Genomic DNA, 57,671 nt, shown 5'->3' on the forward strand with positions numbered 1-57,671 from the left:
GAAATCAGCGTCCAGTATTCATCGTTTATCTCATCGTCCCAATCAAATACGGAGAAAGACATTTGATCGTCCAGATGCAGGTCTTTTTCCATACGTTTTAAGTACAGCCCACAGGTGGAATTTATGGCATAGGTAATGGCATAATCTTCCAAGTTACTGTGTATGGCGATAAGAGAAAAACCATCATCGTAGAGGTCTGCCGATATCTTATGCGTTGTTAACATGCCCATAACACGAACGGTAAATATAGGCTTAATCCAATTGAATGCCTAGTTTATACAAAACAATACACTTCTAAAACAAGCGAAAACGTTTGAGTTTACCATTATTTAAAGTTACTTGTTTTCAATCTTGTTCTGCAATGCAAAATAGGCTCGTTTGGATGCCTTTTCCTCTGCTTTTTTCTTTGATGTTGCTCTTGCCTTGGCGAGCATTCTGTCCCCAATGGTAAGTTTTACAGCAAAATGTTTCAGCTCATCATTGCCGGTGTCCTCATACACATTGAAATTGAAAGGTTTTTTCTCTTTCTGGCACCATTCGATCACCAAACTCTTATAGCTGATGACCTTGCCCTCGAGCTGCTCAATGTCCACATACGGTTCTATTACCCGATCATCTATAAACTTTTCGCAGTAGGCATAGCCCCTATCCAGATAGATCGCTCCCACTAGGGCTTCAAATACATTCCCGTGAATATTTTCCCCGAAATGTTCTTTGGGAATCCTACTTTCCACATACTTCAACAGTCCCAAATCCTTACCCAGTTCGTTCAAGTGCTTTCTACTGACCACCTTGGAACGCATTTTTGTAAGATAGCCCTCATCTCCTTCAGGAACTTCGTTGTACAGATATTTTGAAATGATGGTCCCCAACATAGAGTCGCCCAAAAATTCCAAACGCTCGTAGTTGACCGGATTGCCTTCTGCATCCTTTTTATTCATGGACCTGTGCAGGAATGCTGTTTTGTAGATTTCCAGATTCTTGGGTTTAAATCCGAGAATTCTTTTCATACCCAAAAAAAAATCCCCATCCGTGCTCGGATGGGAATTGAATATTTTGGAGGTAAGTTTCATGTTACAAAACTATCCTATTTTTTTGAAAACCAAACATGCATTGTGCCCTCCAAAGCCAAATGTATTGCTCATGGCCACTTTTACCTCACGTTCTTGTGCCTTGTTCAAGGTCAAATTCAACGAAGGATCTATTTGCTCATCAACCGTACTATGGTTGATGGTTGGAGGCACCAAATTATGTTCCATGGCCAAAATGGAAGCAATGGCTTCAATGGCTCCAGCTGCACCCAATAAGTGCCCTGTCATGGATTTGGTGGAATTGATGTTGATTTCCTTTGCATGGTCTCCGAACACTTTGGAAATGGCCTTGAGCTCAGCTACGTCTCCTAGTGGCGTGGAAGTTCCATGTGTATTGATAGCATCAACGTCTTCAGGTTTAAGTCCTGCATTGTCCAAACAATTTTTCATTACTTGAACCACTCCGATACCTTCTGGATGGGGTGCTGTCATGTGATAGGCATCACTGGACAATCCTCCACCCAAGACCTCGGCATATATTTTTGCGCCACGGGCTTTGGCATGTTCGTATTCCTCAAGAATCAAAGCTCCACCGCCTTCTCCCAATACAAATCCATCACGTGTGGCGTCGAAAGGTCTGGATGCGGTTTCAGGGCTTTCATTTCTGGTGGATAGTGCATGCATGGCATTGAATCCACCCATACCGGCGATGGTCACTGCAGCTTCACTACCTCCCGTTACGATAACGTCGCAATGGCCCAAACGAATATAGTTGAGCGCATCGATCATAGCATTGGCCGAAGAGGCGCATGCAGAAACCGTAGTGTAGTTAGGTCCCATAAATCCATGTTTTATGGATATGTTTCCTGGTGCTATATCGGCAATCATTTTAGGAATAAAGAAAGGATTGAAACGAGGGGTGCCATCACCTTCGGCATACCCTATCACTTCATTCTGGAAAGTTTCCAATCCGCCTATTCCTGCTCCCCATACAACACCTACCCTAAACTTGTCCACTACGTTCAAGTCTATTCCAGAGTCCGCTATGGCTTCGTCGGAAGATACCAAGGCATATTGGGCAAATCTGTCCAATTTCCTGGCTTCCTTACGATCGAAAAAATCGGAAGGATCGTACCCTTTAAGCTCGCAAGCAAACTTTGTCTTAAATTTCTCGGTGTCGAAATAAGTAATGGGGGCAGAACCGCTCTTACCGGTCCGTAGTCCTTCCCAATAAGCTTCCAAATTGTTACCGATGGGCGTTAACGCTCCCATTCCAGTAACTACAACTCGCTTTAACTGCATTGAACTATTTTTTTACCCTTTAGACGTAAATTATAAAAAAAATTATCCATGTGATAATAACCACATGGATAATTTATAATCTTTAGCGATATATCATATAATTACTTAGCTTCTTCGATGTAGCTAATGGCCTGACCAACAGTGGCAATGTTCTCTGCTTGGTCATCTGGTATCTGAATATCAAATTCTTTCTCAAACTCCATGATAAGTTCAACAGTGTCCAAGGAATCCGCTCCTAAGTCGTTGGTAAAGCTAGCTTCTGCAACTACTTCATTTTCATCTACACCTAGTTTATCAACGATGATAGCCTTTACTCTTGATGCAATGTCTGACATAATTATTGTGGTTTTAAAAATTTAAATCGTTGGCAAAAATATAAAACTTTGGATTAAATACACCATTTGTCGATAAAATGTGCTTCAAATTAAACATCTTAAAATACTGTGCCTTACTTTAGCCGACGTAATTTAGTCCAAAATCACATGAATTCCTAACGAATGAAACGAATTGTAATCTTCGCATCGGGCAGCGGTTCAAATGCAGAAAATATTATTTCCTTTTTTCGTGAAAAACCGCAAGCGGAAGTCGTTGCCGTGCTTACCAATAAAAACTCGGCCAAGGTACTCGAACGCTGTGACCGACTTGACATTCCTGCATTTTATTTCAACAAGCCCGCTTTTAAAGATTCCAATGCTGTTGTACAGATGCTACAGGGATTACAGACCGATTTAATTGTACTCGCGGGTTTTCTTTGGAAGATTCCATCCAACCTTATCGAGGCATTTCCAGATAAAATCATCAACATCCACCCTGCCTTGCTGCCCAAATACGGAGGAAAAGGCATGTACGGGGACAGGGTGCATCAAGCCGTAAAGGAAAACAATGAAACCGAAACGGGCATTACCATACATTATGTAAACGAAAATTATGATGAGGGCGCCATCATTTTCCAAGCTAAAACCAGTGTGGTCCCTTCTGATGAAGCAACTTCCATTGCCGAGAAAGTGCACCAACTGGAATATGAACACTTTCCAAAGGTGATAGAAAAACTACTGTCCTAATGGCCAAGAAAAAGAAGTTTTATGTGGTTTGGAAAGGAAAGCATCCGGGGATTTTCGAGTCTTGGGCAGATTGCAAGGCACAAATCGATGGGGTAAAAGGAGCACAATACAAGTCCTTCGCCACCTTCGAAGAAGCAAAGAAAGCCTTCAACAGCAACTATTTGGAATATAAAGGTAAATCCAAGGGCAAAAAAGAACTGACTCCGGAAGAGCTTCTCAAAATCGGCGATCCCAATTACAATTCCATTGCAGTGGACGCAGCATCCAGCGGTAACCCAGGAAAAATGGAATATCGGGGAGTAGATACCAAAAGTAAACGGGTGCTTTTTCACCAAGGGCCATTTGAACAAGGCACGAGCAATGTTGGAGAGTTTTTGGCACTTGTACACGGTCTTGCCTTTTTAAAACAGCAGAAGAGTGACCGCATCCTCTATTCCGATTCGAGAATCGCCATTGGATGGGTGCGAAAGAAGAAATGCGGCACAAAATTGACCAAAACAGCCAAAAATGCCCAGCTTTTCGAGCTCATTGAACGGGCTGAAGAGTGGCTTAAAAAAAACCGGTTCAACACTCCGATTGTAAAGTGGGAGACCAAAGCATGGGGCGAAATTCCTGCCGATTTCGGGAGAAAATAATCCGTTTCACGAACAAAGCATCCATTTTTTGATAATTGGAACATCCATGCCGTATATTTGCAGCAAAATTTAGGGAATGGGCAAATTACTGATCGTGGGAACCATGGCTTTCGATGCCATTGAAACACCGTTCGGGAAAACTGGAAGAATATTAGGGGGTGCTGGCACCTTTATTGGTTTGGCAGCTTCACAATTTAAAATAGACTCCGCGATTGTATCCGTAGTGGGAGATGATTTTCCACAATCTTACATGGATATTTTAAAAAACAAGGACATAGACCTTTCTGGGGTTGAAGTAGTGAAAGGTGGAAAAACCTTCTTTTGGGAGGGAAAGTACCACAACGATTTGAATTCCAGAGACACTTTGGCCACCGAATTGAATACTTTGGCCGATTTCAATCCCGTTGTACCCAACGATTATGCCGATGCAGATATCGTAATGCTAGGCAATCTTCATCCCAACATTCAACTGAGTGTAATTAATCAGATGGAAAAGCGACCAAAACTTATAGTTTTGGATACCATGAATTTTTGGATGGACAATACATGGGATGAATTGATGACGGTAATCTCCAAAATCGATGTCATTACCATTAACGATGAAGAGGCGCGACAGATGACCAACGAATACTCTTTGGTAAAAGCTGCCGCCAAGATTCAGGAGATGGGCCCAAAATATGTGGTTATCAAAAAAGGGGAGCACGGAGCTCTCTTGTTCCACGATGATAATATTTTCTTTGCCCCCGCTCTTCCTTTGGAAGAGATTTTTGACCCGACCGGAGCAGGAGACACCTTTGCGGGAGGCTTTGCAGGATATTTGACCGAGGCCGGAAACATTTCCTTTGAAAGCATGAAAAATGCCATTATCCATGGCTCCAATTTAGCATCGTTCTGTGTGGAACGTTTCGGAACCGAACGGATGGTGGATTTAAAAAAGAGCGAGGTCGAAGCCCGCTTGACCCAGTTTAAAGAATTGACGCAGTTCAATATTGAATTAACATAAATGTTTGCCCTGAGAATTTCGGGGCTTTTTTATTTGGTTTGTTATGAGTGATCCCATTAAGCACGAATGCGGAATATCGTTGATCCGTTTGCTTAAACCCCTGGAATACTACAAGGAAAAGTACGGTACGGCTTTTTACGGCGTAAACAAGATGTACCTAATGATGGAGAAACAGCATAACCGTGGACAGGATGGTGCCGGTTTTGCAAGCATAAAAATGGACATGGCCCCTGGGGAAAGGTACATGAGTCGAGTAAGATCGGCACAGCAGCAGCCTATTCAGGATATTTTTGCCCAGATCAACAACCGTATCAACACAGCTTTGACCGAACATCCCGAGCGCGAAAACGATGTGGCCTGGCAAAAAAAGAACATTCCCTACATCGGGGAACTTTTAATGGGACATGTTCGCTACGGCACCTTTGGAAAAAACAGTATCGAGAGCGTTCACCCTTTTTTAAGGCAGAACAACTGGATGCACCGTAACCTAATCGTTGCCGGTAACTTTAACATGACCAATGTTGATGAGCTTTTCAGCAATCTGGTTGAGCTGGGACAGCATCCCAAGGAAAAAGCGGATACGGTAACCGTAATGGAAAAAATCGGTCACTTTTTGGATGATGCAGTGGCCAAACTCTACAAACAGATCAAAAAAGAAGGGTATACCAAAAGAGAAGCTTCCGCATTGATCGCCGAACGTTTGAACGTGGCCAAGATTTTGAGGAAAGCCTCAAAAAACTGGGATGGTGGCTATGCCATGAGTGGACTTATCGGACATGGGGATGCCTTTGTAATGCGTGACCCCGCAGGTATCAGACCCGCATATTATTATCAGGATGATGAAGTGGTGGTCGTAGCATCGGAACGCCCTGTGATACAAACGGTCTTCAACGTCAATTTTGAAGATGTGCATGAACTGGACCCTGGACATGCCGTAATCGTAAAGAAAAGTGGTTCCATGGACCTGAAAAAGATATTGGAACCTACGGAACGTAAGGCTTGTTCTTTTGAACGCATCTATTTTTCCCGTGGCAGTGACAAGGAAATCTACCAGGAAAGAAAAAAATTGGGGAAACTCGTATTTCCCGAGATTTTGAAGTCCATCAACAATGATTTGGAAAACACGGTTTTCTCCTACATTCCGAATACAGCGGAAACATCATTCTTCGGGATGGTAAAAGAAGCCCAGAATTACCTCAACAAGAAAAAAGAGGAACAGATTTTGGCCCTTGGCCCTAATATGAAGGCGGAAGAGCTTCATAAAATATTGAATATTCGACCACGGATTGAAAAGGTGGCCATCAAAGATGCGAAGCTGAGAACCTTTATCACGCAAGATAGCAGTCGTGATGATCTGGTAACCCACGTTTACGACATTTCCTATGGTTCGGTAAAACCCACGGATAACTTGGTTATTATCGACGATAGTATTGTTCGCGGAACTACATTGAAACGAAGTATCCTTAAAATATTGGACAGACTGTCCCCGAAGAAAATAGTAGTGGTTTCCTCCGCTCCACAGATTCGTTACCCTGATTGTTATGGTATCGATATGGCGAGACTTGAAGACTTTGTGGCCTTTAAGGCCTCATTGGCCCTTCATGAAGACCACGGAACCACCCATTTGGTCAAAGAAATTTATGAGAAGTGCCTCACTCAAGTGGATGCGTCCAATAAGGAAGCAGTGAACTACGTAAAAGAGTTTTATGCACCGTTCTCCGCCAAGCAGATTTCCAAAAAGATTGGAGAAATATTGAGCCCCGAAGGCATCAATGCAGAAGTGGAGATCATTTATCAGACCATCGAGGGGCTTCACAGTGCCTGCCCTAAAAATTTGGGCGACTGGTATTTCACCGGAAACTATCCAACACCGGGTGGCAACAGGGTAGTCAACAAGGCTTTTATCAACTTTTTTGAAGGCAAGAACGAAAGAGCTTATTAATCAACAACATAGGAAAAGAGCACAATCTGTGCACTTTATCGATGAAACTAGCAGAACAGCGGGTTTTTATACAACCAGCAACCCGCAATCCTACTTTAGTACTTGCCATAGCATAAGTAGGTTAAGTTCATGGTAAGATTTGGGGCAAAAAAGGTGGAAGCTATTCCACCTTTTTTATTTTCTGCACTTTCCTAAACCATCAAAAAAGCACAACTTTCTTGACATTTATCAATTCCAGTACCCTTTTGAACACTTTAACCCATTTAAGGGAGTTTCGTCTAAAAGCTTAGGTGTGCAAACCATGCTTGGCTTACATTTGGAGAACCATAGCATAAGTAGGTTAAGTTCATGGTAAGATTTGGGGAAAGAAGCCGGAGCGTGCTCCGGCTTCTTTATGTTTGACTACCAAGGATTTATCCATTTTATCGATGAACTGCACGTTTTCTTTTTCTTCAAAAACATAAAATATTTTTTAAAACCCTTTGTTATTTTACACAATACCAGTATTTTAGTCGCGCCATAGCATAAGTAGGTTAAGTTTATGGTAAGATTTGGGACGAAAAGGGTGAGGGCTTCCTCGCCCTTTTCTATTTTAAAATATTGAGCACAAAAAAAGCCGTGCATTAAATGCACGGCTTTTTTAATTATTACTAAACTAGTTGTTATTTGCTAGCTGCATAGTTTTCTGAAACTTTATCCCAATTGATCACATTAAAAAAGGCTGCAATGTAATCTGGTCTCAAGTTTTGATAATGTAAATAGTAAGCATGCTCCCATACGTCCAATCCTAAAATTGGGTAACCACCACAACCTACACCCGGCATAATGGGGTTGTCTTGGTTTGGAGTGGAGCAGATTTCCAATTTTCCTCCTTTATGCACACACAACCAAGCCCAACCTGATCCAAACTGGGTAGCTGCTGCAGAAGAAAATTTCTCCTTGAACGCATCAAAAGAACCAAAAGCCTCATCGATAGCGGAAGCCAGTTCGCCAGATGGGGTTCCTCCTCCATTTGGAGACATTACTTCCCAAAAAAGGCTATGGTTAAAAAATCCGCCTCCGTTGTTTCTAACGGCACTGTTGGACATATCCAATCCCGTAAGGATATCTTCGATTCCTTTTCCTGCCAAATCGGTTCCTTCAATGGCATTGTTCAATTTTGTGGTGTAGCCATTGTGGTGCTTGGTATGGTGGATTTCCATGGTCCTAGCATCTATATGAGGTTCCAATGCATCGTATGCATATGGTAATTTAGGTAATTCAAAAGCCATAATATTCTGTTTTTTTAGGTTATTAATCAATTTACGTAAAAATACGAGTTTTAACATTTATATTCCGCTAAAACCATGTTAACATCAGGTAAGGAATCCTTATTTTGCAGGAAAAAGCTTTTTGGAAGGCTCAAATTTTAAAATATACAGTGCATCTGCAGGTTCGGGAAAGACTTATGCCCTTGCCAAAACCTACCTTTCCTTATTGCTTTCCAACGATTCCCCGATAAAATTCCGTCAGATTTTGGCCATTACGTTCACCAATAAGGCCGTGGACGAAATGAAGACCCGGATATTGGACAACCTCTTCGCTTTTGGTCAGGATCAGGCTCCCGAAAAGCAGAAAAGCCTGTTCGAATCACTTTGTGTTGAACTTTCCCTGACCGAGGGGCAATTGCGGGAACGATCCCAACTCATTTTAAGGCGGATACTCCACAACTATTCCTTTTTTGAGATTTCGACCATTGATAAGTTCAACCATAAAATCATTAAAACTTTTGCTCGCGACCTCCATCTTTCCCAAAATTTTGAGGTGGAACTCAACCTTGATCTATTGCTGGAAGAAGCCGTGGGTAGATTATTGGAGCGAGCCGGCAATGACGAAAAGCTCACTGAGGTCCTAATTGCCTTTTCACTCGAAAAAATTGATGATGACAAGAGTTGGAACATCACTTATGATCTTATCGAAATCGGAAAACTTTTATTTCAAGAGAATCATTCCGAACATTTAGCTCCGTTGCGTGAAAAATCCATCCGGGATTTTCAGGACATCCAAAAACGGATAGCAATAGAAAGCAAGGCTATTGAGGAAAAAGTGGTGCAAATAGCTCAACATGTGCTTCAAGAAATAGAAAGTCAAGGATTTGAGTTTACCGATTTTCCCAGAAAAACCTTGCCCAATCATTTTCAAAAAATGGTTGAGGGGGAATTCAATCCCAAAAACCTATACACCAGCAAGACCTTGGAACCAAATTTGGTCGAAGGAAAATTGCTCAAAGCAAGCGACAAAAGGGATGTTACCCAATTGGCGTCTACTATTTTGGAAGACTATCTGTCCATAAAACGACTGGTTTACAGGCACAGTTATCTCCAAAACATATATGGTAACATCGCACCAATGACGGTCTTGAACGAAATCGCCAAGGAAATCAAGAATATTGAGTTGGACAGGGACATCATTCCCATATCCTCCCTGAACGCGATTCTGTCCAAGGAAATCAAGAACCAACCCGTACCGTTCATTTATGAACGGATGGGCGAAAAATACCGTCATTATTTTATTGATGAGTTCCAGGACACCTCCAAAATGCAATGGGAAAACTTGGTGCCGCTTATTGGCAATGCCTTGGAAAGCGAGGACGAAAAGCACGAACGCGGGTCCCTCTTTTTGGTGGGCGATGTAAAACAGGCCATCTATCGCTGGCGTGGAGGACGTGCAGAGCAGTTCCTGAATTTGATCAATGCAAAATCGCACCCTTTTGTGGTGCAACCCATTATTCACTCATTGGACACCAACTGGAGAAGCTATGATGAAATCGTGAACTTCAACAACAGCTTTTTTACGGAAATGGCCCCAGTGCTGGGCAATGCCGATTATCGTACCCTGTTTTTGAACGACTCCCATCAAAAAACAAACAACAAGCCTGGAGGCTATATTCAAATGTCGTTTTTGGATGCGGATGTGGAAAACAAGGATGATGTCTATTGCGAAGAAACCTTAAAGTCAATTCAACATATTGTTTCCGAAAATCACGCTTATTCAGATATCTGCGTATTGGTGCGGGACAATAAAAAAGGAATGCTGTTGGCGGACTTTTTGGCGCAGCAGAACATTCCCATTATTTCTTCGGATGCGCTCTTGTTGGCAAAGAATGAGAAAGTCATCTTTTTGGTATCCATCCTCCGAATTTTTGAGAATGCAAAAGACCGCGAAGCGGCATACCATATATTGATGTATCTGTCCCCTGATGAAAACGGCAAGCACAACTTCATCAGTAAAAACCTAGAGCAAATTGATTCGTTCTTGGCCTCCGAATACAACTTCAACATGAATGACTTGAAAGGAGAGCCTGTCTTGACCATTTTGGAGACTGCCATTGTACAGTTTGAACTGTATCAAGGTTCCGTGGCGCATCTCTCATTTTTGATGGACGAAGTACTTGATCTGGAAAAAAGGGAAGGGCCCAGTGTGTATGCCTTTTTGAATTATTGGGATGTGAAAAAGGAATCCCTGTCGATTGCCGCACCCGATGGCGTGGATGCCGTGAAAATCATGACCATTCACAAAGCCAAAGGGCTGGAGTTCCCTTTTGTGATTTTCCCTTTTGCCAATGCTATTTTGGATGACAAGCGGAAGAAAAAGAAAACATGGGTACCCGCCACTACCAATGACACAACCTTGGGACTGGATGAGTTCTTGATCAACAACAATAAGGATATGTTGGAATACAACGAGGTGGCTCATCAAAAATATGTAGCAGAAGAACAGAAAACCTTGTTGGATTCCATGAACGTACTTTATGTGGCCCTTACCCGTCCCGTAAAAGGTCTCTTCGTCATTACCGAAACTCACAAGAGAGATATAGCTTCAATTGAAGATGCTAACTCCTACTCGGATCTTTTTCAATGGTATGTGCAGCAAAAAAATATTCCTGAAAATGAAGATGGTTTTTACACTATGGGAACCTTTACATCAAAAGAAGTGATGGTCTCTTCTGTGGAATCGACCGAGAACCACATTCGTTACGTTACCCGACCTAAAGATGATGCCGGGTTTACCATTTCCACCAAATCGGGTCGCTTGTGGGACGATGAACGCATGGAAGCCATCGAAATGGGAAATGTGATCCACTTTGCATTAAGCCAGATTGAAACCATGAACGACGTTGATACCGTTTTGGAACGATTGGAAATCGAAGGACATTTTCCAAAGGAAGCAGGAAGCGACATCAAACAAAAAATAATGGCCGTGGTCAACCATCCTAAATTGAAGGGTTTATTCGCGGACAACCTTCACATATTGAACGAAAGGGAGATTTTGACAACCGATGGTCGTTCCCTCCGTCCCGATAGAATCGTCATTTCCGGAAATGATGCAACCATCATTGACTACAAAACAGGAAAACCATCACCCAAGCACAAAGAGCAAATTGCCAATTATGCGGATATTTTAAGAGAAATGGATTTTAAAATCAAACAATCGGTCATTGTTTATATTGACCAAGAAATAGACCCTATTTTTGTATAAAGCTAATTAAAGATATGTACGGTAAAATAAAAGAACATTTGGCCAAAGAACTGGAATCAATTGAAGAAGCTGGCCTATTCAAAAAAGAACGGATCATCACCTCTCCACAAGGGGCGGTCATAAAAATCTCCACGGGCGAGGAAGTCATCAATTTTTGTGCGAACAACTATTTGGGCCTCTCTTCCCACCCAGATGTTATCCAAGCTGCCAAAGATGTAATGGACACGCACGGTTTTGGAATGTCATCGGTACGTTTTATTTGCGGAACCCAAGATATCCACAAAGAGCTGGAACAGAAGATTGCCGATTTCTACGGCACCGAGGATACCATATTATACGCAGCCGCTTTTGATGCCAATGGAGGTGTTTTTGAACCCCTGCTCACGGCTGAGGATGCCATTATCTCAGATTCCTTGAACCATGCCTCCATTATAGACGGTGTCCGTTTATGCAAGGCCAAACGATATAGGTATGCCAACAACGACATGGCCGACCTTGAGAAAAACCTGAAACAAAGTAATGAAGATGGTGCGCGATTCAAAATAATCGTGACCGATGGGGTGTTCTCTATGGACGGTTTGTTGGCACCACTGGACAAAATTTGTGATCTGGCTGAAAAATACGATGCCATGGTTATGATCGATGAATGCCACGCCACTGGTTTTATCGGTGAAACAGGTAGGGGAACACTTGAGGAAAAAGGAGTGATGGACCGAATCGACATCATTACAGGCACCCTGGGCAAAGCCTTGGGCGGAGCTATGGGCGGATACACTACCGGTAAAAAAGAAATCATCGAGATGTTGCGCCAACGCTCCAGACCTTATTTGTTCTCCAACTCTTTGGCACCGGCCATCGTTGGGGCTTCGATAAAGGTTTTTGAAATGTTGGATACCGATACCTCTCTGCGCGACAAACTCCAGAGCAATACGGAATATTTCAAAAAAGGAATGAAAGAGGCCGGCTTTGATATTATTGACGGGGATTCCGCCATAGTCCCTGTAATGCTATACGATGCCAAGCTTTCTCAAAATATGGCCGACATGCTATTGGATGAAGGGATTTACGTCATAGGATTCTTTTATCCGGTAGTTCCAAAGGACAAAGCACGAATCAGGGTTCAGCTTTCTGCAGCCCATGAGAAAGAACACCTGGACCAAGCGATCAATGCCTTTATTAAGGTAGGAAAGTCGTTAAAGGTCATCTAAATTCGACGAAATGCAGCAATTCTTAGGGCAAATGAGTCAAAAAAAAAGAAATTTAGATTTTGTTAATAAGTCTTAACAACTTACATTTGCTGCTGATAAACACTTAAACTTAAAATTTTGAGCATGAAACATCTTAGCAAATTATTGGTTGTTGCTCTTGTATTTGTAGGGATCAACAGCATACAAGCGCAAGACGAAAATAATCCCTGGCAGGTTAGCATAGGGGTAAATGCGATAGACGCTTATCCTACTAACGATAGTGAAAATCCTTACTCTAGTACAACTTTGTTTGACGAGTATTTCAATGTATCCGATCACTGGAACATTTTACCATCAGTTTCTTACGTTTCCGTTTCCAAGTACGTTGGAGATGGTTTCTCCGTAGGAGCAAGAGGTTCTTTGAATAGAATCGAAAAAATAGGAGATTTTGAGGTTGATGACCTTTCTCACTATGCTATAGATGGTACCATTAAATACAACATCCTTAAAAATACCGTTGTAGATCCTTTCGTAGAAGTAGGCGGTGGTTACACTTGGGTTGATGAAATCGGAGCTGGAACCGTTAACGGTGGCTTAGGTCTTAACTTTTGGTTCTCCGATAACCTTGGTTTGACACTTCAAACACAGTACAAGCACGCATTCGAGGATTACTTGATTTCTCACTTCCAGCACTCTGCTGGTATCAGCATCAAATTTGGTGGAACTGACACTGACGGTGATGGAATCTATGACAAAGACGATGCTTGTCCAGAAGTAGCTGGTTTGGAAGCATTCAACGGATGTCCTGATTCTGACGGTGACGGTATCGAAGATTCTAAAGATGCTTGTCCTAACCAAGCTGGTTCTAAAGAAATGAACGGATGTCCTGATTCTGACGGTGACGGTGTTGCCGATAAAGATGATGCTTGTCCAGAAACTCCAGGTCTTCCTGCACTAGCTGGTTGTCCTGATGCTGACGGCGACGGTGTTGCTGACAAAGACGATGAGTGTCCTAACGAAGCAGGTCCTGCTGAAAACGACGGATGCCCTTGGCCAGATTCTGACGGTGATGGTGTTCTTGACAAAGACGATCAATGTCCAGAAGTTGCGGGTACTGTTGCTAACAACGGTTGTCCAGAAGTAACTGAAGAAGTTCAGAAACAATTGAACGACTACGCTAGAACTATCTTGTTCGATACTGGTAAGTCTTCTATCAAAGCGGAGTCTACTTCTGTAATGGTTGACATCATCCAAATCTTGAACGAGTATCCTACTGCTAAGTTTACTGTAGAAGGTCACACTGACAGCGTAGGTAGCGAAAGCTTGAACCAAAAACTTTCTGAAGAAAGAGCTAACTCTGTTAGAGATTTCTTGATCGACAAAGGAATCGATTCAGACAGACTATCCGCTATCGGTTACGGTGAGGCTAAGCCAATCGCAACTAACAACACAAGAGCTGGTAGAGCACAAAACAGACGAGTTGAAATCAACTTGGTAAAATAAAAAGAAACAAAGTTTTCTAGAAAAAGGCTCCGCAAATGCGGGGCCTTTTTTATTTTTAATCCATGCATGATACTTTCCTTGAATATGTACTGGATGATCTCCTCAGAAAGGAGCTGGATATTACCCAATGCACCTTTGTCCTTCCCAGTAAACGGTCAGGGACTTTCCTAAAAAAGCATATTGCTTCTCGGCTGGAGAAGAACATATTCAGTCCGGATGTGGTCTCCATTCAAGAGTTTATCGGAAACCTATCCGATTTGAACCAAGCATCAAACATTGATTTGTTGCTCCTACTTTTTAAGGTTTATAAGGAATCCCAAATCGAGGATTCTGATGATTTTTCTTCTTTCATCAATTGGGGACAAACCCTCTTGCAGGACTTCAACGAAATTGATGGCTATCTCATACCCGCTACGGATATTCTTAATTACCTCTCCGCTATCAAAGAAATCAACCATTGGTCCGCAAGCAAGGAAAAATCGGAACTTGTGGAGAATTATTTACAGCTCTGGAAGAACCTCGAAACCATCTACAACAATTTTTATGAGGCCCTTCTTGAACAGAAGAGAGGTTATCAAGGACTCATCCAACGAGAAGCGGTAAAGTCCCTTGAAAATGGAGTCTATCAAAATACCCAATCCAATCCCATTATTTTCATTGGTTTCAATGCCCTGAACGCTGCTGAATCCAACATCATTCAACATTACCTGGAACAAGGTAATTCACACATCTATTGGGATATCGATTCCTATTTTTTGAACGACCCCATCCATGATGCAGGATTATTTGTCAGGGATTACCAGTACAATTGGCCCTATTACAAACATGGACACAAAATAGAAACGCAGAACAATTTTCTTCACGATAAAAACATTACAATCACAGGAGTTCCCAAAAGCATGTCACAAACCAAATATGTGGGTCAGTTGTTGGAGGAAATCGGAGAGAAAGAGCATATAGACCTAACCAAAACTGCTTTGGTCCTAGCAGATGAAACCTTGCTGAACCCGATGCTAAATGCTGTACCCAGAAACATACCCGAAGTCAACATTACTATGGGGATGCCGTTGAACAAAACCGTGTTGTACTCCTTTTTCGTCAACTTTTTGGAGCTGCACCTTAACGTTTCGGAGCGTGGTTGGTTTTATAAGAGGGTATTGGAATATATTTCGAACCCATATACGCTGACACTTTCCACAGAAAGTCAAGGAACTTTTGCACAACGCTTGTCAAATGATATCAAGGAGGGCAACTTGCTTTACATTAATGCTGAAGCACTTTCCAAATACCCGAAAGCACAAGAATTATTGTCCGTTATATTCCCTGAGGATACGCTAACCCCAATCGAATGGATCAACAATTGCCTATTGCTCATTGAGCGTTTGAAAATCATTTACCAAGAAGAGAAAAATGCACTGGAACTGGAATATTTGTATCGGTTCTATGCGCTCTACAATCAATTGAAGCAATATTTGGACAAGGTGGATTTTATGGGGGAGCTCAAATCCATCAAAAATCTGTTCAAACAATTGGCCAATATGGAAACCTTGGATTTTATTGGTCAGCCATTGACCGGTTTTCAAATCATGGGGATGCTGGAAAGCCGAAACCTGGATTTTGAGACCGTTATCATTACTTCGGTGAACGAGGGCATTCTCCCTTCGGGAAAGTCCAACAATTCCTTTATCCCTTTTGATGTAAAACGGGATTATGGGCTACCTACTTACAAAGAAAAGGATGCCATCTACGTGTATCACTTTTACAGATTGATTCAAAGAGCTAAGAACGTTTACATTACCTACAACACCGAACCCGATGTCTTGGAAGGTGGGGAAAAAAGCCGATTGATCACACAATTATTGACGGATAAAAATCTGGAAGAACACATTACGCACACCATTGCCACTCCAAAGATTTCCATTGACCCCAAACCACTCATCCAAATTGAGAAGGACGGACAGTTTATGGAAGACTTGAGGACATTTGCCCAAAACGGATTCTCGCCAACCTCTTTGACCAATTACATCAGAAATCCGATTGACTTTTATACGAGAAATATTCTCAAGATCAATGATTTGGAGGAAGTGGAAGAAAATATTGCGGCCAACACCTTCGGGACCATCATTCACGATAGTCTGGAGCAGCTTTATACCCCACTAATCAATCATGTGTTGACGGAAGAACACATCAAATCAATAAAAAATCAAGTACCAGAGATAGTGCAGCATCAGTTTACCCAGTACCTTTCAGGAGTCGATATTTCCAAAGGAAAGTTTCTGTTGGTGTACAATGTTATCCTAAAATACCTGCATAACTTCTTGGAAGATGAACTGCAACAGCTGAAGCGTCATGAAATCAAAATTTTGGCGCTCGAGGAACGCTACGAAGAATTGATTACCGTTCCCGGTTTAGATTTCCCCATCAAACTAAAGGGAACCTTGGACCGTGTGGATGAATTTGACGGAACCCTACGCATTATCGACTACAAAACAGGCAAAGTAGAAGCCAAAAACGTGAAGGTTACGGATTGGGAAACACTCATCACGGATTACGACAAGAGCAAGGCGTTCCAATTGCTCTGTTACGCCTACCTCTATTCCAAAAAGCACGGTAAAAGCGATGTACAGGCGGGAATTATTTCCTTTAAACATTTAAGCAAGGGGTTGCTCCCGTTTTCAGAGGACAAGGATACCCGAATACATGCGGATACCCTTGCAACCTTTGAAAATTATCTCTTCCAATTGATAAGGGAAATCTGCAATGCTGCAGTTCCCCTTACTGAAAAAATAGACTGATTATTTTAAATCGGGACGTGTGGGACGTACCTCTATTTTACTAGGTAAGGTACGTGGGTGCATTGTAAGCAAATCGATGACCAATTTACCGATATCCTCGGGTTGAATTTTCCACGCATCCTTATCCGATGGCTCATTGTTGTTAAAATGACTTGCTACCGAACCGGGCATAATGGTGGTTACCTTTATGTTGTACTGTCTCAAGTCCAACATAGCAGCTTGGGTAAATCCGACGACACCAAACTTGGTTGCGTTATAGCCCGCCGCGGTCGGGAAAAAGTTGGTTCCTGCCAAACTGGCCAAGGTCATGTAATACCCTTCAGATTTTTTAAGGGCATCCACCGATGCCTTTAGTGTGTGATACACCCCATTCAGGTTAGTGTCGATCATTTGATGCCATTTTTCATCCTCCATCTCATCAATAGGGGCAAAATGTCCTACGCCAGCGTTGGCCATTACCACATCCAATTGTCCCCATTTGTCGAGAATGGCGGCTACCGCCTTTATCTCATCCTCCAACTTGGACACATCGGATACCAATCCCAATACGTTATCTGGATTATTTAAACCTTTGACCGCGGCATCGGCACTCTCTTGGCTACGCCCACTTACGGCGACCTTCATGCCCTGCTCCAACAAGCTTTCGGCGATACCGTACCCGATACCCTTGGTCCCTCCTGTGATGTATGCTACTTTTCCTTCTAATTTCATGTTGATTTTGTTTTGAAGTAAAGTTCAAAAAAGCAGGTGTCAATTACAAAAATTCCATCCTAAAGGATGGTTAATGTTTGAATGTCGACTAGACCATTATTCACTTGCCTGAAAAATGGTACTTTTATGTAGTTCTCCAATAAATCGAAACAAGCGAAACACATATCGTCCCGAACATTTCCACTCCCCTGCGGTTACAAGAATATGGCGTTGGTATTTTTAAGGCTCTACCTACCAAATCAGCGCTTAAAAAAGCCCTCAAAAAAAAGTATATTTCCGTTAATGGAATCATTGCTACTACAGCAACCCTGATCACAGGTGGAGAACATATTGTCTTGACCATTCCAAAAGATACTACACCTAAAAAACAACTCATATTTCCCCTCAAGGTGTTGTTTGAAGATGAACACTTAGCCGCCATCCATAAGCCCGCAGGGATTGAGGTAAGCGGAAACAAGTTCAAGACCATCGCCAACGCTTTGTCACAAAACCTTAAGCCCAGTTCGCGAACCGATGCCACCACGCCCCAACCCGTCCATCGATTGGACTATGCCACTACAGGTATTGTTTTGGTGGGCAAAACCCACAGCAGCATCCGAGCATTGAATAAAATGTTTGAGGGAAAAACCATTGCGAAAACGTATTTTGCGGTTGCCATTGGCAAGATGGAGCCAAGCGGAACCATAACCTCCAACATAGACGACAAACCCTCCCATTCGAATTATAAAGTTGTCGAGTCGGTTCCATCGGAGCGTTTCGGCGTCCTCAACCTAGTAAAATTGCATCCCAAAACAGGTAGAAGACATCAATTGAGAAAACATCTGTACAGTTTGGGCAATCCTATACTCGGAGATAAAGATTATGCCGTAGAGAGCTTAATTTTGAAAGGAAAAGGTTTGTACCTCCACGCCTACGCCTTGGAGTTTGAGCATCCGTTTACCAACAAAATCATCTCCATTACCGATGAGCTTCCGGAGAAGTTTGGTAAGATTTTTAGCTAAATTGGAAATGCACCATCAAAATAACTTATAAATAATATTTAAATATGACCAAAACCGACCTTTTCCGAGTCATCATAAAAACCTTTGGTATTTATTGTTTTATTGATGCTCTCTTTCAATTAATTCCAAATCTTTCCTATTCTGGAGGTTTTTTCTCGTTCAGCCTTGTTGTAAGTCTGATTTATTTATTGTCAACTGGGCTCATAGCCTATCTTTTATTGTTTCAAACAGACAGACTGATAAAATTTTTTAGACTTGGGAAAGGGTTTGACACTGAACATGTGGAAACTCGAGGCTTAAACGCAAATGGGCTCTTTAACCTTGGTTTAATTATGTTAGGGCTCCTAATGATTGTAGATAACATTGCCCAGTTTCTAAATTTCTGTTATCTAGCCTTTAAAAAAAAGTTTCCTCAAACGGACTTAATGGAATTGAAGGGGCTATGTCAGATCAGCAACTGGACTATAATTGGTGGATTATCTCTGGACTAAATGTTTTGATAGGTCTAATAATCCTTATCAATTATAAACAAATTTCGAAACTGTTCATTGGCAAAGAAAAAAAGTAGTCCAATTAACACCATAAAAAAGCACCCCGTTCGTGAGGTGCTTTTACATTTTTGGTGGAGAATACCGGATTCGAACCGGTGGCCTCTTGCCTGCCAGCAAGAGGATTACCATATCAATCCAATACAAATAAATACATAATAAATTGTTTTTCAGTATTTTAAATAATTTCGTATTCATTTAATTTCAAATAAAATCACCCATTTGCGTGCAAATTGCGTGCAAATTTTTTTTACCTTTGATTAGGATGAATACCAATATAAAACTTTCTTTAGATACGCGTAGGAAGAAAAAAGATGACTCCTATCCTATTATTTTACGGTTAACCCATTTTCGAAAAACAACTTCCATAAGCTTAGGGCAATCAATAAAAAAGGAATTTTGGGATAATAAAAACGAGAAAGTTAAAAGAGCATTCAAAGGAACTTCATCAGTTAGTAAACTCAATAATCAACTCTTAAAAGAAAAGACCAGAGCGGTCGACATAATTAATGACCTGAACGAAAAGGACGAGCTTAACTTTTTATCCATTTTGCAGCTGAAGAAGAAGATTGTAAAAACCGCATCATTGGATTCATTTTTTAAGTTTAGCGAGGATATTGTCGATGAGTTAAAAGCAGCTGAACGTTATGGTAATGCAAACACATACTACGCGGTAATTAAGGTATTGGAGAAATTCGCTGATGGAAATGATATCAAATTCAACGAAATCAATTATGATTTTCTCAAAAGATTTGAGAACTGGCACTTTTCCAAAGGTAATTCTGTTAACAGTCTATCGACGTATATGAGAACAATCAAAGCGGTCTTTAACAAGGCCATTAAGTCTGATGTTGTTTCTAGAGATGCTTATCCTTTTACACATTATAAGATTAAAACTACTCCTACAGAAAAAAGAGCGCTTGACATTAAAAGCATCAAATCAATTATGCTTTTAAAACTGGAAGAAACGGATAGTCTGTTTCACTATAGAAATTACTTCCTTGCCTCTTACATGCTTTATGGTATTTCCTTTATGGACTTGGCTTTTTTAAGGGTTCAAAATATCATTGACAACCGAATTAAATTCCAAAGAAAAAAAACGTCAAAGCCTTATGATATTAACATCACGCCTCAGTTAAAGGAAATCCTCTCGTTTTATCTTAAGGATAAAGAGAGGTCTGAATTTATATTTCCAATCATTAAAAGAGCCACATTTGAACTTCAATATAAAGACGTCTTATGGGCACGGAAGAGATATAATAAAGGGCTTAAAGAAATTGCAAAAAAATGCAAGATAGAGCAGCGGTTGACCTCATATGTATCTCGTCATAGTTTTGCAACCCAAGCTATGCTGCAGGACGTTCCCTTACAAGCTATTTCTTCCATGCTTGGCCATAATCGACTATCAACTACTCAAATATATCTGAAGTCCCTGCCGAATAATATACTAGACAATTATAATCAGAAATTGGTTAAACTGTAACCTTAACCCTTCCTAGTCCCAAATCCTTACTCACAACTTCAGCGCATGGATCCTGGCCTATTTTTGCAGTGTTTGGGAAGATAAGCGTAAAGCAAAAATAGGATAGGGCGCTGTCCTACTTTTGGCCATTATCCTCCAGCCATTTTTGATATAGTTCCTTTGCCTCTGGGCTTTCTTCAAAGAATGTCCTGTAGTGTTCAATTGCATCATCTTGACCTTCTACATATGCAACCTGTTCTTTCTTGGATATCCTTGACACCTTGTAGATTGAAAAACCAAGGACCAAAAGGACCGTGACCAACAACCCCCAAGTAAGTTTTATGGCCCAACTGGGCAAGAGAACGGACCGCTCTACTTTATGAAGAATCCTTTCCATCAGTCTTTGTTGTTCCTTAATGTCGTTTTTTTGTTTGTTGCCATACTCTTTTAGAAGAGCATTTAATTCGCTGGTATCTGGCCTTAATGGAAGGTTTTTGAAATCCTCATGAACCTTTTCCAATCGGCCGATACTCTTTTCAAATCCGTTGATCTCCTCAGTCAACAGTTCCGCTATCTCGTCCAGTTTTGCCATATTGTTTTGTTTAGATTCCTATTCCAGTGTCCCTGACCACTTTGATGGCCAGTTTGATGGTCTTTTTTATGATGGTCTGGGTCAAACTTTTTGGGACATTCACTGTCCTCCCCAAAAGCTGCATGCTCTTGTCCTTGGCAATCCGCTGTGCCATGTTCCTTTCAAAGTTCATTTGACGGGCGATCCTGCCCATGGACATGGACCGGTGCACCTCGCTTCCCTTTAGGTTCGTTCCCTTATGCTCAAAACGGAAGCCCTGCAACTGGTTCTGCCTGTTGATGCTCGGGATGACTTTTACATTGTTCTGCTCCATCGATTTGATATACTGGTCAAAATCCCTTGGCCGTTCCTTGGCCATGACCTTTTCATGGATCTTCTGTATTTCCGATCGGACATATTGCATCCGGTACAGTTTTTCCTGCTGAACTTCCCTTACCGTGGTCAGGTCCATTTGTTTGGCCACCCTTTCCGCCACTTGTTGGCTCCGCTTGCCGATGAAGCTGTCGTTATAGGCCTTCCCCTGAAAGTTTATCCGGTTGGCATACAGGTGGACGTGCACGTGCTCTTTGTCCCTATGGACAAAGGCAATGGCCTGGTGCTGCTTGAGGTTCATTTCCTTGAGGAACCGTTCGGTCATTTCCTTGAGTCGTTCGCTTTCCAGTTTCCTGCCGTCCTCGATGGTGGGGCTCAGCACAAAGCTGAGCGTGTTCTTCCGGCAGAGTTCATTCTGTTCTTGGATGACCTTGAACTCCTCGGTGATCTCCCTCGGGGTCTCCCCGGCCAGATATTGGCTGTGGATAATCTCCGATCCCTTCTCCTGGTTCATCCCGTAGCTCATGGAGGCCGATGTGTGCGATATGGATTTGCCCATGCCTATCATTTCTTGAAATTTAAAAAGTGTTGTCGTATCTCTTTGGCCAACTGGGCCGTTTCCTCGGCCAATCTAGGGTTACGCTTGCGGAACATGTTGGTGATCAGCTTGAAGTTCCGTTGGTATTTGACCAATAGCTTATAGGCCTCTATCTGTTCGTCCGTCATCCTTTCAACTATCCTATCATCGAATGCGGCACGGCGGCAGTACTCACTGATGGAAAGACCGCTCTTCCGGGCCTTGATCCTCAGCAGTTTCTTCTCGTAGACCGAGCACCGGAACTGTACGAACTCTTTCTTCATTTTCACATCATCTTTTGCGACCTACGGGAGCAAAAGCAAGATTTGTCATGACAATGACACATCTTGAATTCGTTTCCGAACTTCATCCTTCGCGCTTTTTACCTTCCATTCGTTTATATCTTTAAAACCTTCATAGAGGAAGGATATATCCCTACTGTTCGGGCACTTTTCCAGTAACAGTTCCGTCATCCCCAATCCCGTTTTGTCCTTATCAAGAAACAGTTTTACATTTTCATAATCCTCTATTTCTTTTATCATCCGTTTTACAAAGGCAGTTGTGTTCAATACCAGAAGGTCATGGCTGTTTACGATATCCGCCATCAGCTCAATTAGGGTGAGCATATCGAACATGCCTTCTGTAATCGCCAATTTCTTTGATTTGTTCCCCATCATCGAAACATCCTTTGGCGAGGTGGAGCCTTTCCAATAGCTGTTCCGCAGTTCCCAGCCTCCAGACCTGTTTTGGAGTCCGATGCCAAAGTATGTCCGTCCTCCTATTCGATAATGGATTTCCTTGCAAAGTATTCTTGCGGTTTTGATCGAGATACTTCTGGAGCTTAGATAGTTTTGCAGGGCCCTGTGCTCGATTTCCTTTTCCTCGATGATTTCAATCGGGTTGACTCTATGTTCCGCTTTGGTTGGATTCGGCCGCCGGTGAAAAGAAAAATGGTCCATGTTCCCGGACAATCGTTCCAATGCCTCCTTTACGGAACAGTTCTCCATTTTCATGACCAGGTCTATGGTACTTCCCCCCTCAAAGGTTCCGAAGTCTATCCAATAGTTCTGTTTCAATGATACCTTGAAAGAGGCTTGGGTCTCGATCCGGAACGGGCTGAGGAACCAAGCTTCTTTTTCCGTTTTCCGGACTGGAAAGTGCCCCAACTTGGCCAGCGTGGAAACGATGTCAATGTTGCGGGCTTTTTCGCAGTCCATTCTTTTTTCTTTCATGGTTCTGTTTTTAATCGATTTTTGATGATTTGATGACAAACCTCTGGGAGGCCCTTTAAATACTGGTAGTTTCCCCGTCATCATTTTGTCATCGTTTCATCGTTTTTGTTTTTTTCTTCATAGTACCTGTCATCATTTTTTATTTTGATGACAGAATGATGACAAAGTGATGACAGCCTAAACCCTTATAAATACTGGGCTTATATCAATCTGTCATCAAATCATCAAAATTTTGGACCAAAAAATTCTTTTTTATGGTAAAGTACCTCCCTTTTGCGTCCTCGGTGTTGATCTCACCGTTGTTCCAGATGGTGATCTTTTGGTACTTGTTGGAATTGGGCTGGTTGTCCAGTTTCCAATCATTTTTCAGCAACCGCCTCAATTGGGTCAGGTCGGTCTTGACCCTTGTGCGGTTGAGCATGTGCAGGGCATCGATGGGACAAAGGTCCACGGAGTCCATCTCGAACTTTTCCATGGCACTGAGCAGTAGACTGGCCAGTTCCTTCTCCACCCTGTTCCGGTTATTGTTTACCAGTTTCTTCAGCGCTGGTGTATGCACCTGTTTTGGAGTGAACCACATTCGTGTTCTTTGCTTGGTACTGTATTCCCTTTTTGAAAGGAAATCCAAAAAAGCGGGCACCTCCCGGGCCAGTTGGTCCAAGAAATCGGTGTCCTCCCTTTTAAGGGATGGGATCTTCCTCACCCAGAACCGTGTCTCATGGGCATCGATCTTGATAAAACTGTCCTCGTTGTTGCTGCAGAGAATAAATTTTCCGAAGAATTCCACTTCCCGTTTGTCCTTGCCCTTGGCCTCAAGCTTGTTCCGGTTGGTGGTGCTCAGGTACTTGATTCGCTCGGTGAGTTCCTCCTTGTTGAACAGTACCTCGTCGACGCATATCAGCAACTTGTTGGCCCAGTCCGCATTGAACTGGCTTGCAAAGCTGTCGTTGGTCAGATAGGTCAGGTTGTTGCCAAAGATTTCCTTGAGCCATTTGAGAAAGGTGCTTTTCCCGGTGTTTCTTTCGGTGGATACCAGACAGAGGATGGGGAGCACCTGCACCGGTCTTTGGTACAGGAGTTTCAGATAGTCCAGTCCCAGCTCCAGTTGATTTCCGAAGATATGCTTCAAAAAGCCCCGTGTCCTTATTATACATCCCTCTTTCGGTTCATGCGTCAAAGGGGAATAGGTATTGTAGAAACCATGGTGTTCCTTTTTAAAATTCACATGGCAAGGAATACAGGCGAACCCGTCATATTTGGGCACCTTGCCCAGATAGTCCTTGCCATGGTCCTGCTTGATGATATGCTCGTTCCACGGAACCAGCTGCTCGTTGAAATGTCCCGAAATGGTAGGATACTTTACAATTTTATAGAAAGACGTGCCCACCCTTATATAAGGTACTATTTTCATATTTTGAAATTTTTGAAATCTTAGGGTTTCTATGAAATTATCGTGAGTCCACAAATAATTTAAAGAGGAATTCGACTAGGGAATCGAATCCCCGATCGTTTTGCTTTCCGGTAAAGGCTTCTGTTGGTTCTGCAGCAGCCAACGCACTATCTTTTTCCTTTCGAAGAAAATCAGTTTTCCATTGGGCTTGGAGTGCGGGATATGCCCCGCAGCGGTAAGCTTGTACAGATAGCTTCTTGATATGCCGGTATAGTCACAGGTCTCATCGAAGGTCAGCACTTCTTTATTGGCGATCAATAGCCTTTCCAAACGGTCGAGCCGTTCCAGTATTAAAAAATTGTCCATTTTATTTCTTTTTAAAGATTAGAAATGAACAAAAGCGCTTTTGTTTTCTTTTGAAGAATTCTTTGGATAAAGATAAAAATAAGGAGGAGGGAAAGTAAGATTGACCGATTGATTTTATTCACAAATAATTGATATACAGTTTTTTATGTTAAAATAGTTCAAATATAATGGTATTGATAAACCCTTAGTTTTATTTGGTTTCATTTGATACCAAATGGAACTGTTCTTATTTTGGGCAAATAGGTGGTTTAATGGAAGAAAGCAGAGTTATCAACAATTAAGACTAGGGGAGTTAGAAAATAGGCACTTTAAAAAAGCATGTTTTAATCTTTGGATTGTCTTAATGAAGTCTGATACTTTGATACTACTTTAAGAAAGTCTAGTGCTTTTTTGAAAAATACTGTCTTGAAAATCGTTCCTTTTAAAAAACTACGCTCAAAGCCATTCTTTGCAACCCAATTGCACTATAATTCTTTTACCTTTGCAAGGTGAAATTTTTTGCGATTATATTATCCATCTACTTTCTGGCACTCAATTTCGTGCCTTGTAGCGATGCCAGCAGTGTTGATGAAGGCACACAGGTCGTTTCTGTAATGGATTTCGATGGCGAACACGGACAAGACTGTGAACTGTGTTCCCCATTCTGCCAGTGCCAATGCTGTCATTCACATACCATCGATTTCCGTTTGGCTATTTTTGAACCCATCGAGCCTATCGTTTCGCTAGAAAATTTTATCCACTTCGATAGTTTGGGCAAGGATATTTCACTTTCCCTTTTACAGCCACCTCGGGCATAATCCAGTTTTCATAGGATAGCTATATCCTGTTTTGACGTGTCCATCTATTGGATTCGTCAACATTGTGCATTGCTTTTTATTCAATGTGCTCAACAAGAATTTCAACTGAATTAACATCCTTATCTATGATTAACAAAATCATTGATTTTTCAATCAATAACAAATTTATAATCGGTCTGTTTACATTGACTCTTATAGGTGTCGGTATCTGGTCAATGGCAACGGTAAATCTTGGGTCTGTGCCAGATATTACCAATAATCAAGTGCAAGTCATCACACAATCGCCCAATTTGGGAACGGAAGATATTGAACAGTTCGTAACCTATCCCGTAGAACTATCTATGGGTAATTTACCAGGCGTTACAGAAATAAGATCTATCTCACGCTTTGGCCTTTCCGTAGTTACTATCGTTTTTGAAGACGATATGGGAACCTATCTTCCTCGACAGCTGGTACAGGAAAAACTAAACGAACTGGGCGAATCTATCCCTGAAAAATTTGGAAGTCCATCTATGGGTCCCATCTCTACTGGTTTAGGTCAGATCTATGAATACACTATAAAGCCAGAGGAGGGTTTTGAAAACAAGTATTCGCCTATGGAACTGCGCACCGTGCAAGATTGGGTTATCAAACGACAACTCACATTACTGGAAGGCGTGGTAGAGGTCAACTCTTATGGAGGCAGTATTAAACAGTATGAGGTCGCTGTCAACCCAGATAAGTTGAATAGTTTGGGTATTAGTATTTCACAAGTGTATGAGGCTCTCGCTCGGAACAATGTGAATACAGGCGGTGCTTACATAGAAAAAAATAAAATGTCAAATTTCATAAGAGGTGAAGGTCTTATTCGCTCTTTGGAAGACATTAAAGATATTTCGATTATTAACGAGGGCAACATTCCCGTAACTATTGGAGATGTTGCAACACGCGTCCATTTTGGGAATCAGGTACGTTATGGTGCTTTTACGCAAGACGGTAAGGAAGCCGTGGGAGGAATAATAATGATGCTAAAAGGTTCAAACCCTAATGCGGTTATTCAAAATGTTAAGAATCGTATGGCAGAAATTGAAAAATCCCTGCCAGAAGGTCTCACTATCGCCCCTATCATTGATCGTAGTGAGCTAATTGCCAGAACGACCGATACCGTTAAAACCAATTTACTGGAAGGTGCCCTAATCGTGATATTTGCCCTTGTTTTATTGTTGGGTAGTTTAAGAGGTGGCATCATAACGGCCACGACCATACCGTTGTCCTTGCTTTTTGCCTTTATCTTAATGAAGCAATTTAATGTATGGGCAAACTTAATGAGCTTGGGAGCTATAGACTTTGGGATTATTATAGATGGTGCCGTGATTATTATAGAAGGAACGGTGTATGAGATCCAAAAACGGATTAGGTCTGGAAAGCTAAAATTCAATCAAGGCGTAATGGATAAAGTAGCCTATGATGCCGGAACCACGATGATGGGTTCTGCTTTTTTCGGGCAGATCATTATACTTATAGTTTTTACACCTATACTTTTCCTTACAGGTGTAGAGGGTAAAATGTTCAAACCGATGGCATACACCTTTGGTTTTGCTATGATAGGTGCAATTATTCTGTGTCTTACGTATGTCCCAATGATGTCTGCGCTTTTTATGAAACCAGTTCAAAACACCAAAAGCTGGTTTGGCAAATTTGAGCGTTGGCTTGAAAAGATAAGTGATAAAATTATTGGTGCTATACATAATGCTTATAAGCCATTATTAAAAGGCGCACTACGGCTTAAGCTTATCGTGTTATCATCTGCTGCTGTTCTGCTTATTATTGCTGGATTTATATTTTCTAATATGGGTGGAGAATTTGTGCCGCAGCTCGATGAAGGAGATATAGCAATGCAGGCGTTTATAAGACCAGGAAGCTCGCTCACAGAATCCATTGAAGTTTCAAAGAAAATAGAAACTATCCTATTAGAAAATTTTCCTGAAATTAAAACGGTAACAGCACGTATGGGTGTGGCAGATATACCTACAGATCCTATGCCTATGGATATTGCAGATATGTATATCATCCTTAATAAGGATATGGACGAGTGGACAACTGCTTCTACTAAAGAAGGTTTGATTGAAGCCATAAGGGATAAACTGGATGATGAACTCGTCGGGGTTAATTTATCATTTACCCAACCGGTCGAATTAAGATTTAATGAGCTTTTAGAAGGCGTAAGAGAGGATATTGCAGTAAAGCTATATGGCGAAGATTTAGAGGTGTTATCAGACAAGGTTCAGGAAATGGCAGCTATTATAAAGACCGTTCCTGGCGCGGGCGATGTGAGTGCAGAACGTACAGCTGGACTACCACAAATGACCGTAAAGTTCAGACGAGATAAAATGGCGCAATATGGACTGGATATTCAAAAAGTAAATGATTACATAAGTACTGCTTTTGCAGGTGGTACCGCTGGCGTCATTTTTGAAGGCGAGAAACGATTTGATCTGGTGGTACGATTTGATGAAAGCCATAGAAAAAGTATTGATGACCTGCGCACGATGTACATCGATCTTAAGGATGGAAGCCAGGTACCCATTATTGAAATAGCAGAGATTGAATACGTGCCTGGACCTATGCAAATCTCACGTGACAATACGTATAGAAGAACCTATGTAGGTGTAAATGCACGAGGCAGAGATGTGGAGTCTGTTGTAAAAGATATACAACAAAAGTTAGATGAAGAACTGGACTTGCCATCAGGATATTATATTACCTATGGTGGAGAGTTTGAAAACCTACAAAGCGCTAAGGATCGTTTAACAATTGTTGTGCCCATCGCCCTGTTCTTGATATTTGTACTGTTATACTTTGCCTTAAAATCCTTTTCACAATCGCTAATGATTTACATCGCGATTCCCTTGGCGGCCATTGGTGGTGTGTTTGCTTTATGGCTTCGAGATATGCCATTTAGTATTTCGGCAGGTGTAGGATTTATTGTGCTATTTGGTGTCGCAGTTCTTAACGGGCTGGTACTTATTAACCGATTTAATTCTTTAAAGGAAGAAGGTGTTACAAGCATAAAGGATAGAATATTTCAAGGGACTAAAGAACGTATTCGCCCCATTATGCTCACGGCTACCACAGATATTTTTGGGTTTTTACCTATGGCATTTTCCACATCAGCCGGTGCAGAGGTGCAACAACCGCTCGCTACGGTAGTTATTGGTGGGATGCTTACGGCCACCCTACTCACGTTGATAGTACTTCCTGTACTCTATATCTTTATAGAAAAGCGACGTGAGCGCAAAGACCAGAACAAGATTGGTTCGTTTAATCCGCAAGCATTGACCACGATTTTAATACTTGGTTTTATGTTAGGTGGTACCGCTTTGGCGAAAGCGCAACAAACACAAGCACCTGTGCCAGACCTCATTGTTCAGGATAGCATTACACCCATTACCTTATCTCGGGCTGTAGAAATTGCCAAAGAGAATTATCCAGCACTCAAGACGAGCCAACTCGAAATAGAAAGACAGAGCGCACTCACGGGCAATGCCTATGACTTCGGTAATACTAAAGTATTTACAGGTGGCGAAGAAGTGGCAGATGGTCAGGGCATTTATACCTTGATAGGTATCGGGCAACAAAATATTGATCTATTGGGAATAGGTGCCAAAAAACGCTTGCAACAACAACGCATCCAGTTAGCCGAAACAGCTTTTGACCTATCTGAAATCCAGATAGAACTGGAAGTCAAAAAAGCCTGGTCAGAAGCTTTTCAGGCAAAGAAGAAATTTGTTCTTTATCGAGAACTGGACAGCATTTATGGTCAATTTGCACAATCTGTAGAACTCAATTTTGAAGTCGAAGCCATTTCGAGACTGGAATATGCTGCTGCGCGCAATCAAGCGTTACAGATAACCAACAGGTTTCAGCAGGCAGAAACAGATTATTTAATCGCATTACAAAAACTCAATCTTTGGTTGACACCAGATACGATGTACACCGTAGCTGATGAATTTGAAGCTACCGAAATTTCGGTGTTAGAGACTGATGATACATTGGATGAACATCCCGAGTTATCGCTTTCGCGAAAGCGTATAGACGAAGCACAAGCAAGCTATGATGCAGCAAGGGCAAGCTTACTGCCCCAGTTTAATCTGCAAGGTGGCCTGCAACGTGTAAATGGCGATAGTGGTTTCTACACCTATCAGGCAGGGATTTCCATACCGCTGTTTTCTGGCCCAGACCGCAGCCGCGCAAAAGCTGCTAAACTGGATGCACAGATTGCAGAAACCAATGCCGCATTCAAACAACGCGAGCTGCAATCCCAATATACACAAGCACAGCAAAATTATACACGATGGCGAGATACTTGGTTTTTCTATAAAACCGAAGCTCTGCCACTTGCCATAGACCAGCGCAAAGGCGCATTGCTCGCCTACAAAGAAGGTGCGCTTGATTATGCAGCATTCACGCAAATTATACGTGATGCCATACAGACCGAAATGGATGCGCTGGACGCACTCGATAATTATTTAGAAGCCTTGTTTAAACTACAATATTTCCAAAACTAAAAAAAGATGAAAAAATTAAAATATATACCGATTACCACAATGCTTATGGCATTGACATTATTCAGCTGTGGCGAGTCAAAAACTGAAGATGGCCACGATGAAGCCACCCATTCTGAAACAGAAGAAAATCACTCTGAAGGGGAAGATGAAGAAGATAATATGGAAGGCGAAACTAAGGAAGTAATGCTCACGGCACAGCAGTTTGAAGCCTTACAGATGGAAATTGACACGCTCTCACAACGTTATATGAGCGGTTATGTAGAAGCAAATGGCACGCTGGAAGTACCACCCCAAAACGAAGCATCCATTACCGCCATAACAGGAGCAAATGTGGCATCCATAGAAGTAATAGAAGGTGATGAAGTGAAAAAAAATCAAGCGGTTGCCTATCTCTCACATCCCAGCATCATACAGATACAGAGCGATTACTTAAATGCACACAGCAACAGTCGGTTTTTAAAACAAGAATACGAACGTCAAAAAAGGCTTTATGAAGCTGGTGTGGCATCTGGTATGAATTTCCAAAAGGCAACGGCAGACTATCAGTCATCTACCGCAATGGTAAACGGGCTGGAAGCACAATTGCGACAGTACAACATCAATGTGAATGGCGTGCGCAATGGCACTATCTACCAGCGTGTTGCATTGCGCAGTCCCATTGCAGGGGTTGTAGAAAAAGTTTTTATAAAAACTGGACAATATGTGGAGCCACAGACCAACCTAATGGAAATAGTAGATACAGACCACGTACACGCAGATTTAATGGTTTTCGAAAAAGATGTTGATAGGGTAAAGAAAGGTCAACAAGTACGATTTAGCGTTCAATCAAGACCAGGAACGGAACTCGTTGCCGAAATTTATTCAGTAGGAAAAACCTTCGAGCAAGATCCTAAAGCGGTGCACGTACACGCAGAAATTGAGAACAAAGGTGGTGGTCTTATCTCAGGAATGTACATTAAAGGTAGGATTGAAGTTGATAACGATGAAACCGCTGAAACCGCATTACCAGAAAGTGCCATTATTACAGAAGGTGGTAGGGATTATGTGTTTAAAGCGCAAAGGGAAGGCAACACTTGGAGTTTTATACCAGTAGAAGTCACTACGGGCGAGAAGGATGGTGACTGGATAGCCATACGTTTTTTTGAAACCCCAGACCCAAATACTCATTTTGCCTTTAATAATGCCTATTACCTTATGGGAGAGATGAAAAAAGGGGAACTTGGTGACGATGATTAAAATGGAATGAAAGAAAAAAGAAAGAAAAACTTAAAAGTAGCAAGAACCTTACAGATTTGGAACGTCATCTACGATGTTATTGAAGTTGCGGTCTCGCTTATTGCTGGATTTACAGCAAATAGTTCGGCTCTGATAGGTTGGGGATTGGACAGCACGATTGAAGTGGTTAGTGCGGGAACATTAGGCTGGCGACTACACGGCGAGATTAAAGGTATCGATGAAGAAAAAGTAAAACGAAGACAAAAAATCACGTTAAACGTAATTGCAGTTTCCTTTACGCTCATCTGTATTTTCATTTCCTACGATTCCATTACAAAGCTTATAAATAAAGAAACCGCAAACTGGAGCACGATGGGACTGATTATATTATTGGTTTCCCTGGTTGTAAATCCTATCCTGATCTATTTCAAAAGAAAGTATGGAAAGAAATTAGACAGTCCAGCCTTGCTGGCTGATGCTAAAGACACCTTTATTTGCTTATACCAAACCGTGGTCGTACTTATAGGATTGCTATTGGTCAACTGGTTAGGCTGGTGGTGGGCAGATCCTGTGGCGGCATTACTTATCGTTCCGTACGCTGCAAAAGAAGGCTATGAAGCCTACAATAAAGCTAAAAATATCAATTATAACACCGCACAAAATGACTGAAATTGAAAAAACATTAAATGACCATAACGTGCGTCCCACCGCAATGCGCATCTTGATTTATAAGTATATGGCCGATAGGGATGCCGCCATCGCCCTGACTGATATTGAGAATGCTTTCGCAAAAGCGGATAGAACCACATTGTACCGAACCCTAAAAACGTTTGAAGAAAAAAACGTGGTGCATCACATAGATGACGGAACTGGAATCTCTAAATACGCACTTTGTGAAGAAGGCTGTAATTGTGAAATAGAACAGGATTTGCATTTACATTTTCATTGCACTAACTGTGACGAAACAGTTTGTTTAACGGAACTAAAAATCCCGCATATCAATTTGCCAGATGGATATTTGGCAGAGGATGTTAATCTCGTGGTTACGGGAATATGCGAAAAATGCAGCAGTAATTTACTTTAATAAACAAACGAACAAATTAGATTGATTTTGAAAAAAAGCACTTTTATAATAACTAAAATGGACTGCCCTTCAGAAGAGCAGATGATTCGGATGAAGTTAGAGTCTTATGCTCAAGTAAAACACTTGGATTTTGATATTCCAAACAGAAAATTGGAAGTATATCACGTGGACGACGTCAAGGCGATAAAAACGTCTATAGCCAGCTTAAAACTTGGGGATTCCTTAGAAGGAACCACAGAAGCCGAACCACCCGTAATGGAAGACCAATCCAAACAAAAAAGAATCCTATGGTGGGTCTTGGGCATCAACTTTGGCTTTTTCGTTATCGAAATGACCACCGGTTGGATTTCTTCTTCGATGGGTCTTGTGGCAGACTCATTAGATATGCTGGCAGATTCCATCGTATATGCATTAAGCCTATTTGCGGTAGGCGGTGCCATTTCAAGAAAAAAGAAGGTTGCGAAATACAGCGGATACTTTCAGATGGCATTGGCAACACTTGGGTTTGCAGAGGTCTTGAGAAGGTTTTTTAGCAATACCGAAACACCCTTGTTTCAATGGATGATTATCGTTTCAATTTTCGCATTGGCAGGTAATTTGATATCGCTCTGGCTCATCAACAAGGCAAAGAGTCAAGAGGCTCATATGCAGGCAAGTGCCATTTTTACATCCAATGATATTATTGTTAATGGTGGTGTTATAGTAGCTGGGGTGCTGGTTTATTTTCTGAATAGTAAATGGCCCGATTTAGTGATTGGCGGCATCGTTTTCACTTTTGTAATGCGCGGTGCATTGAGAATATTGAAATTATCGAAGTAGTTTTTAAAATGATATCAAACTTGATTAGAACATATGAAAAAGAAAAAAATAAACTTACGTGACTTAGAACCAAAAAAACAACAAGGCGAGCACAGTCACGACGATGGCCATAACCATAGCAGCCCTGAAGAAATTTCAAATTTCAGAACCTATCTACCGGCTATTTTCAGCTTCGTAATGTTGATAGCCGGAATTGCTATTGATTACTTTGATGCGTTTCCTTTCTTCAAAGGATGGATTCGCGTAGTATGGTACACGGTAGCCTATATCCCTGTGGGATTCCCTGTAATAAAGGAAGGCTGGGAAAGTATTAAAAAGGGGGATTTCTTTACTGAATTCTTCTTAATGTCCATTGCAACCCTCGGTGCTTTTGCCATAGGCGAATACCCTGAAGGTGTAGCCGTTATGCTATTTTATGCCGTGGGCGAACTCTTCCAAAATGCGGCCGTTAACCGTGCTAAGGGAAATATAAAAGCCTTACTCGATGTAAGACCCAATGAGGCTTTGGTTTATCGTGATGATGATTTTGTTTCAGTAAATCCCGAGACTGTTGAGATTGGCGAAAAGATACAGGTGCGTGTAGGCGAAAAAGTTCCGCTTGATGGCATTCTGCTTTCTGAAAAGGGTTCTTTTAATACTGCTGCCTTGACAGGCGAAAGCAAACCTGATACTATTGCTAAAGGTGATACTGTTTTTGCAGGAAGCATAAATCTTGATGGCGTAATCGAGATTGAAACCACAAAAGAATTTAAAGACAGTTCCATTGCACGAATTTTGGATATGGTGCAGAATGCAACCGCCAGAAAATCAAAGACCGAATTGTTCATTAGAAAATTTGCACGGATTTATACACCAATCGTGGTATTCCTCGCTATCGGACTTACTTTTCTGCCTTACTTTTTTATAGATGATTATGTATTTAGGGATTGGCTCTATCGAGCATTGATATTCCTCGTAATTTCCTGCCCTTGTGCGCTGGTCATTTCCATTCCTCTGGGCTATTTTGGCGGATTGGGTGCGGCATCGCGAAACGGTATTCTATTCAAGGGTGCATCCTTTTTGGATGCAATGACCCAAGTAAACACGGTCGTAATGGACAAAACAGGAACCGTTACCAAAGGCGTTTTTAAAATCAAGGAAATCAATTCCATCACATTTGAGGAAGCCGAATTTATGAAATACCTGATGGCGATGGAAGAACAATCTACTCATCCCATCGCAAAAGCAATTCTCGAATACAAAGCGGACGGGTCAGATTATGAAGCGACAGATGTATCGGAAGTTGCCGGAAAGGGATTGAAAGGAAAGGTCAACGGGAAAACGGTATTGGTAGGTAACAAAGCCTTGATGACCTCAAACAGCATAGAAGTCCCTTCGGAAACAGATGGTATTGTAGAATCAATCGTTATGGTGTCCATAGATGGAACATTTGCAGGTTATGTTACCATTGCAGATGAATTAAAGGATGATGCGCACCAAGCCATTAAACAAATTAGGGATGCAGGAATTTCCAAAATTATAATGCTATCGGGTGACAAAGACTCAATTACACAACAGGTTGCAAAAGAGTTGAAAATCGATTGGGCAAAAGGCGGACTGTTGCCTGAAGATAAACTCAATGAGGTTGAAGAGCTCAAAAAGCAACCCGAAACCAAAGTAGCATTTATTGGCGATGGTATTAACGATGCACCCGTTTTGGCAGCAAGTGGTGTAGGTATTGCAATGGGTGGTTTGGGTAGCGACGTTGCTATAGAAACAGCCGATGTTATCATACAGACCGACCAACCCAGTAAGATTGCAAGAGCGATTAAAATTGGTCGTTCAACGCGACGAATTGTCTGGCAAAATATTGCGCTTGCATTTGGTGTCAAGGTCATAGTCCTCATTCTCGGTGCAGGTGGATTAGCGACAATGTGGGAAGCTGTTTTTGCTGATGTGGGTGTGGCGTTTTTGGCTATATTGAATGCGATACGATTGCAGAAGATGGAATGGAATTAGTACATTCATGAAAATTCATTATTTCATGTATGGCTAAAAACGAACCCATCAAGCAACAATACATACCACGGTCTTACCTGAAAAATTTTGGTGTTGAAGGTAATAACGGCAACTATTTTGTTGATGCTTACAGATTGGAAGATGATTTGCTTCTTGAACAGATTAGTACAAAAAGTATTTGCTTTCAGAAAAATCTTTATACGATTCCGAATGCCGAGATTGATAGGAAATACGATTTGGAATATCATTATGCCGAACACGTCGATTCTGAATTCCCTAAGATTTATAAACTACTTGTCGATGAAAATGTGAAGATATTGACCTCTGAGCAAAAAAGGCAAGTACTATACGTCTGCCTATCCCTTTATTTTAGAACCCCGAGGTTTCTTAATCATCAGAACGCATTTACCGACCAAATTTTAGATAGAATGTTATTGTACGCCGACGAAAACGGCGATGTGAAATTTACATTTGAAGAAGAAAAGCACGAATTCAATATTAAGGATATTGGTAAAGTTAGACACGAATTTAAAGAGCGTAACAGGATTAAATTCTTGGTTCAACATTTGGAAAAATGGAAAGAATTTGTGGATTTCAAATATGATTGTACTATAAATGTCCACCGAATCAATGATGAGGATGCACCATTAATTACTTGCGATAATCCGGTATCAATACGCGGCGTAAAATCAACTCGATTTGAAGGCCTTTTTAATCCTGACTCAGTAATAACTTTGCCTTTAGATACCAAATACTACTTAGAAATCTTTCCAAACAGTATTGCTGATGGTCAAACCAGAATTAATAGGATGGTTCACGATAGGGACTATGTTTTTACTACAAATGGAATCGTTCAGATTAATGCTGAGAAATTGATAATTGGAAAACCGGGTACGATAGAACGACATTTTGAAATTCAATCGAGTTACGAGGATTCTGAAAATGGGGAACAATTTGTTGAAAAGGCAAAGTACAAGTTAGAGCAACTTCAGAAATTTACCGAACTTTTTGAAAAAAAGGGATTAACTTCAAAAGAAACCGTTGGTCAACTGAGAAAAATGCTAAGTCATGAATATTTCAAAGATGAAGACCAACTTATTCAAATGAAAAGGCTACTTATTGCTGCCGGACATTGGAATCAGAATCCGAAATAGAAATATCATAGTCCCCTATTTTTTTCACTGGTGCTACAAAAACTCGGTAGGCATTCGTCTATAAAAACTAAAACAAAGAACCAATCCAACTTCCTAAATAATATGTCTACAGTTTTAGTATATAAGTATTTGCTTAAATAATGATATATTTGTAGACGCGTTAAGTTAAAATTGATGAGCTTGGAAATAACCTGTACCCGGAATGAAGCCGACCATAAACAAATATCACGGTGCAAGAGGACAATAGAAAATTCTTCCGATAGTTTTAAGGCCATGAGCAAAATTTTGGCCCTTGCCGGAAGTGAGGTACGACTGAAAATCCTATTTCTTTTGAACATAGAAAATGAATTGTGTCCTTGCGATATTGCTGACATTCTTGAAATGAGTGTCCCCGCGGTATCCCAACATATCCGTAAAATGAAGGATGCAGGAATTATCACATCGAGACGTGAAGGTCAAACATTATATTATTCGTTGGTAAAGAGTGAGGATAATGTTTTAAATGGAATTTTCAGTTCAATTTCGATAAGAAAGAAAACAGCTTAGAAAGTTTAAATTATGGCATCGAATAATACTTCAAACACCGCGGCCTATACCAGTATTTTTACCGCAGTTGCAGCATCAATATGCTGTATTACCCCTGTCTTGGCACTGATTGCTGGAACAAGCGGCATTGCATCTACCTTTTCCTGGGTCGAGCCGTTTAGACCCTATTTTATCGGCTTGACCATTATTGTTTTGGTATTTGCATGGTATCAGAAATTACGGCCAAAAACAAAGGAAGAAATAGATTGTGCCTGTGACGATGATGCGAAACCTACATTTTGGCAATCCAAACAATTTTTGTTCATCGTAACCGTATTTTCGGGATTGATGCTGGCCTTCCCGTACTATTCCAACTTATTTTATGCACAGCCCACAAAGGACATCGTCTATGTCTCTCAATCCAATATCGAAAAGCACACGTTTTATGTTGAGGGAATGACTTGTGTGGGTTGTGAGGCACACGTAGAAAGTGAAGTCAATAAGTTGGATGGAATTATTTCGGTAAAAACCAGCTACGAAAATGCCAACACCATAGTGGAATTTGACAAGACCAAAACCGATTTGCCCGCAATCAAAAAAGCCATAAACAGTACAGCTTATAAAGTAGTCAAATAATGAGACCTCAGTTAATATCAACAATTACTTGCCCAAATTGCGGGCTTGAAAAAGAAGAGGAAATGCCAACAACGGCCTGTCAATTCTTTTATGAATGTGACAATTGCAAAAAAGTCCTTAAGCCAAAAGAAGGGGATTGTTGTGTCTTTTGTTCCTACGGTACTGTCGCTTGTCCACCTATTCAGAATAACGAAGATTGTTGCTGATTGATTGCCTACACAGTTCTCTAGTAAAAGAAAACTTTTTCGGTGCATTTAAAAACAGTTCATTTTAACGGCCCTTTTTTTGAACTTCTTTTCTATTTCAAAAATTCTGTTGTCATTCGGTCACATTTGTGGTCTCTTTTATTTGTTTCGTTAATTGACCTTTTATGGGACTTAGATTCATAAATCTAATACTGAAGCTAACGCATGTAATAAATGTGATACTTTTTCAAAAAATTATGCTATAAAGGATTAAAAAGCATAGAAATAGCCCAATTTGAATCAAATAATACCGAGCTTAATTTAAAACCAGTTTTGCGTGCAAATTGCGTGCAAATGAAAAAAGCTCCAAAAGTTAAAAACTCTTGAAGCCTTACTGTTACTGTGGAGAATACCGGATTCGAACCGGTGACCTCTTGCCTGCCAGGCAAGCGCTCTAGCCAACTGAGCTAATCCCCCAAAGAGAGCGCAAAGGAAATACTTTTTTCTGAAAGTATCAAAAATTGCGCTGCTTCCTTAATCTTTTTTAACGCTCAATACCAATACCGGTATCTTAACGAAGAACTCCGATTTCTGAATGGTGTTCTTTTCCCATAGCTTTTTAAAGAACCCTCGCTTTCTTCGGAATACGCACAACATATCCGGATGCTCTTTTTGGAAATACTCCGTTACCCCCAAATAGGTAGTTCCGTTCTCTGTAATGGTCAATTGTGAGCTTAAATCCATCAAAGCGGTGTTCACTTTAAGATCGTCCTCTGTATATCCTGGCCTTTTTACCAATAATAGGCTCACTTCTGACCTAAACTTGTTTTTGATGATGATCAAAGGGTTCAAAATACTGCTACGCTTCAAAATACCCGAGCCAAAAGCGGTCAATATTTTTTTTGCAGGCTTAAACGTTGTTCCCTTTGGAACAATCAAAGTAGGAATTTCGGTCTGTTTGATGATTCTTCCCGAAGTGTTCCCCAAATAAAGCTCTTCCTGAATATCATTACTTCTGGGCGCAATAATGATCAAGTCTATGCCAAGTTCTTTGTTAATGCTTTTTAATCCATCGATAATATCGCCATTGTAGGTGGCCATTTTTATCTCAACACCTTTGGTGTCCACTTGGTTGATCACTTCTTTTAAATGTTCCTTGCTGCTCTTGGCAACCTTCTCTTCCACATTGGCCAAGCTTCCTACCGCCGTGGTCACTGCGAACACATCCATAACGTAGATCATGGCCCCGAATTCCGAGGCAAAGTCAACCGCGTATTGCAATGTCTGCGCAGCATTAGGAGAAGTTCCAATGGGTACAAGTATGTTGTTCATGGTTTGGTGATTACGATTAAACCTTAAATTTACAATTAAATTGAAACGAATCAATGATAAGACGCGCAAAGATATCTGAAATCCCCGATATCTTGACCATAACCAAAGCCTGTGCTATAAAAATGAAGGAGAACGGCATTTTTCAATGGAATGAGCACTACCCTACCAAAGAGGCATTCATCCAAGACATTGAGCGTGATGAGCTTTTTGTGATCGAGGAAAACAATACCATCCAAGGCACCATTGTCATATCCACATTGATGGACGAAGAATACAAGCCCATCCAATGGCTTACCCCTAATGGTAACAGCACATATATCCATCGCCTATCTGTTGACCCCGAACTTCAAGGCAAGGGACTGGCCCAACAAATGATGGATTTTGCGGAAAACTACACAAGAGATAACAACTTTATCTCGGTACGGCTCGATACCTTTTCGCAGAACAAAAGAAACCAGCGCTTTTACGAACAAAGAGGGTATCAAAAATTGGACGATATCTACTTTCCCAAACAAAGCGGGCATCCTTTTCATTGTTATGAATTAGTGCTGTAACTTGCGCCCGATTTGAGCACACAGGTAAATTTTAAGAGTATCAACCAACTGGCGATTCCCGCGACCATTTCGGGCATTGCCGAACCCATCCTCTCCATTACGGACACGGCCATTGTGGGCAATATTCCCGTGGATGGACTGGAGTCTTTGGCAGCGGCAGGTATTGTCGGTTCCTTTTTGTCCATGCTCATTTGGGTGCTCGGTCAGACCCGTAGCTCCATTTCCGCCATAATATCACAATATTTGGGTGCTGAAAGATTGGACGAGGTTAAAAATATGCCCGCACAGGCCATTTTCCTGAACATTGTTTTGAGTCTCGTAGTACTGCTTACCACCATTTTTGTGATTGAAGAGATTTTTGCGCTTTTCAACGCGTCGGGAAAAATCTTGGAATATTGCGTTTCCTATTACTCCATTCGGGTTTGGGGATTCCCGCTAACCCTGTTCACCTTTGCTGTGTTTGGCATCTTCCGTGGACTGCAGAACACCTTTTATCCAATGGTCATTGCCATGCTGGGGGCAGGTCTCAATATCCTGTTGGACTTTGTTTTGGTGTATGGCATCGACGGACTTATTCCCGCATTGTATTTAGAAGGAGCCGCTTGGGCCAGTTTAATTGCCCAGGCCATTATGGCCATCATGGCCTTCATCTTGCTGTTGAAAAAAACAGAAATCAGCATGAAGCTGACCTTTCCGTTGAACAAAGAGATCAAGCGACTCATTTTTATGAGCCTCAACCTTTTTGTAAGGACCTTGGCCCTGAATGCCGCTTTAATGCTGGCCGTTCGCGAAGCCACCACACTGGGCGACCGTTTTATAGGTGCGCACACCATCGCTGTCAACCTTTGGTTGTTCGCCGCATTCTTTATTGATGGCTATGCAGCAGCGGGCAACAGTATGGGCGGAAAACTATTGGGAGCCGCCGATTATGATGGTTTATGGAAATTGGCCAAGACGATATTCAAATACGGTATGATCGTAAGTCTCGCACTCATGTGCTTCGGGTTTATTTTTTATCGACCCATCGGTCATCTTTTTTCCAATGAAGAAATAGTGCTCAACACTTTTTACAGCATTTTTTATATTGTGATTCTGGGACTGCCCATGAATACCCTGGCCTTTATTTTTGATGGTATTTTCAAAGGCATGGGCGAAATGAAATACCTTCGAAACGTACTTTTGGCCGCCACTTTTTTAGGGTTCATTCCCTGTCTTTATTTGGGCATGTATTTAGGGCTCGGTTTTTACGCTATTTGGATTGCCTTTGTGGTCTGGATGATGATTCGCGGATTCTCCCTGGTCTGGAAATTTAGACGAAAGTTCAGACCCTTGGTGCAAAACCCTTAATTTAGTGCTCAAAGACATCTGATAATCAATTTGAATGACAACAGACAGAACCAACGGAAGTTTATACACACACATAGAAAACAGGATTGCCACGGTAGAATTTGGCCATCCGGCAAGCAACTCCTTTGTGTCCGAACTTTTGGCCCGACTCGCCAAGGAATTTGACCAACTTGGTACAAACGATGAGGTTTCGGTAATTGTTTTAAAGTCCGAAGGGGAAAGAGCCTTTTGTGCAGGAGCTTCTTTTGATGAACTGGTGGCCGTTTCCAATTTGGAAGAAGGCAAACAGTTTTTCAGCGGCTTCGCCAATGTCATCAATGCCATGCGCAAATGTCCCAAACCGATTATTGGTCGAGTGCAAGGAAAAACCGTTGGTGGTGGGGTCGGATTGGCCTCAGCTTGTGATTATGTTCATGCCACCGAACAGGCAGCCATCAAACTATCCGAGATTTCCATAGGAATAGGTCCGTTCGTCATTGCTCCCGCTGTGGAACGCAAAATGGGAAAAGCCGCACTCGCCGAGCTTACCTTGTATCCCACGGAGTGGAAAAACGCGTATTGGGCCAAAGAACAAGGTCTTTATGCCAAGGTATACGATTCCATTTCCGAAATGGACAAGGAACTGGACATTCACCTCCAGAAACTGGCGACTTATAATCCCGAAGCCTTAGCCGAAATGAAGAACGTATTGTGGGAAGGAACAGAGCATTGGGACAACCTACTGTTGGAACGTGCCGAAGCATCCGGGAGATTGGCCCTCTCTCCAAATACTAAAAAAGCATTGGAAAAGTTTAAAAAGTAGCGGAATGTCATCTAATTATAAAAATACACGTTACCCTGAACTGGTTTCAGGGTAACATCAAAAAAAAATGGTTGTGAGATGCTGAATCAAGTTCAACATGACGATTTTGAGTAAGAGAAGAATTAAAAAAGTTTACAAATGAATGATTTGATTTTCCCCATATTGGCCCTTTTTGTAATCGTGGTATATGTGGTCAACAGGATACGAAGCAACCGACGTTACAAAAAATAAATGAAGAACATTGCCCTGCCTAAAGGCAAAAAAGTCTATTTCGCGAGCGATAACCACCTCGGGGCACCTACCCGAAAGGATAGTTTGCCCCGTGAGAAAAAGTTTGTGGCTTGGCTGGATTCCATAAAGGAGGATGCCGCGGCCATTTTTTTAATGGGCGACCTTTTCGACTTTTGGTTTGAGTACAAGACCGTGGTGCCCAAAGGTTTCACCAGGACTCTTGGAAAGTTGGCCGAGCTGTCGGATATGGGCATTCCCATTACCTATTTTGTCGGCAACCACGATCTTTGGATGAACGGTTATTTTGAGGAAGAACTCAACATTCCAGTGTACCACAAACCACAGCAGTTTCTTATCAACGAAACTTCCTTTTTTATTGGCCATGGCGATGGATTGGGACCGCAAGATAAAGGATTCAAACGGATGAAAAAGGTGTTCACCAATCCTGTGGCCAAATGGTTTTTTAAATGGTTACACCCTGATTTGGGCGTTCGATTGGGTCAACATCTATCCGTGAACAACAAGGTTATTTCTGGAGATGCCGATGCTACCTTTTTAGGAGAGGATAAAGAATGGTTGATTTTATATGCCAAGCGCAAACTGGAACAGCAGCACTATGACCATTTTATTTTTGGCCACCGTCACTTACCGATGGAAATCAAACTCAACGAAAAATCGACCTACACCAATTTAGGGGATTGGATTTCCTATTTTACCTATGCCGTTTTTGATGGAGAAAAGTTGGCCTTGGAGAAATTGGAAGACTAATCTTCCTTTTCGTGGTCTTCAATGTCTTTTTGAAGGTCCAATCGTCTAAAGGTCGGAGAAACAATTGCTGTTGTACCTGCGGTCAAAAGTGTCATGCATCCACCAAACACCACGGCCGTTACCGTTCCCAATAATTTGGCCGCCAATCCACTTTCAAAAGCACCCAACTCGTTGGAGGAACCTACGAACATAGAGTTTACTGAAGCCACCCTGCCGCGCATATTGTCAGGTGTCTTTAATTGTAAAATAGTCTGACGTATGATCATGGAAACCCCATCCACAGCACCACTGAGGAACAAAGCAATCACGGATAGCCAAAACAATTCCGATAATCCAAAAACTATGATACAGATACCGAAGGCAAACACAGCCATCAATAATTTTTTACCCGCATTTTTATGCAAAGGAAATCTTGTAGATCCCAACATGGTAATGGAAGCTCCTACAGCTGGGGCCGCCCGTAAAATCCCGAAACCTTCCGAGCCCACGTGCAGAATATCCTGTGCATAAACAGGCAAAAGCGCCACGGCACCACCAAAAAGCACAGCAATCATATCCAAAGTTAAGGCTCCAAAAATGGCCTTGTTGCCAAAAACAAACTTGAGTCCATCTTTCAAACTTTGAAAAACGGGCTCGCCGATTTTTGGGTTCATAATGGGTTTTCTGGGGATTTGGAAGAGGAAAATCAAAGCGAACAAAGAGAAACCGAAAATAACGCACATGCTCCAATGTACTCCAATCCAACTAATGGAAAAACCCGCCAGCGCCGGACCCAAAACCGAGGCCAATTGCCATGTGGAACTGCTCCACGTAGCGGCATTCGGATATATTTTTTTGGGAACAATCAGCGCGATCAATGAGAATATGGTCGGACCCAAAAACGAGCGTACAAATCCGCCCAAGAAAACCAAGGCATAAATGGAGTAAAGTATGGTTTTGGATTCCCATGACTCTTCAAGTCCGGGCCAGCTCAACAAGAACAGTCCAAGACTTATTACAGAGAACCCGGCAATACAGGTAATCAATAGGTTTCGTTTTTCTTTTTGATCTACGATATGTCCGGCGAATAAGGCCATGCTCACCGCAGGAATCACTTCCATCAAACCGATAATACCAAGCGAAAGCGGGTCCTTTGTCAAGGAGTATACCTGCCATTCAATCACAATAAACTGCATGGACCATGCAAATACCATGGCAAAACGTACAATCAAAAATATGTTGAATTCCTTATAGCGTAGAGCTGCGTAGGGGTCCATAAATTGCTAGCGAATATCTCTTAGTTTTAGTTGAAGGCTCACCGTTCCATTCCATTCATTTTCATCCAACGAAAATACGGCATCAAATGGTTTTATGCCCTTAACTATATCCAATTTGTCGCCTAAATTGAACCCAATGCCCCCAATGGGATTGGAACCTGGTTGATAGAGACTGCATTTTAAGTGTTTTTCACCTTCCCCAACGCCACGGGCATAACCAGTGTCCTTTAAGCTTTCGGCCATAAAAATGGGAGTCATATTCCCAGGGCCAAACGGGGCAAATTGCTTTAAGATTCGCATTAATTTTGGTGTAATCTGATGCATGGAAATCTTGGCATCCAGGGCAATCTCGGGTTGCAATAATTTGGGGTCGATGGTTTCCGAAACTACTTTCTCAAACTGTCTTTTGAATTCTTCGTATTGCTCTTCCAATAAGGTAAGACCCGCTGCGTACATGTGTCCCCCAAACTGTTCCAGACAATCCGAACAGCCTTCAAGGGCATTGTAGATATCAAACCCTTTTACCGATCGTGCGGAAGCTGCCAATTTATCCCCGCTCTTGGTAAAGACCAGTGTGGGCCTGTAGTATGTCTCTGTTAATCGTGATGCCACTATACCAATAACACCTTTGTGCCAGTTTTGATTATAGACCACCGAGGTAAACTTATCCTCTTCTTGGTTTTCTTGGATTTGGACCAAGGCTTCTTGCGTGATTTCTTGGTCCAAGCTTCTTCGTTCGGTATTGAACAGTTCTATTTCTGAGGCAAACTGTTGTGCTTGCGCAAAGTCGGTCTCGGTAAGTAAGTTTACGGCATGTTGACCATGTTTCATCCGTCCAGCCGCATTGATTCGGGGCGCAATGATAAACACTACATCGGTTATGGTAAGTTCCCGCTTTTTGGTCTGATCGATCAATGCCTTGATTCCTATTCGAGGGGTTTCATTGATGACCATCAACCCATAGTAGGCCAGCACACGGTTTTCTCCAGTAATCGGCACAATATCCGCGGCAATGGCCGTAGCCACCAAATCCAGATACAGTATCAGGTCGTCCATGGTCTTACCTTGTCTGGAGCCCAAGGCCTGAATCAATTTAAGGCCAACCCCGCAACCACAAAGTTCCTTGTACGGATATTCGCAATCTGCTTGTTTGGGGTCCAGCACCGCTACGGCATCGGGAAGTTCCGATCCCGGTCGGTGGTGATCACAAACGATTACATCTATTCCCTTTTCCTTGGCGTATTTTATTTGGTCAATGGCCTTGATGCCGCAATCCAGCGCAATCATGAGGCTGACATCGTTATCGGCAGCAAAATCGATTCCTTGGAACGAAACTCCGTATCCTTCCAAATAGCGATCAGGGATGTAGGTCGCCACATTTGGGTAGGTTTCCAATAAATAGGAACTCATCAAAGCTACCGAAGTGGTACCGTCCACATCGTAGTCTCCATACACCAAAATGTTTTCTCCGTTGGCTATGGCTAGCTCAATCCGCTCAACCGCTTTGTGCATGTCCTTCATCAAAAAAGGGTCGTGCAGATGATTCAATTCAGGTCGGAAGAATGCCTTTGCTTCATCGTAATTGGTTATCCCTCGCTGAATCAATAATTGGGCAATCAAGTCATCTACTCCCAATGCTTTGGAAAGTTGGTCAATGGATTCTTGTTCGGGTCTTGGTTTTATGGTCCAGCGCATATTTAGGTATTAGTTTGATGTTGGGGCGTCGCTTTCGAATCTTTTGATGAGTGAAAATGTGATGAAAATATGGGCGAGGTAGTAGGTAGGTGTAATCAGAAAATCGAAGATGTGATAGTCCACAAATTCTTTAAAGGCGATGATGGTATCAGAAAAAATAATGAGAACAATTCCGAAAATAAAGCTTCGTTTTGCCGTTGGATTGCCCTTCATTCCCATAGCTGCTCCCAGAGAAAAACAGGAGATGAGCAAATACACCAACGATGCGACCATCAAAGAAACATCCGTAAAAGTGGGATAGAGCACCAAAAAGAAAAATGCCAAATAGGCCGCCAATAAAATACTCGTGAAGACTTCTTTAATGCGACCATTGGCCAAAGCATAAAGAAGATACCCTACGTGTGCCAAAAAGAAAAGGGCAATGCCTTTGACGAACATAAGGCTATCCCCGTTCATGTTGGACAAGAACCAATCCCCTATGATGGAAAACAAAAATGCCGCAAGAATCCACCACGTATCCTTCGCACTCTTTTTTAAACCCGCATTGAGCAAAAGGACGATAATAATCCCCATGCCTGCAGTACCCGATTTAAAGATGAAGTTAGCGGTGGTTACCCCTAGAATTGCCAAGATAACCGAAATAGCCAACAGTACATATAACCCATTCTCTTTTAGCCACATCTGATTTTAATTTTAATGTCTACGGCATACAATAATAGAATTTTCAATGAATCCAATATCGTCAAAAAGGAACATGAGGTTATTGTCCTTTGTATCCTGCCTATTTGTTGTGATAGAAAATCTTGATGTCCAATTTGGCAAATTTTCTGAACATTTCCATTACGCCACAATACTTTTCCACGGAAAGGTCTACCGCTTTTTTAAGTTTGTCCTCGTTTAGATTGGCTCCCGTAAAATGATACTCAACAACCACGGAATCATAATATTTGGGATGCTCATCGGTAAGGTTGGCTATGGTCTCTATCTTAAAATCGTCAACTTCCAGCTTCATTTTTTTGATGAGCGAAGCCACATCCAGACCAGAACAACCGGCCAATCCTGACAACATTAAGGCTTTGGGGCGCAAACCGGCACCCGAGCCACCGCTTTCTTCACCGGCATCGATTCGTACAGTATGTCCAGAAGGGTTGTTGCTCTCGAAAGCCATTTCACCCAACCATTTGGTAGTTATGTGATTTGTCATGAAGTTTAATTTTTGTTTCTTGTGGAGTTCAAAAATACAATTTATAATCTCAACCATGGCCTTAGTAAATCCCCTATCCCCCGAACACGACCCCGAAACCAAAGCATTGGCTGAGTTCTTTAACGAAACCCTTGGGTTTTGTCCCAATTCCGTGCTGACCATGCAGCACAGACCGGCGATTTCCAAGGCTTTTATCAACCTTAACAAAGCGGTAATGGCCAATGAGGGACGAGTAACCTCTGCGCTAAAGCGGATGATTGCTTGGGTAAGCAGCAATGCCACGGGCTGTCGTTACTGCCAAGCGCATGCCATTAGGGCGGCCGAGCGGTATGGCGCCGAACAAGAGCAATTGGATAATATTTGGGAGTACAGAACACACAGCGCTTTCTCCGACGCGGAAAAGGCTGCACTGGATTTTGCCCTGGCAGCTTCCCAGGTGCCGAACACGGTTAATGCCGATATTAAAAAGCGATTACACCAGCATTGGAATGATGGCGAAATCGTGGAAATGATGGGGGTCATTTCACTTTTTGGCTACCTCAACCGCTGGAACGATTCCATGGGAACATCCATTGAAGATGGAGCGGTGGAAAGCGCAGAGAAGTATTTGGGCGAAGTAGGCTGGCAAAAGGGCAAGCATGATGGCAGCAGATATTGATATGTATGTGATTTCTTGATTTGCATCAACATTTATGTGCTTGATTACCTTAAAATTTGTGGTTTTAAATCAACAACAATTTTTAAGCGTATGGCCAAATTATTCCTAACACCTGAAAACCAAATTCAACGATTGAACATTGTGCTCAACAATGTAAAGTCCCTACAAGAACTCGATACAGATGTGCTAACAAACGTATCGATTCCGGATACCTGGAGCATTATTGAAGTATTGGCACACTTGAATATTGCCTACGGCCCTTATCGAAATCAGTTAGATGAAGTAATTCCCAAGATGACCGATTCAAATGAAGAGCAAAAACCCTTTAGAGCCAGACCTTGGCAAAAAATGATCATTGAAATGCAACGTCCCAAAGGAACCCGAAGAAAATGGAAAATGAAGACCATGAAACGATTTGAACCCTTGTTGGACAGGAAAAATATAATAGGGAAGGAAAAAGTGAAAGAGATTTTTCGTGAATTTTTTGAGCTTCACGGCCACCTGAAGGATTCAATCCTAAAAAGCAGAAATAAAGATGTTTCCAAAATTAAAATCACTTCAGGGATAGGACCCATTGTAAAGTTCTATCCCCCGGAAAGTTTTGAGTTTCTGTTGTGCCATTTGGAACGGCATATGGTTCAAATCGATGAAATTTTAAATCAACAGAAAGTCTTGACTCAGTAATTTACAGTGGAAAATTGCCCCAACTGTATTATTCCTATTTTTATGGAAACCAAGTCATTCTGAACAATGAAGGACAAGGCATCCCTTATTTTGAAATCTTTCTTCTCAAATCTTGATTTATCCGAAGATGAAGAAAAACATTTTACATCCCTTTGGACACTGAAATCATTTGATCAATATGATATAATTACGGAAGCGGAAAGCATAGAGCGTAATTTTTATATTGTTCTGGAGGGTGTACAAGCAATCTATGTTCTAAATGAAAAAGGCGAAAAAGTGGTTTTGGGGTTTTCCTACACCGGCAGTCCTTCAGGCGTGTTTGATTCCTTTGTAAAAGGAGAACCTTCAAAAATTTTCTTGGAAGCTTTGAAACCCTCTAAATTATTGGTCTTATGCAAACAGGACTATGATGAGATGTTCAAAAACCACTTCTCTTTTTATAAGTGGGGACATCTTTTTTTTCAGGACGTGCTTTTTGATCGATTGTCCAGAGAGGTGGAACTTTTAACCCTTACTGCCGAGCAACGCTATGTTGCCTTTATGAAAAGATGCCCAGAAGAATTAAAGGTAATTCCACAAAAATACCTGGCATCCTACCTCAACATGAAACCCGAGACTTTCAGCCGATTGAGGGCGGCCAATGTGTACTGATTTTTCTTTGCCCATTGAAATACTTCAATAAAGCCATAATATTTGTAAAAATGTAAAGTTTTATTTACTTTTAGACAAAAATACTAGCAAATGGATGTTCAAATACTACCAAACTGGGGCAAACGACTTGGTCTTTTCATTTTCTTAATCTCCCTCATCTTTGTGGCAGGTGATCATTTTATGGATGGATTCAATGGTGCGCCCACTGGAACACATCATTTCTTTGAAGATTTACTTGGCAATACACTTTCAAGCTTTTTTGATGTTCTGCCAGTGATAGGTCTTTTGATCTATATGTTTTCCAAAGAAAAAGTTGAAGATGACTTTATAAGATTAATCAGATTACAATCCTATCAGACTACCATAATTATCTTATTGATTATTGCCTTGGCAATTTATCTTTTTGACGTTTATTATGAAGTTAGTTTAGACATGGTTCTATCATTATTCATGGTATTGTTTTTGGTCATATTCTACTTCAAAAAAGAGGCTCATTTATGAAGAATTTGGTAAAAGTAGAAAGAGCACGATTGGATATGACCCAAGCCGAATTGGCCAAAGAATTGGGCGTTTCTAGACAGACCATTCATGCCATAGAAAAGGATAAATTCAATCCTTCGGTTACCTTGGCATTAAAAATGGCCAGATTGTTCAATCTTCCTGTGGAGGAATTATTTATTATTGATGAGGATTAATCCTTACGTCCACCAACCACAATCACAAATTCTCCTTTGGGCGCCTTGTTGTTGAAGTGTTCCAATACTTCCATTACGGTTCCGCGAACGGTCTCTTCATATAGTTTGGTCAATTCCCTGGATACGGAAACAGGTCGGTCCTCCCCAAAATACTCGGCAAAATGGGTCAAAGTTTTAAGGAGCTTATGGGGCGATTCGTAAAAAACCATGGTTCGTGTTTCTTCGGCAAGTTCCAAAAGTCGGGTCTGACGGCCTTTTTTCACAGGTAAAAACCCTTCAAAAACAAATCGGTCGTTGGGCAATCCGCTGTTCACCAAAGCAGGAACAAAGGCAGTTGCTCCGGGCAGACACTCCACTTCAATATCGTTTTCCACACAGGCGCGGGTCAATAAAAATCCTGGATCGGAAATAGCTGGGGTACCAGCATCGGAAATAAGGGCATAAGTATTGCCCTCCTTCATTTTTTGCACCAAGCCCTCAACTTGTCGATGTTCGTTGTGCATATGGTGGCTCTGCAAAGGGGTATCAATCTCAAAATGCTTGAGCAGCTTGCCACTGGTCCGGGTATCTTCCGCCAAAACCACATCAACTTCCTTGAGTACCTTAATGGCACGAAGCGTCATGTCCTCCAAATTTCCTATTGGTGTCGGAACCAGATATAGCTTTCCCATGGACCAAAGTTACGGTCTTGCTTTTAAATTAATCTTGGAAAAATGAATTTATGCGAATCTTCGTTCGATAAGTGCCATAAAGCGGGCTTCGTACTCTTCCTTACCCTCCCAATTCTTATACTCAGGCTTTACCATATTGTTGATAAAGGCTATAGAGCGTTCCTCGGAATCGATGGTGGTAAGCTGCGAAAGTACACGCGTGTAATCCTCCATGCTGTTGTTGAAAAGGTGCTTTACAAAGGCCAATTTATCGTTGAGCCCCACCTGAAAATCCTTGGCCAATCGATCGTTTAAGGATTTTGGCTTTTTCTGAGGAGTAGGCACTTCGGTATTCTCCGTTGGGGTAACATTTTCCTTATCATTTTTCATGAAATCGGGTTTGGCCACGAACTCGGCAAACACCTTTTCCAAATCTGCATTGGAAGGCATCTCGGAAACGATATTCTTAATCGTGTCCATAGAAGGTGTATTGATAATATCTTCTTGGTGTGGATTGCTTTCGGGCACGGAAGTGTTTCCGCTTAAAACAGCATTGGCCATTTTCTCGAACCTAGAGGCTATCACATTTTGGGAAACATCCACCTCAACATCGCTCAATTTTTCATCTATGAATTTCAAAACGGCCAACTTCTCATAAATCTCTTTGGATTTTTCATAAAGTGCCGCAAGATCAGTGTCCTCACGAGCAGTGATTATTTCGGTGGACAACTTGATCAACTCTTCCCTCAATTTCCGTATCATAGCTTTAAGTATTTCTTACCTTTAAAAATATAATGATTTTGCTAACACCCTATCAACAAAAGGTTAAAATCTTATTGAAAACAGGGGTGCGATTTTTTAGTAGCTTTGTGGTCGTCCCAATATAACGGGAAAACAAACAATTTCTTTCAAAAATACGGTATGTTTCTCGAAAACACAGTCAACCCTAAGGAACAGTTTGGATGGATTGAGGTGATTTGCGGTTCCATGTTTTCCGGAAAGACCGAAGAACTGATCCGAAGGCTCAAGCGCGCCCAATTTGCAAAGCAAAAGGTAGAAATCTTCAAGCCCATTGTGGACACCCGCTACCATGAAGAAATGGTGGTCTCCCACGACTCCAACGAAATCAGGTCCACTCCTGTCCCGGCTGCTGCCAACATTCGACTTTTGGCGGATGATTGTGATGTGATCGGTATTGACGAAGCCCAATTTTTTGATGATGAAATCGTAACCGTTTGCAACGATTTGGCCAATAGGGGCATTCGCGTGGTGGTCGCTGGATTGGATATGGATTTCAAGGGCAATCCCTTTGGCCCCATGCCCGCACTGATGGCCACAGCGGAATACGTGACCAAAGTGCACGCCGTTTGCACCCGAACAGGAAACTTGGCCAACTATAGTTTTAGAAAATCCCTTAACGATAATTTGGTGTTGCTTGGTGAAACGGAGGAATATGAACCTTTGAGCAGAGCAGCTTTCTACAAGGCCATGTTACGCGAAAAAATAAAGGGAATGGATGTGGACTCGGAAGAAGTAACCTCCAAAAAAGAGAAACCCAATGAGTAAGGTCGGGGAAACAACTTTGATCTTGGACCTCGCTGCCTTGGAACACAATTACAGCTACTTGCGATCCAAAATAAAGCCCGAAACCAAGTTTTTGGGCGTGGTAAAGGCTTTTGCCTACGGAAGCGACATGGTAACCATTGCCACCGAACTCGAACAATTGGGTGCCGATTATCTGGCAGTTGCCTATGTGAGCGAAGGGGTTTTGTTGCGTAAAGCGGGCATTCAGCTTCCTATTTTGGTGTTGCACCCCTTGGCGTCCAATTTTGATGATTTGATGGCCTACCAGTTGGAGCCGAGCCTATATTCCAGAAATATTCTGAACCAATTCATTGAAGCGGCCAAGGCGAAGAAACAGACAGGTTACCCTGTTCACATTAAGTTCAACACAGGCTTAAACCGTTTGGGTTTTGCGGAAGATGATGTTGATTTTGTTGCTGAGGAAAGTAAGCATAGCGAATGTATCAAAATAGTGTCTTGCTTTTCTCATTTGGCAGCATCCGAAGATAAAAACGAGCGAAATTTTAGCCTGAATCAAATCAATTGCTTCAAACATTTGAGCGATATGCTCATGGATAAGTTGGGCTATCTGCTCATGCGACACATGTTGAACACTTCGGGCATCATCAATTATCCTGAGGCACAGTTTGAGATGGTCCGTAGTGGAATAGGATTGTACGGTTATGGCAACCAGGCTGAAGTGGATGCGGAATTACGACCGATCGCCACCCTGAAAACGATTATTTCGCAAATCCATCACATTGATGCCAATGAATCCGTGGGATATAATCGGGCGTTTACATCGAACCAACCTGTAAAGAGCGCCACCCTGCCCATTGGACATGCAGATGGTATAGGCCGACAGTACGGAAAAGGGAAAGGTTATGTGACCATCAAAAACAAAAAAGCACCGATTCTGGGCAATGTTTGTATGGATATGATCATGGTGGATGTAACTGAAATCGATTGCAAAGAAGGGGACGAGGCCATTGTGTTTGGCTCAGGAAAATCAGCCGAAAAGTTTGCTGCCACGGCCAGCACTATTTCCTACGAAATCCTCACAGCCATTTCACAACGGGTAAAAAGAGTGGTTATAAATAAGTGATTTTTTATCTCGGAAGAAGAACGGCAAACCGCTTTTTTGCTTAATTTGTCTTTGATTAACCAATACTCAACTATAAAATGGGATTTTTAAAAGAATTTAAAGAGTTTGCCATGAAAGGAAACCTAGTGGATATCGCCGTAGGTTTCGTCATGGGTGCCGCTTTTAAAGAAGTGGTATCATCGTTCACAGGAGGCATAGTTTCCCCCTTGATCGGATTGTTGTTCAACGCAGATTTCAATGATTTGAAATATGTGATTACCGAAGGAACCCCAAATGAGGCGGGAGAGATTATTGGGGAGATAGCAGTGCTCTACGGTGCGTTTTTGACCAATGTCATCGACTTCATCATCGTCGCGTTCGTTATGTTCCTCATTGTTAAAGGAGTGAACAGGATGAAGAAAAAAGAGGAGCCTGCTCCAGAACCTCCAAAGGGTCCGACCCAAGAGGAACTGTTGGCAGAAATCCGCGATTTGTTGAAGAAATAAAAATCGTTGGTACCTTATTTCGGTACTGCCGCTACATCACAATAACCCTTAAAAACCATCAATGTGTTTCGCTAACATGTTGATGGTTGTTTTATTTATAACATTTTGTTATTTTTTATTGATTGATGAATAAAAAGCTTGTTTAACTCGCTGACTAAAGTACCTTTGCGGTAAGAAATAAATTAAAAATGAAAGTAGCAGTTGTTGGAGCCACCGGAATGGTAGGCGAAGTGATGTTGAAAGTATTGGAAGAGCGTAACTTCCCTATTTCAGAATTGATGTTGGTTGCCTCGGAGCGTTCGGTGGGCAAAAAACTGACCTATAAGAACGACGAGCATACCGTAATCGGTCTGGCAGATGCTGTAGCCGCTCAACCCGATATTGCCATTTTCTCCGCAGGTGGGGACACCTCCTTGGAATGGGCTCCCAAATTTGCCGAGGTTGGCACTACCGTAATCGACAATTCCTCTGCGTGGCGTATGGACCCGACCAAAAAATTGGTAGTGCCCGAAATCAATGCAAACGAACTGACTGCTGAGGATAAAATTATTGCCAACCCCAACTGCTCCACTATTCAAATGGTGTTGGCCTTGGACCCATTGCACAAAAAATATCAAATGAAGCGCGTTGTCGTTTCCACCTACCAATCCGTTTCTGGTACAGGAGTAAAGGCTGTTGAGCAAATGGAAAACGAAGCAGCTGGAATAGAGGGAGAAATGGCCTATCCTTACCCCATCAACCGAAATGCACTGCCGCATTGCGATGTGTTTTTGGAAAATGGATACACTAAAGAAGAAATGAAATTGGCCAGGGAGCCTCAAAAAATATTGGACGACCGTACATTTTCGGTAACCGCAACCGCAGTGCGTATTCCTACTGCCGGTGGGCACTCGGAATCTGTCAACGTGGAATTCCATAACGATTTTGATTTGGCGGAAGTAAGACAACTCCTAAGCGAAACCCCCGGAATCGTAGTGCAGGACAATCCTGAAACCAACACCTACCCCATGCCTGTTTTTGCCAATGGCAAGGATGATGTTTTTGTGGGCAGGATTCGTAGAGACGAAACCCAACCGAATACTTTGAACATGTGGATTGTGGCGGACAACCTAAGAAAAGGAGCTGCCACCAACGCTGTGCAGATTGCGGAGTATTTGGTGGAGAATAATTTGGTTTCAAATACTTCTGAAGCTGTTTCATAAAATTCGTTAAAGCATCGATTGCAGCCAATTGGTTTGTGTCTTTTGTGGTATTTTTATCGGAATCAATCCGAGAAAACATGAAAAACATAAGTCTGTTGGCTGCTTTGGTTTTATTTGCAGCCTGTCAGGAAAACACTAAAAAAAGAGAATCCATTACTGTGAACTACCCCACTACCAAAAAAGTTGACACCGTAGATAATTATTTTGGAAATGAAGTCCCTGACCCCTATCGTTGGTTGGAAGACGACCGCAGCGAGGAGACCGAAGCATGGGTAAAAGAACAAAACGCTGTCACTTTTGGCTATTTGGACAAGATTCCTTTTCGAGAAGACCTAAAAAACCGATTGGAGAAACTGTGGAACTACGAAAAAGTGGGCTCCCCTTTTAAAGAAGGCGACTATACCTATTATTACAAGAATAATGGGCTACAAAACCAATATGTGGTCTACCGTGAAAAAGAGGATGGGGAAGAAGAGGTCTTTTTGGACCCCAATTCTTTTTCCGAAGACGGCACCACATCTTTGATGGGCCTTAGCTTTACCAAGGACGGTTCCAAAGCGGCCTACCTTATCTCCGAAGGCGGAAGCGATTGGCGCAAAGGTATTGTCATCGATGCCGAATCCAAAGAAATTGTGGAGGATACCTTAGTGGATATCAAGTTCAGCGGCATCTCTTGGAAAGGAAACGATGGTTTCTTTTATTCCAGCTACGACAAACCCGAAGGAAGCGAACTTTCAGCAAAAACGGACCAACACAAATTATACTATCACAAATTGGGAACGCCCCAATCCGAGGACAAGATCATTTTTGGTGGAACACCAGAAGAAAAACACCGCTACGTAGGTGGTTCCGTATCGGAAGACCAGAAGTATCTCTTTATTTCTGCGTCGGTTTCCACATCGGGCAACAAATTGTTTATGATGGATCTTTCCCAAAAGAATCCTGAGTTGATTACCATTTTGGACGATACCGATTCTGACACCTACGTTATCGATAACGAAGGCTCTACCTTATATATGGTCACCAACCGTGAGGCACCCAATAAAAAAGTCGTGGTTGTGGATGCAGCCAATCCAACACCAGACAATTGGAAAGATTTAATTCCAGAGACCGAAAATGTATTGACGGCAGGAACTGGTGGAGGCTATTTTTTTACCGAATACATGGTAGATGCCATTTCCAAAGTGCTTCAATATGATTATGAAGGTAACCTGGTCCGCGAAGTCGAACTGCCCGGTGTAGGAAGCGCTGGAGGTTTTGGTGGCAAAAAGGAAGACAAGGAATTCTACTTCTCCTTCACCAACTACAATACACCAGGCTCATTGTACAAATACAATGTGGAGACTGGAGAGTATGAGCAATATTGGAAGCCCCAAATTGATTTCAATCCTGATGACTACGAGTCCAAACAGGTGTTTTACAATTCAAAAGATGGCACAAAAGTGCCTATGATCATTACCTATAAAAAAGGAACCGAACTCAACGGTAAAAATCCAACTATCCTTTATGGCTATGGAGGTTTCAATGTAAGTTTAACGCCCTCTTTCAGCATTGTGAACGCGGTTTGGATGGAGCAGGGTGGTGTATATGCCGTTCCTAACCTTAGAGGAGGTGGGGAATACGGAAAAAAATGGCATATTGCCGGCACCAAGCTTCAAAAACAGAATGTGTTCGATGACTTTATCGCCGCTGCAGAATACTTGATTGATAACCAATATACCTCAAAAGAATATCTCGCTATCCGTGGAGGTTCCAATGGTGGTTTATTGGTTGGCGCAACCATGACCCAGCGCCCGGATTTGATGCAAGTAGCCTTACCGGCCGTAGGTGTAATGGATATGCTCCGATACCACACTTTTACCGCTGGTGCCGGATGGGCCTACGATTATGGTACTTCTGAAGATAGTGAGGAAATGTTCAACTACATCAAGGGCTATTCCCCTGTGCATAACGTAAAAGAAGGCACGGAATATCCAGCTACTCTTGTTACCACTGGAGATCATGATGACCGTGTGGTTCCTGCACACAGCTTTAAGTTTGCAGCAGAGCTACAGGAAAAACAGGCTGGGGAACAACCCACTTTGATTCGTATCGAGACCAACGCAGGTCACGGAGCAGGTACACCTGTCAGCAAGACCATTGAGCAATATGCCGATATTTTTGGGTTTACCTTTTTCAATATGGGCTATGATGAATTGCCCAACCAAAAAGTTCTTAAGGAGTTTAAAGATTGACAAAATCTCTGAGAAACTCCCAAAACATGATATTGTCAGTTCGAGCGTAGTCGAGAACAAAACATCTGTAAACCAATTTAGGTTTCGACTTCGCTAACCCTGACATATTTTTGACAGATGAGCCACTTATATTTATGCTAAAAATCCAAATTGATTCTTTCGGTTATCAAGACCAGACCATTTTAAAGGACATTTCCTTTGAAGTTTCCCCGGGGGAGCATGTGGCTTTGATGGGCGAAAGTGGCTCGGGAAAAAGCACCTTGCTCAAAATCATCTACGGATTGCTTCATGTGGAGGAGGGCTCCGTTTTTTGGGGAGACACTGAAGCGCTAGGGCCCAATTTTAATCTGGTTCCAGGCGAACCTTACATGAAATATTTGGCACAGGACTTTGATTTGATGCCCTTTATTTCTGTGGAAGAAAACAT

The 57,671-nt window shown here is 41.9% G+C and carries 56 protein-coding genes and 1 tRNA gene (2 of these 57 cut by a window edge); 37 read left to right on the forward strand and 20 right to left on the reverse strand.

The features are described from left to right. The 4 genes from EO132_RS01910 to EO132_RS01925 form a co-directional block, all read right to left on the reverse strand. Positions 1-230, reverse strand: the 5' end (the start) of a protein-coding gene (locus tag EO132_RS01910; RefSeq protein WP_127136361.1) for an IPExxxVDY family protein. It extends 241 nt beyond the left edge of the window; the window shows 230 of its 471 coding nt (coding positions 1-230); it begins with the start codon at positions 228-230; its stop codon lies off the left edge, out of view. 105 nt (positions 231-335) lie between these two features. Next, on the reverse strand, positions 336-1,073 hold the full coding sequence (gene rnc / locus EO132_RS01915; protein ID WP_127136362.1) for a ribonuclease III: 738 nt from the start codon (positions 1,071-1,073) through the stop codon (positions 336-338). A gap of 9 nt (positions 1,074-1,082) precedes the next feature. Then, the gene (fabF, locus tag EO132_RS01920; RefSeq protein ID WP_127136363.1) at positions 1,083-2,333 is read right to left on the reverse strand and encodes a beta-ketoacyl-ACP synthase II; all 1,251 of its coding nucleotides are present in this window, start codon (positions 2,331-2,333) and stop codon (positions 1,083-1,085) included. Positions 2,334-2,434: 101 nt separating this feature from the next. Beyond that, complete coding sequence (locus tag EO132_RS01925) at positions 2,435-2,668, reverse strand: acyl carrier protein (protein ID WP_009778413.1); 234 nt, start codon at positions 2,666-2,668, stop codon at positions 2,435-2,437. Between the two features lie 162 nt (positions 2,669-2,830). On the opposite strand from EO132_RS01925, the gene purN reads away from it, so the two are divergent. The 4 genes from purN (at position 2,831) to EO132_RS01945 (ending at position 6,974) form a co-directional block, all read left to right on the forward strand. Then, complete coding sequence (gene purN / locus EO132_RS01930) at positions 2,831-3,394, forward strand: phosphoribosylglycinamide formyltransferase (RefSeq protein WP_127136364.1); 564 nt, start codon at positions 2,831-2,833, stop codon at positions 3,392-3,394. Beyond that, a complete protein-coding gene (locus EO132_RS01935) occupies positions 3,394-4,029 on the forward strand; it encodes a ribonuclease H1 domain-containing protein (RefSeq protein ID WP_127136365.1) in 636 nt (211 codons plus the stop codon). The genes purN and EO132_RS01935 overlap by 1 nt, the downstream gene beginning before the upstream one ends. Positions 4,030-4,105: 76 nt before the next feature. After that, positions 4,106-5,032 (forward strand): PfkB family carbohydrate kinase, encoded by a 927-nt coding sequence (locus EO132_RS01940; RefSeq protein WP_127136366.1) that lies wholly within the window; start codon positions 4,106-4,108, stop codon positions 5,030-5,032. Between the two features lie 43 nt (positions 5,033-5,075). Continuing rightward, positions 5,076-6,974: an amidophosphoribosyltransferase gene (locus EO132_RS01945; RefSeq protein ID WP_127136367.1), complete on the forward strand. Its 1,899-nt coding sequence runs from the start codon at positions 5,076-5,078 to the stop codon at positions 6,972-6,974. A gap of 662 nt (positions 6,975-7,636) precedes the next feature. Here the strand turns inward: EO132_RS01945 and EO132_RS01950 are convergent. Further along, positions 7,637-8,245, reverse strand: a complete 609-nt coding sequence (locus tag EO132_RS01950) for a superoxide dismutase (protein ID WP_127136368.1) — start codon at positions 8,243-8,245, stop codon at positions 7,637-7,639. A 121-nt stretch (positions 8,246-8,366) separates the two neighbouring features. Here EO132_RS01950 and EO132_RS01955 point away from each other — a divergent pair, with 121 nt between their 5' ends. The 4 genes from EO132_RS01955 to EO132_RS01970 all read left to right on the forward strand — a co-directional run bounded on the left by EO132_RS01955 (position 8,367) and on the right by EO132_RS01970 (position 16,977). Further along, positions 8,367-11,492 (forward strand): UvrD-helicase domain-containing protein, encoded by a 3,126-nt coding sequence (locus tag EO132_RS01955; protein WP_127136369.1) that lies wholly within the window; start codon positions 8,367-8,369, stop codon positions 11,490-11,492. A 14-nt stretch (positions 11,493-11,506) separates the two neighbouring features. Beyond that, a complete protein-coding gene (kbl, locus tag EO132_RS01960; protein ID WP_127136370.1) occupies positions 11,507-12,700 on the forward strand; it encodes a glycine C-acetyltransferase in 1,194 nt (397 codons plus the stop codon). Between the two features lie 123 nt (positions 12,701-12,823). Continuing rightward, positions 12,824-14,182 (forward strand): OmpA family protein, encoded by a 1,359-nt coding sequence (locus tag EO132_RS01965; protein ID WP_127136371.1) that lies wholly within the window; start codon positions 12,824-12,826, stop codon positions 14,180-14,182. Positions 14,183-14,244: 62 nt separating this feature from the next. After that, positions 14,245-16,977, forward strand: a complete 2,733-nt coding sequence (locus EO132_RS01970; RefSeq protein WP_127136372.1) for a PD-(D/E)XK nuclease family protein — start codon at positions 14,245-14,247, stop codon at positions 16,975-16,977. Here EO132_RS01970 and EO132_RS01975 read toward each other — a convergent pair whose 3' ends face one another. Further along, entirely contained in the window at positions 16,978-17,688 is a 711-nt protein-coding gene (locus tag EO132_RS01975; RefSeq protein WP_127136373.1) for an SDR family oxidoreductase, read from the reverse strand. 335 nt (positions 17,689-18,023) lie between these two features. On the opposite strand from EO132_RS01975, the gene EO132_RS01980 reads away from it, so the two are divergent. From EO132_RS01980 to EO132_RS01990, 3 genes are all read left to right on the forward strand, one after another. Beyond that, complete coding sequence (locus tag EO132_RS01980; protein WP_313781217.1) at positions 18,024-18,689, forward strand: RluA family pseudouridine synthase; 666 nt, start codon at positions 18,024-18,026, stop codon at positions 18,687-18,689. A 44-nt stretch (positions 18,690-18,733) separates the two neighbouring features. Then, a complete protein-coding gene (locus tag EO132_RS01985; RefSeq protein WP_127136375.1) occupies positions 18,734-19,180 on the forward strand; it encodes a hypothetical protein in 447 nt (148 codons plus the stop codon). A gap of 322 nt (positions 19,181-19,502) precedes the next feature. Continuing rightward, the gene (locus EO132_RS01990) at positions 19,503-20,720 is read left to right on the forward strand and encodes a site-specific integrase (protein WP_090292201.1); all 1,218 of its coding nucleotides are present in this window, start codon (positions 19,503-19,505) and stop codon (positions 20,718-20,720) included. Between the two features lie 115 nt (positions 20,721-20,835). Here EO132_RS01990 and EO132_RS01995 read toward each other — a convergent pair whose 3' ends face one another. The 6 genes from EO132_RS01995 to EO132_RS02020 all read right to left on the reverse strand — a co-directional run bounded on the left by EO132_RS01995 (position 20,836) and on the right by EO132_RS02020 (position 25,168). After that, complete coding sequence (locus tag EO132_RS01995; RefSeq protein WP_116216542.1) at positions 20,836-21,291, reverse strand: DUF6730 family protein; 456 nt, start codon at positions 21,289-21,291, stop codon at positions 20,836-20,838. A 10-nt stretch (positions 21,292-21,301) separates the two neighbouring features. Beyond that, positions 21,302-22,162, reverse strand: coding sequence for a relaxase/mobilization nuclease domain-containing protein (locus EO132_RS02000; protein ID WP_235856357.1), 861 nt, complete (start codon positions 22,160-22,162; stop codon positions 21,302-21,304). Positions 22,163-22,167: 5 nt separating this feature from the next. After that, positions 22,168-22,464 (reverse strand): mobilization protein MbpA, encoded by a 297-nt coding sequence (gene mbpA / locus EO132_RS02005; protein ID WP_116216544.1) that lies wholly within the window; start codon positions 22,462-22,464, stop codon positions 22,168-22,170. Positions 22,465-22,509: 45 nt separating this feature from the next. Then, on the reverse strand, positions 22,510-23,412 hold the full coding sequence (locus tag EO132_RS02010; protein ID WP_127136376.1) for a toprim domain-containing protein: 903 nt from the start codon (positions 23,410-23,412) through the stop codon (positions 22,510-22,512). A 205-nt stretch (positions 23,413-23,617) separates the two neighbouring features. After that, positions 23,618-24,823 (reverse strand): primase-helicase family protein, encoded by a 1,206-nt coding sequence (locus tag EO132_RS02015; RefSeq protein ID WP_116216546.1) that lies wholly within the window; start codon positions 24,821-24,823, stop codon positions 23,618-23,620. A gap of 75 nt (positions 24,824-24,898) precedes the next feature. Then, positions 24,899-25,168, reverse strand: a complete 270-nt coding sequence (locus tag EO132_RS02020) for a helix-turn-helix domain-containing protein (protein ID WP_090292211.1) — start codon at positions 25,166-25,168, stop codon at positions 24,899-24,901. A gap of 539 nt (positions 25,169-25,707) precedes the next feature. Between EO132_RS02020 and EO132_RS19695 the strand changes: the two genes are divergently transcribed. From EO132_RS19695 to EO132_RS19515, 11 genes are all read left to right on the forward strand, one after another. Then, complete coding sequence (locus EO132_RS19695) at positions 25,708-25,965, forward strand: DUF6660 family protein (RefSeq protein ID WP_313777864.1); 258 nt, start codon at positions 25,708-25,710, stop codon at positions 25,963-25,965. Between the two features lie 125 nt (positions 25,966-26,090). Then, positions 26,091-30,512, forward strand: coding sequence for a CusA/CzcA family heavy metal efflux RND transporter (locus EO132_RS02030; RefSeq protein WP_116216547.1), 4,422 nt, complete (start codon positions 26,091-26,093; stop codon positions 30,510-30,512). Between the two features lie 6 nt (positions 30,513-30,518). Then, complete coding sequence (locus EO132_RS02035) at positions 30,519-31,748, forward strand: efflux RND transporter periplasmic adaptor subunit (protein ID WP_116216548.1); 1,230 nt, start codon at positions 30,519-30,521, stop codon at positions 31,746-31,748. A gap of 6 nt (positions 31,749-31,754) precedes the next feature. Next, complete coding sequence (locus tag EO132_RS02040) at positions 31,755-32,396, forward strand: cation diffusion facilitator family transporter (protein ID WP_116216549.1); 642 nt, start codon at positions 31,755-31,757, stop codon at positions 32,394-32,396. Further along, on the forward strand, positions 32,389-32,811 hold the full coding sequence (locus EO132_RS02045; protein ID WP_116216550.1) for a Fur family transcriptional regulator: 423 nt from the start codon (positions 32,389-32,391) through the stop codon (positions 32,809-32,811). The genes EO132_RS02040 and EO132_RS02045 overlap by 8 nt, the downstream gene beginning before the upstream one ends. 27 nt (positions 32,812-32,838) lie before the next feature. Then, positions 32,839-33,630 carry a cation efflux transmembrane domain-containing protein gene (locus EO132_RS02050; RefSeq protein ID WP_181898143.1) on the forward strand — a complete coding sequence of 264 codons (792 nt, stop codon included), beginning with the start codon at positions 32,839-32,841 and terminating at the stop codon, positions 33,628-33,630. 33 nt (positions 33,631-33,663) lie between these two features. Next, a complete protein-coding gene (locus tag EO132_RS02055) occupies positions 33,664-35,628 on the forward strand; it encodes a heavy metal translocating P-type ATPase (RefSeq protein WP_116216551.1) in 1,965 nt (654 codons plus the stop codon). A 29-nt stretch (positions 35,629-35,657) separates the two neighbouring features. Further along, positions 35,658-36,782, forward strand: coding sequence for a DUF4238 domain-containing protein (locus EO132_RS02060; RefSeq protein WP_116216552.1), 1,125 nt, complete (start codon positions 35,658-35,660; stop codon positions 36,780-36,782). Positions 36,783-36,956: 174 nt separating this feature from the next. After that, entirely contained in the window at positions 36,957-37,328 is a 372-nt protein-coding gene (locus EO132_RS02065; protein ID WP_116216553.1) for an ArsR/SmtB family transcription factor, read from the forward strand. A 12-nt stretch (positions 37,329-37,340) separates the two neighbouring features. Beyond that, positions 37,341-37,943 (forward strand): mercuric transport protein MerTP, encoded by a 603-nt coding sequence (merTP, locus tag EO132_RS02070; protein WP_099546398.1) that lies wholly within the window; start codon positions 37,341-37,343, stop codon positions 37,941-37,943. Continuing rightward, a complete protein-coding gene (locus EO132_RS19515) occupies positions 37,943-38,149 on the forward strand; it encodes a GDCCVxC domain-containing (seleno)protein (RefSeq protein ID WP_099546397.1) in 207 nt (68 codons plus the stop codon). The genes merTP and EO132_RS19515 overlap by 1 nt, the downstream gene beginning before the upstream one ends. A 382-nt stretch (positions 38,150-38,531) precedes the next feature. On the opposite strand, the gene EO132_RS02080 is transcribed toward EO132_RS19515, so the two are convergent. Both EO132_RS02080 and EO132_RS02085 read right to left on the reverse strand, forming a co-directional pair. Next, positions 38,532-38,605 (reverse strand) — tRNA-Ala (locus EO132_RS02080). A 57-nt stretch (positions 38,606-38,662) separates the two neighbouring features. Then, entirely contained in the window at positions 38,663-39,460 is a 798-nt protein-coding gene (locus tag EO132_RS02085; protein WP_127136377.1) for a universal stress protein, read from the reverse strand. Between the two features lie 53 nt (positions 39,461-39,513). On the opposite strand from EO132_RS02085, the gene EO132_RS02090 reads away from it, so the two are divergent. The 4 genes from EO132_RS02090 to EO132_RS02105 all read left to right on the forward strand — a co-directional run bounded on the left by EO132_RS02090 (position 39,514) and on the right by EO132_RS02105 (position 43,162). Further along, on the forward strand, positions 39,514-40,014 hold the full coding sequence (locus tag EO132_RS02090; protein WP_127136378.1) for a GNAT family N-acetyltransferase: 501 nt from the start codon (positions 39,514-39,516) through the stop codon (positions 40,012-40,014). A gap of 12 nt (positions 40,015-40,026) precedes the next feature. Continuing rightward, positions 40,027-41,361 (forward strand): MATE family efflux transporter, encoded by a 1,335-nt coding sequence (locus EO132_RS02095; RefSeq protein ID WP_127136379.1) that lies wholly within the window; start codon positions 40,027-40,029, stop codon positions 41,359-41,361. A 34-nt stretch (positions 41,362-41,395) separates the two neighbouring features. Continuing rightward, positions 41,396-42,163: an enoyl-CoA hydratase/isomerase family protein gene (locus EO132_RS02100; RefSeq protein WP_127136380.1), complete on the forward strand. Its 768-nt coding sequence runs from the start codon at positions 41,396-41,398 to the stop codon at positions 42,161-42,163. A 231-nt stretch (positions 42,164-42,394) separates the two neighbouring features. Continuing rightward, complete coding sequence (locus tag EO132_RS02105) at positions 42,395-43,162, forward strand: UDP-2,3-diacylglucosamine diphosphatase (RefSeq protein WP_127136381.1); 768 nt, start codon at positions 42,395-42,397, stop codon at positions 43,160-43,162. Here EO132_RS02105 and EO132_RS02110 read toward each other — a convergent pair. The 4 genes from EO132_RS02110 to EO132_RS02125 form a co-directional block, all read right to left on the reverse strand. Continuing rightward, on the reverse strand, positions 43,159-44,418 hold the full coding sequence (locus tag EO132_RS02110) for an MFS transporter (RefSeq protein WP_127136382.1): 1,260 nt from the start codon (positions 44,416-44,418) through the stop codon (positions 43,159-43,161). The two genes, EO132_RS02105 and EO132_RS02110, sit on opposite strands and share 4 nt — an antisense overlap. A 6-nt stretch (positions 44,419-44,424) precedes the next feature. Beyond that, positions 44,425-46,113: a single-stranded-DNA-specific exonuclease RecJ gene (gene recJ, locus EO132_RS02115; protein ID WP_127136383.1), complete on the reverse strand. Its 1,689-nt coding sequence runs from the start codon at positions 46,111-46,113 to the stop codon at positions 44,425-44,427. Positions 46,114-46,122: 9 nt separating this feature from the next. Then, entirely contained in the window at positions 46,123-46,794 is a 672-nt protein-coding gene (locus EO132_RS02120) for a lysoplasmalogenase (RefSeq protein WP_127136384.1), read from the reverse strand. Positions 46,795-46,894: 100 nt separating this feature from the next. Then, positions 46,895-47,317, reverse strand: coding sequence for an OsmC family protein (locus EO132_RS02125; protein ID WP_127136385.1), 423 nt, complete (start codon positions 47,315-47,317; stop codon positions 46,895-46,897). Positions 47,318-47,372: 55 nt separating this feature from the next. On the opposite strand from EO132_RS02125, the gene EO132_RS02130 reads away from it, so the two are divergent. From EO132_RS02130 to EO132_RS02150, 5 genes are all read left to right on the forward strand, one after another. Continuing rightward, positions 47,373-47,975, forward strand: coding sequence for a carboxymuconolactone decarboxylase family protein (locus tag EO132_RS02130; RefSeq protein ID WP_127136386.1), 603 nt, complete (start codon positions 47,373-47,375; stop codon positions 47,973-47,975). Between the two features lie 90 nt (positions 47,976-48,065). Further along, a complete protein-coding gene (locus EO132_RS02135; RefSeq protein WP_127136387.1) occupies positions 48,066-48,659 on the forward strand; it encodes a DinB family protein in 594 nt (197 codons plus the stop codon). 66 nt (positions 48,660-48,725) lie between these two features. Then, complete coding sequence (locus EO132_RS02140; protein ID WP_127136388.1) at positions 48,726-49,310, forward strand: Crp/Fnr family transcriptional regulator; 585 nt, start codon at positions 48,726-48,728, stop codon at positions 49,308-49,310. Between the two features lie 90 nt (positions 49,311-49,400). Next, the gene (locus EO132_RS02145) at positions 49,401-49,811 is read left to right on the forward strand and encodes a hypothetical protein (protein ID WP_127136389.1); all 411 of its coding nucleotides are present in this window, start codon (positions 49,401-49,403) and stop codon (positions 49,809-49,811) included. Beyond that, entirely contained in the window at positions 49,808-50,005 is a 198-nt protein-coding gene (locus EO132_RS02150; RefSeq protein ID WP_127136390.1) for a helix-turn-helix transcriptional regulator, read from the forward strand. The genes EO132_RS02145 and EO132_RS02150 overlap by 4 nt, the downstream gene beginning before the upstream one ends. Here the strand turns inward: EO132_RS02150 and rsmI are convergent. Both rsmI and EO132_RS02160 read right to left on the reverse strand, forming a co-directional pair. After that, entirely contained in the window at positions 50,002-50,676 is a 675-nt protein-coding gene (gene rsmI / locus EO132_RS02155) for a 16S rRNA (cytidine(1402)-2'-O)-methyltransferase (protein ID WP_127136391.1), read from the reverse strand. The two genes, EO132_RS02150 and rsmI, sit on opposite strands and share 4 nt — an antisense overlap. A gap of 48 nt (positions 50,677-50,724) precedes the next feature. Beyond that, positions 50,725-51,417 (reverse strand): hypothetical protein, encoded by a 693-nt coding sequence (locus tag EO132_RS02160; protein WP_127136392.1) that lies wholly within the window; start codon positions 51,415-51,417, stop codon positions 50,725-50,727. A 159-nt stretch (positions 51,418-51,576) separates the two neighbouring features. Between EO132_RS02160 and EO132_RS02165 the strand changes: the two genes are divergently transcribed. The 6 genes from EO132_RS02165 to EO132_RS02190 form a co-directional block, all read left to right on the forward strand. Next, positions 51,577-52,221: a thymidine kinase gene (locus EO132_RS02165; protein ID WP_127136393.1), complete on the forward strand. Its 645-nt coding sequence runs from the start codon at positions 51,577-51,579 to the stop codon at positions 52,219-52,221. Beyond that, on the forward strand, positions 52,214-53,323 hold the full coding sequence (gene alr, locus EO132_RS02170) for an alanine racemase (protein WP_127136394.1): 1,110 nt from the start codon (positions 52,214-52,216) through the stop codon (positions 53,321-53,323). Before EO132_RS02165 ends, alr begins: the two co-directional genes overlap by 8 nt. Before the next feature lie 77 nt (positions 53,324-53,400). Further along, positions 53,401-53,808 (forward strand): large-conductance mechanosensitive channel protein MscL, encoded by a 408-nt coding sequence (gene mscL, locus EO132_RS02175; RefSeq protein WP_127136395.1) that lies wholly within the window; start codon positions 53,401-53,403, stop codon positions 53,806-53,808. A 188-nt stretch (positions 53,809-53,996) separates the two neighbouring features. Further along, positions 53,997-55,010, forward strand: a complete 1,014-nt coding sequence (locus tag EO132_RS02180) for an aspartate-semialdehyde dehydrogenase (RefSeq protein WP_127136396.1) — start codon at positions 53,997-53,999, stop codon at positions 55,008-55,010. A 77-nt stretch (positions 55,011-55,087) separates the two neighbouring features. Then, positions 55,088-57,244 (forward strand): prolyl oligopeptidase family serine peptidase, encoded by a 2,157-nt coding sequence (locus EO132_RS02185; RefSeq protein WP_127136397.1) that lies wholly within the window; start codon positions 55,088-55,090, stop codon positions 57,242-57,244. A 134-nt stretch (positions 57,245-57,378) separates the two neighbouring features. After that, positions 57,379-57,671 carry the beginning of an ABC transporter ATP-binding protein gene (locus EO132_RS02190; protein ID WP_127136398.1) on the forward strand. Its footprint extends 703 nt past the window's final position, so 293 of the gene's 996 nt are visible here — the first part of the coding sequence; it begins with the start codon at positions 57,379-57,381; its stop codon lies beyond the right edge, outside the window.

Origin of the sequence: Flagellimonas oceanensis, assembly GCF_003992595.1 — a bacterium.
Taxonomy (GTDB): domain Bacteria; phylum Bacteroidota; class Bacteroidia; order Flavobacteriales; family Flavobacteriaceae; genus Flagellimonas; species Flagellimonas oceanensis.

What these genes read in the sequence shown, in the direction of transcription:
- rnc (WP_127136362.1), bottom strand. Translation starts at nt 1,073, where the DNA reads ATGAAACTTACCTCCAAAATATTCAATTCCCATCCGAGCACGGATGGG.
- fabF (WP_127136363.1), bottom strand. Translation starts at nt 2,333, where the DNA reads ATGCAGTTAAAGCGAGTTGTAGTTACTGGAATGGGAGCGTTAACGCCC.
- EO132_RS01925 (WP_009778413.1), bottom strand. Translation starts at nt 2,668, where the DNA reads ATGTCAGACATTGCATCAAGAGTAAAGGCTATCATCGTTGATAAACTA.
- purN (WP_127136364.1), top strand. Translation starts at nt 2,831, where the DNA reads ATGAAACGAATTGTAATCTTCGCATCGGGCAGCGGTTCAAATGCAGAA.
- EO132_RS01935 (WP_127136365.1), top strand. Translation starts at nt 3,394, where the DNA reads ATGGCCAAGAAAAAGAAGTTTTATGTGGTTTGGAAAGGAAAGCATCCG.
- EO132_RS01940 (WP_127136366.1), top strand. Translation starts at nt 4,106, where the DNA reads ATGGGCAAATTACTGATCGTGGGAACCATGGCTTTCGATGCCATTGAA.
- EO132_RS01945 (WP_127136367.1), top strand. Translation starts at nt 5,076, where the DNA reads ATGAGTGATCCCATTAAGCACGAATGCGGAATATCGTTGATCCGTTTG.
- EO132_RS01950 (WP_127136368.1), bottom strand. Translation starts at nt 8,245, where the DNA reads ATGGCTTTTGAATTACCTAAATTACCATATGCATACGATGCATTGGAA.
- kbl (WP_127136370.1), top strand. Translation starts at nt 11,507, where the DNA reads ATGTACGGTAAAATAAAAGAACATTTGGCCAAAGAACTGGAATCAATT.
- EO132_RS01965 (WP_127136371.1), top strand. Translation starts at nt 12,824, where the DNA reads ATGAAACATCTTAGCAAATTATTGGTTGTTGCTCTTGTATTTGTAGGG.
- EO132_RS01970 (WP_127136372.1), top strand. Translation starts at nt 14,245, where the DNA reads ATGCATGATACTTTCCTTGAATATGTACTGGATGATCTCCTCAGAAAG.
- EO132_RS01975 (WP_127136373.1), bottom strand. Translation starts at nt 17,688, where the DNA reads ATGAAATTAGAAGGAAAAGTAGCATACATCACAGGAGGGACCAAGGGT.
- EO132_RS01985 (WP_127136375.1), top strand. Translation starts at nt 18,734, where the DNA reads ATGACCAAAACCGACCTTTTCCGAGTCATCATAAAAACCTTTGGTATT.
- EO132_RS01990 (WP_090292201.1), top strand. Translation starts at nt 19,503, where the DNA reads ATGAATACCAATATAAAACTTTCTTTAGATACGCGTAGGAAGAAAAAA.
- EO132_RS01995 (WP_116216542.1), bottom strand. Translation starts at nt 21,291, where the DNA reads ATGGCAAAACTGGACGAGATAGCGGAACTGTTGACTGAGGAGATCAAC.
- EO132_RS02000 (WP_235856357.1), bottom strand. Translation starts at nt 22,162, where the DNA reads ATGGGCAAATCCATATCGCACACATCGGCCTCCATGAGCTACGGGATG.
- mbpA (WP_116216544.1), bottom strand. Translation starts at nt 22,464, where the DNA reads ATGAAGAAAGAGTTCGTACAGTTCCGGTGCTCGGTCTACGAGAAGAAA.
- EO132_RS02010 (WP_127136376.1), bottom strand. Translation starts at nt 23,412, where the DNA reads ATGAAAGAAAAAAGAATGGACTGCGAAAAAGCCCGCAACATTGACATC.
- EO132_RS02015 (WP_116216546.1), bottom strand. Translation starts at nt 24,823, where the DNA reads ATGAAAATAGTACCTTATATAAGGGTGGGCACGTCTTTCTATAAAATT.
- EO132_RS02020 (WP_090292211.1), bottom strand. Translation starts at nt 25,168, where the DNA reads ATGGACAATTTTTTAATACTGGAACGGCTCGACCGTTTGGAAAGGCTA.
- EO132_RS02030 (WP_116216547.1), top strand. Translation starts at nt 26,091, where the DNA reads ATGATTAACAAAATCATTGATTTTTCAATCAATAACAAATTTATAATC.
- EO132_RS02035 (WP_116216548.1), top strand. Translation starts at nt 30,519, where the DNA reads ATGAAAAAATTAAAATATATACCGATTACCACAATGCTTATGGCATTG.
- EO132_RS02040 (WP_116216549.1), top strand. Translation starts at nt 31,755, where the DNA reads ATGAAAGAAAAAAGAAAGAAAAACTTAAAAGTAGCAAGAACCTTACAG.
- EO132_RS02045 (WP_116216550.1), top strand. Translation starts at nt 32,389, where the DNA reads ATGACTGAAATTGAAAAAACATTAAATGACCATAACGTGCGTCCCACC.
- EO132_RS02055 (WP_116216551.1), top strand. Translation starts at nt 33,664, where the DNA reads ATGAAAAAGAAAAAAATAAACTTACGTGACTTAGAACCAAAAAAACAA.
- EO132_RS02060 (WP_116216552.1), top strand. Translation starts at nt 35,658, where the DNA reads ATGGCTAAAAACGAACCCATCAAGCAACAATACATACCACGGTCTTAC.
- EO132_RS02065 (WP_116216553.1), top strand. Translation starts at nt 36,957, where the DNA reads ATGAGCTTGGAAATAACCTGTACCCGGAATGAAGCCGACCATAAACAA.
- merTP (WP_099546398.1), top strand. Translation starts at nt 37,341, where the DNA reads ATGGCATCGAATAATACTTCAAACACCGCGGCCTATACCAGTATTTTT.
- EO132_RS19515 (WP_099546397.1), top strand. Translation starts at nt 37,943, where the DNA reads ATGAGACCTCAGTTAATATCAACAATTACTTGCCCAAATTGCGGGCTT.
- EO132_RS02085 (WP_127136377.1), bottom strand. Translation starts at nt 39,460, where the DNA reads ATGAACAACATACTTGTACCCATTGGAACTTCTCCTAATGCTGCGCAG.
- EO132_RS02090 (WP_127136378.1), top strand. Translation starts at nt 39,514, where the DNA reads ATGATAAGACGCGCAAAGATATCTGAAATCCCCGATATCTTGACCATA.
- EO132_RS02100 (WP_127136380.1), top strand. Translation starts at nt 41,396, where the DNA reads ATGACAACAGACAGAACCAACGGAAGTTTATACACACACATAGAAAAC.
- EO132_RS02105 (WP_127136381.1), top strand. Translation starts at nt 42,395, where the DNA reads ATGAAGAACATTGCCCTGCCTAAAGGCAAAAAAGTCTATTTCGCGAGC.
- EO132_RS02110 (WP_127136382.1), bottom strand. Translation starts at nt 44,418, where the DNA reads ATGGACCCCTACGCAGCTCTACGCTATAAGGAATTCAACATATTTTTG.
- recJ (WP_127136383.1), bottom strand. Translation starts at nt 46,113, where the DNA reads ATGCGCTGGACCATAAAACCAAGACCCGAACAAGAATCCATTGACCAA.
- EO132_RS02120 (WP_127136384.1), bottom strand. Translation starts at nt 46,794, where the DNA reads ATGTGGCTAAAAGAGAATGGGTTATATGTACTGTTGGCTATTTCGGTT.
- EO132_RS02125 (WP_127136385.1), bottom strand. Translation starts at nt 47,317, where the DNA reads ATGACAAATCACATAACTACCAAATGGTTGGGTGAAATGGCTTTCGAG.
- EO132_RS02130 (WP_127136386.1), top strand. Translation starts at nt 47,373, where the DNA reads ATGGCCTTAGTAAATCCCCTATCCCCCGAACACGACCCCGAAACCAAA.
- EO132_RS02135 (WP_127136387.1), top strand. Translation starts at nt 48,066, where the DNA reads ATGGCCAAATTATTCCTAACACCTGAAAACCAAATTCAACGATTGAAC.
- EO132_RS02140 (WP_127136388.1), top strand. Translation starts at nt 48,726, where the DNA reads ATGAAGGACAAGGCATCCCTTATTTTGAAATCTTTCTTCTCAAATCTT.
- EO132_RS02145 (WP_127136389.1), top strand. Translation starts at nt 49,401, where the DNA reads ATGGATGTTCAAATACTACCAAACTGGGGCAAACGACTTGGTCTTTTC.
- EO132_RS02150 (WP_127136390.1), top strand. Translation starts at nt 49,808, where the DNA reads ATGAAGAATTTGGTAAAAGTAGAAAGAGCACGATTGGATATGACCCAA.
- rsmI (WP_127136391.1), bottom strand. Translation starts at nt 50,676, where the DNA reads ATGGGAAAGCTATATCTGGTTCCGACACCAATAGGAAATTTGGAGGAC.
- EO132_RS02160 (WP_127136392.1), bottom strand. Translation starts at nt 51,417, where the DNA reads ATGATACGGAAATTGAGGGAAGAGTTGATCAAGTTGTCCACCGAAATA.
- EO132_RS02165 (WP_127136393.1), top strand. Translation starts at nt 51,577, where the DNA reads ATGTTTCTCGAAAACACAGTCAACCCTAAGGAACAGTTTGGATGGATT.
- alr (WP_127136394.1), top strand. Translation starts at nt 52,214, where the DNA reads ATGAGTAAGGTCGGGGAAACAACTTTGATCTTGGACCTCGCTGCCTTG.
- mscL (WP_127136395.1), top strand. Translation starts at nt 53,401, where the DNA reads ATGGGATTTTTAAAAGAATTTAAAGAGTTTGCCATGAAAGGAAACCTA.
- EO132_RS02180 (WP_127136396.1), top strand. Translation starts at nt 53,997, where the DNA reads ATGAAAGTAGCAGTTGTTGGAGCCACCGGAATGGTAGGCGAAGTGATG.
- EO132_RS02185 (WP_127136397.1), top strand. Translation starts at nt 55,088, where the DNA reads ATGAAAAACATAAGTCTGTTGGCTGCTTTGGTTTTATTTGCAGCCTGT.